This window comes from Tenacibaculum todarodis (genome assembly GCF_001889045.1).
GTDB lineage: Bacteria > Bacteroidota > Bacteroidia > Flavobacteriales > Flavobacteriaceae > Polaribacter > Polaribacter todarodis.
The window spans coordinates 961,028-1,018,698 of record NZ_CP018155.1 but is presented as its reverse complement, the minus strand read 5'-3'; the positions used below and the strand labels follow the sequence as shown (position 1 = coordinate 1,018,698).

Genomic DNA, 57,671 nt, shown 5'->3' with positions numbered 1-57,671 from the left:
TTTAAAAATGATTTACTTGAAAGATCATTTCAAGAATTTAACCAATCTCAACCAGATGGCATTGTGTTTTCATGCTTACAAAAAGGACAGAAACCAGATGTTTTAACAACAACTTTAGCAACAACGTTTGGTTCAGGAACAAGTCTTGTAAAATCTTCTTTTGTAAAAAAATGTAGTTTTAAAAAAGAACACGAGTTTGGTTACGGAGAAGACGCCGATTTTGGGATGCAATTACGTAATTTAGGAGCAGAAATTTTAGATATTCCATCCGTTAAAATGCTCCACTTAAAAGCACCAATAGGTGGTTTTAGACATAAGCCAATTTTAGCTTGGGAAAGCGATAAACCAAAACCATCACCAACTGTAATGGCTTATAATTTAAAACATTTAACAAAAGAACAACAACAAGGTTACAAAACAAATTTGTTTATTAAATTTTATAAATCACAATCAATAAAAAATCCTGTTAAATATTTTCACTCTATAATTAGAAAGTGGAATTTAAGTGTTAATTGGGCTCAAAAACTATTAAAGAATGAAGTTTAGTTTAATAGTTTGCACATATATGCGTCCAAAAGCAATTGTAACATTGCTAAACTCTGTAAAGGAACAAACTTTATATCCAGACGAGATAATTATTGTTGATGGTTCTGTTGATACAAATACACAAGAATTATTTTTAAGTAAATCATTTAAAAATCTTAACTATTTTCTAGTTGAAGAAGAACAAAGAGGATTAACCAAGCAACGTAATTTTGGAATATCTAAAGTTGCTGAGCATTCAGAAATTATTTGTTTTTTGGATGATGATATTGTTCTTGATTCCAATTATTTTGAAGAATTGATAAAAACATATACCAAGTTTCCAAATGCTATGGCTGTTGGCGGTTATGCAACTAATGAAATAGTATGGAATAAAAATGTTTCCAATTTATCTAATAAGTATTATGTTTTTGATGGTTTTGCAAGAAAAGAAAGTAGCAGGTTTAAGCTTAGAAATAAGTTAGGTTTGTTAGATAATACTTTGCCTGGTTTTATGCCAACGTTTTCTCATGGTCGTTCGGTAAGTTTTTTACCGCCTTCAGGAAAAACGTATGAAATAGAACAAATTATGGGAGGAATTTCATCCTACAGAAAAGAAATTTTTTCTAAAATGAGTTTCTCAACTTATTTTGAAGGTTATGGTTTGTATGAAGATGCCGATTTTTCTTTACGTTTAGCTAAAAAAGGTAAAATATATTTGAATACAAATGCAAAAGTTGAACATCATCATGCAACAGAAGGAAGACCAAATAAATTTAAGTATGGTAAAATGGTCATTAGAAACGGCTGGTATGTTTGGCATGTAAAATACCCAAAACCGACTTTAAATGCTCGTTTAAAATGGAATTTAACCTCTTTAGTTTTAACAGTAATAAGAGCTTCAAACATAGTTACAACTTCAGAAAAAAAAGAAGCTTTTACTGAAACTTTAGGTAGAGTAGTAGGTTGGTTCAGTTTAATTTTTAATAAGCCTAAAGTTAAATAATGAAATTTGCCATAATTACACATGTTTTACATAAAAAGCAAAATGAAAAATATTTTGCTTATGAACCTTATGTTAGAGAAATGAACTTATGGGGAAAATATGTAGATGAAATTATTTTAGTTGCTCCAAAATCTTCAAAAAAAGTAAACCCAATTGAATCAACTTATCATCATTCTAACATAAAGTTTGAAGAAATACCCATTTTTGATATAACTTCTGTCAAAAATATATTAAAATCTTTGATTGTAATTCCTGGTATTTTATTTAAAATTTTTTCAGTTATGAAAAAAGCAGATCACATTCATTTACGTTGTCCAGGGAATATAGGTTTGTTAGGTTGTTTTGTCCAGATATTTTTTTCAAATAAACCTAAAACAGCAAAATATGCAGGTAATTGGGATCCAAAGAGCAAACAGCCTTTAAGTTATCGTCTTCAAAAATGGATACTATCGAATACTTTTTTAACTAGAAACTGTAAAGTTTTAGTATATGGAGAATGGGAGCATCAATCAAAAAATATACTTCCTTTTTTTACTGCTTCTTATAGCGAAAATGAAATTGTAAAACTTCAAGAGAAAAATCTAAATAACAAAATTAACTTTATATATGTTGGTGCATTTAGTAAAGGGAAACAGCCATTATTAAGTGTAAAAGTAATTGAAATATTAAAAAATGAAGGGTTTAATGTAAAGTTAAATATGTATGGTTTTGGAGACGAATTTAAGACTGTAAAAAAATATATTGAAAACAAATTGCTTGCTAATACGGTTTTTTTACATGGAAACAAACCTAAAGAAGAAGTAAAAGGTGCTTATAAGCAAGCGCACTTTCTTCTTTTTATATCAAAGTCTGAAGGTTGGCCAAAAGTAGTTGCAGAAGCTATGTTTTGGAGTTGTTTACCAATTTCGTCTCCAGTTTCTTGTGTGCCTTTTATGTTAGATTATGGAAATAGAGGCGTTTTAGTTGAAAGTGATGTAAATTTAATAGTTTCAAAAATTAAAGAATTAATAAAGAATAAAACAGCGTACCAGTTTAAAGTTGAAGAAGCTAGAAAATGGTCTCAAAAATATACATTAGAGTTGTTTTCTACTAGTATTCATAAATTATTATTGGATGAATAAACTAACTAAAATATTAGTACTGTTAATTGTATTGCTCTTGTTGGTAATTAATTATAGAACTCCGTTTTATTCCTATAAAGGTGGCAGTTGGTCTGTTGGTTATGGTTCTTCATCAAAGAATTTTAATGATTTAAATGTTTTAGAAAATGCTAAAATATATTCGTACCAAAAATTAGAAAAAGAGAATCCTGATACTCGTTTTTTAGCAGATCCATTTTTCATCAAAGAAAAAGATATGTTTTACCTTTTTTTTGAACACCAAAAGAAAACAGACAATGCAGAAATTGCCTTGTTAACTTCATTAGACGGAATTAATTATACTTACAAAGGAACTGTTTTAGACGAGCCTTTTCATTTATCCTATCCGAATGTTTTTAAGCACAAAAATGAATTTTATATGTTGCCAGAAACAAAATCGGCAAATAACGTTCTGTTATACAAAGCACTAAATTTCCCTTATAATTGGCAAATTGTAGATACTTTGGTTAAAAATGTAAGATTAAAGGATCCGTCTATATATTTATCAGATTCATTAAATTTCTTAGTTGCATCAGATGATAATTTAAACTTGTTTATGTATCAATCTAATTCGTTATTTGGTAATTGGAAATTACATAAAGACCCAATTGTAACTTTAGGAACGGAAGCTAGACCTGGAGGAAGAATTATTAAAAATGATGAAGGTAAAATAATTGTTCCTTTACAAAATTCAACACATGGTTATGGTTATGGAGTTTCTTTGTATGAATTAGATTTTGATAAAAATAATAAGCATTCATTTAAAAGAGTAGAACCTTTTTTCTTAAAAAGAAACGATACTATAGAAGAATTTAATTTTGGAATGCATCATATAGATATGCAAAAAGTTGAAAATAATTGGTATTATGTTTTTGATGGAAATAAAAAGTTAAATGACAAAAAAAAGTTGAATATTAGAGGCCCTTTAAAATGGAACTTTTTAGATTTTAAAAACTGGTTATTAAATTGATAAAAGCAATTCAACTCATAGATTCTCTAGATATTGGCGGAGCAGAAGTTTTGGCGGTTAATATTGCTAATTTATTAGCAAAAGAAGACATAGAGTCACATTTATGTGTAACTAGAAAAGAAGGCTTATTAAAAGATAAAGTTTCTAAGAACGTAAATTACATTTTTTTAAACAGGAAATCTACTTTTGATTTTAAGGCTATTTTAAAATTGAAAAACTATATTAAGAAAAATCAAATTTCAATTATTCATGCACACGCTACATCTTCATTTATAGCTTTTTGTGTAAAAATCTTATACCCTAAAGTTAAGATTGTTTGGCACGATCATTATGGAAATAGTGAGTTTTTAGAAAATAGAAAAATAGTTCCATTAAGTGTATTTTCAAGATTTTTTCAAGTTATAATATCAGTAAATGTAAACTTAAAAGAATGGGCAGTAGAAAACCTATTTGCTAAAAAAAACCTTATGTTAAATAACTTTGCTTTTTTTAACACTGAAGAAAAGCTAACTAATTTAAAAGGAGAAGAAGGTAAAAGGATAGTTCATGTTGCTGGTTTTAGAGCTCAAAAAGACCATATAACTTTATTAAAAGCATTTAAAATTGTACAAGAGAAAAATCCGGTATGGACATTGCATCTTGTCGGTAAAATTTACAACGATTCATATTCTAAATCGATACAAAATTTCATAATAGATAATAAATTAGTCGATTCTATTTTTATGTACAATGCTAAATCAGATATAAAAAACATTTTAGCTCAAGCTACAATTGGAGTGTTATCATCTAAATCGGAAGGTTTACCAGTTGCTTTATTGGAATACGGTTTAGCTAAATTACCTGTTTTAGTTACTAACGTTGGAGAATCTAATAAGGTTGTTATTAATTCAGAATCTATAGTAACACCTGAAAACTATCTCCTTTTCTCAGAAAAATTAAATAAATTAATTACAGATAATTTATTAAGAGAAAAAGTATCTTATGGGCTACATGTAAAAGTTAAAGAGGAATTTTCTAAAGAAAGTTTTGTAACCCAACTAATCAATATTTATAAAAACTTGTGTTAAAAAGAATCACAAATACAGAAATTACACTACTAATAATACATATTGTTATTGGTTTTTTTGCTACGTTTTCAACTTTTTCTAAGCTATATAATATTGTAATTGTTGCAGCAGGTTTTTTTATATTATTAAGAACAAAAAATAGAAATGAAGAAGCTTTTATGCTTGCTTCTTACCTAGTTGGGGCTGAAGTTTTTTTGAGAATGACAGGCGGAAGTGTCGTTTATGAAATAGGTAAATACGGAGTTGCACTTTTTTTAATCTTAGGAATGTTTTTTGGAAACGAAAAAAAAACAGCTCCTGTTTCTTATATATTCTATGTAATGCTATTATTTCTAGGTATAATTTTAACTGAAGTTCCGTTTGGAGAATCCATAAGAAAAGCTATTGTTTTTAATTTAAGTGGACCTATCCTTCTAGGAATTTGTTCTGTTTACTTTTATCATAAAAAAATAGCTATAAGTACACTTTTAAATGCTTTAAAATACATGACTTTACCCATTATATCTATGGTTTCGTTTATGTATTTAAGAACTCCAGACTTAAGTGAATTGGTTTTTGGAACCGATGCAAACTTTTATACATCTGGTGGTTTTGGACCTAACCAGGTAGCAACTATATTAGGTTTAGGGATTTTTATCATTACAGTTTTTTTATTCTTAAAAGCCAAACTTACTGGGTATTTATATTTAGATGCTATAATTTTGATATACTTTACCTATAGAGGTTTGCTAACTTTTTCAAGGGGAGGTATTTTGACAGGTATTATAGCTATTATGCTCTTTTTGGGTTTTATGTTCTTGTATAATAATTTTACAAGAAAAGCAGTTCTAAAGTATTCGGGATTAATTTTCTTATTTACTGTTGGTATTTGGATTTATACTTCTGGTATAACTGGAGGCATGATAAATAATAGATATTTGGGTAAAAATGCTATTGGTGGACAAAAAGATATTACATCTGGTAGAGGAAAAATACTTTCACTACAATTGCAGAATTTTTATGATTCTCCAATCTTTGGTATTGGAGTAGGTAATGGTAAATATAGTAGAGAAGCATTAGATATTAAGATTGCATTAGCGTCGCATAATGAAATAAGTAGATTGTTAGAAGAGCATGGTCTAATAGGTGTAATTATTTTAATTATTCTATTTACACCTCCTTTATTTCATATTCGGAAAAGTAGTAATTTTCAAAGAGCATTTTTAACTTCCTTTTTATTATTTTGGTTTTTAACCATAAGTCATTCCGCAATGAGAGTTGCTTTTCCAAGCTTTATTTACGCATTAAGTTTAATTGTTATTACAGATGATGAGTAACACAATTCTTTATATAGGCAATGATTTAGCTAAAAATTCTAAATACAATTCAGCTATGGAAACCTTAAGTAGTTTATTAATTACTGAAGGATATGCTATTGTTAAATCCTCATCTAAAAAAAATCAACTTTTAAGGTTGATTAACATGTGTTTTTCAGTTTATAAATATAGCGGTAAAGTAGATTATGTTCTTATTGATACATTTAGTACTTCAGCATTTTATTATGCTTTTTTCACATCACAACTAGCAAGGTTATTCAACTTAAAGTACATACCAATTTTACATGGAGGAAATCTTCCTCATAGAATAAAAAGATCTCCAAGTTTATCAAAACTACTATTCAACAATTCATATAAAAATATAGCACCTTCAAATTATTTAAAAAGTGAATTTGAAAAAATGGATTATAAAGTTGCATTTATTCCTAATCCCATAGAAATAGAGCAGTATGATTTTAAGTCAAGAAAAAAATTAACACCAAAATTACTATACGTTAGAGCTTTTGCTAAAATTTATAACCCTAAATTAGCAATAGAAGTTTTAAAAATATTAAAACTAACTTTTCCAGAAGTTAAATTATCTATGGTTGGACCCGATAAAGACGGTTCAATTAAACAAGTAAAAGCATTAGTAACTAGCTATAATTTAGAAGAAAATATAGAATTTACAGGTGTTTTACCAAAAGAAGAATGGCATAAAAAATCTACTGAATTTGATGTTTTTATAAATACTACCAATGTAGACAATACTCCAGTAAGTGTAATGGAGGCAATGGCGTTAGGTTTGCCTGTTATTAGCACAAATGTTTGTGGTTTGCCATATTTAATTAATAATACTGTAGATGGTATTTTGGTTGAGAAAAATAACCCTGAACAGATGGCGAATGCTATTATAAGTTTAATAAAAGATAATAATTTAGAACTTGCTATAAATGCAAGGAAAAAGGCAGAGAGTTTTGCGTGGACAGAAGTTAGAAAAGAATGGATAAAAATACTATCATAAATGTTTAAATGGCTTTATAAAATAGGGCAACAGTATAGAAATCCATCAATTTCTGAATGGTATGTTTTTTTGAAGAACTCAGAAAAATGGACTAAAAAAGAACTTGAAGTATATCAATTTAAAAAACTTAAAGAATTAATTGAGGTTGCTTATTATCAATCTAAATATTATAAAAAACTATTTGATACTAATAATTTAAAGCCTCAAGATATTAAATCGTTAAAAGATATTTCTAAAATACCTGTTTTAGAAAAGGAAGATGTATTAAAATTTAATAAAGAAATTCATACTAATAAAAAGTTCAAAAGACGTTTTAAAGCAATAACTTCCGGAAGTACAGGCAATTCTTTGTCTTTCAACAGAGAAGAAAGTGCAGATTCTTTTAATAGAGCTTCAGTAATGCGAGGTTATTCTTGGTATAACGTTAATCCATGGGATAAAAACGGATATTTCTGGGGATTTAATTTTTCATTTAAAGATAAAATTAAAACAACATTTAAAGATTATTTACAAAATAGATTTCGCATTTTTAATTATGAAAAAGAAACCTTTAATAAGTTTGTTAAAAAGTTAGATAAAGCAACCTATATTCATGGATATTCATCGGCTATTTATCATGCTGCAAAATTAATTAACCAAAAAAATATACCTAAACCTAGCGGAATTAAAATGGTAAAAGGTACTTCAGAAAAGATTTTTGATTCTTATCAAACTGAAATTAGAAAAGCATTTGGAGTTAAAATGATTAGTGAATATGGAGCAACTGAGTCTGGTATAATCGCTTTTGAATGTAAGTTTGGAAACATGCATGTAAATATGGAAGGTGTGTTGCTTGAAGAGATTGGAAACGAGTTGATTGTTACAAATTTACAAATGCAGTCATTCCCTATAATTAGATATAAATTAGGAGATTATATTCGATTAGCATCAAATGAAAAAAAATGCGATTGTGGTATGCAGCATCAAATTTTGGAAGAAGTTACCGGTAGAATTGGTAGTGATGTGTATGGTAAAGAAAACGTGTATCCAAGTTTTACATTTTATTATATTTTTAAGAATTTAGATAAGAAAGAAAACATTCAACTTAATTATCAAGCTATTCAAAAAGAAAAAGGGAAATTAATCTTTAAAGTTGAACAAAAACTGCTTAAATTTGAAGTAGAATTACTTAGAAAAGAAATAGAGAAATATTTTACTAAAGATATAGAATTTGTAATTTTAGACAGCCAAAATCTCTTATCAGAAGGAAAAAAAATGAAAAGTTTTGTTTCAGAAATTCCCTAAAAATGAACAATTTAGTTTCAATAATTACACCGTGTTATAACTCTGAGAAATTTATTTCAGAAACTATTAAAAGCACTCAAAATCAAACATTTACTAATTGGGAAATGTTAATTACTGATGATGGTTCTACAGATAATTCGGTAGAAATTATTAAAGAATTAATTAAAACCGATAAAAGAATTAAACTTTTTTCAATAGAAAACTCTGGCCCTGCAATTGCAAGAAATAATTCTATAAAAAAAGCAAGTGGAAGGTATTTAGCTTTTTTAGACAGTGACGATTTATGGTTTCCGAAGTTTTTAGAGACATCTTTAAAGAAAATTAAAAGTTCAGAAGGGTTTGTTTTTTCTTCATATAGACGAGTTCATGAAAAAACATTAGAACCAATTTATAAAGATTTTATTGTTCCTGAAAGAGTAACTTATTATGATATTTTAAAAACAAACTCTATAAGTTGTTTAACAGCATTTATAGATGTAGAAAAGTTAGGTAAAGAAACAATGCCAAATATAACCTATAGGCAAGATATGGGTTTGTGGCTAAAGTATTTAAAAAAAATAGAATATGCTTATGGGAATAAAGAAACTCTTGCATCTTATAGGATTCGAAAAAAATCTCACTCAAGAAATAAAAAAAGACTATTAAAGCCCCAATGGAATTTTTACAGAAATGTTGAAAAATTATCAATACTTCAATCTAGTTATTACTTACTAAATTGGGCATATAAAGGTTTTAAAAAATATCAATAATTAGTAATATTTTTATTTCTATTTTTGATAAATACAATTTTATAATTTAATGAGGAAAAATAATAATTATCTCGATATTTCTGAACGCAAAATTCTACTAAGAATAGTAGATGTTTTTGTTCTAATTTCTGGCTTATTTTTAGGTTTTCATTTTTTTAAGACTGAGTATATATATTTTAATTCAGAAGAAGTTACAAAGTGGCTTTTAATCTTAGTTATATATTTTCTCCTGTTTGGAGAAATATTTCAATTATATAATTTAAACATTTCAAACAACAAGTTTCAAACTGTTAGAAGTGTAATTATTGCAACTTTATCAACAACACTATTTTATATTTTAACGCCATATATAACACCTTCTTTACCTGTTAATAGATTGCAAATTTTATATTTTTTCTTTTTAATAACAATTCCTTTAGTTATTTGGAGATTATTATATGCTACGTTATTTTTTTCTAAAACACTTTACAAATCAATTGTTTTAGTTGGTCATTCTTCAAAAATGGAATATCTTTTGAAAACAACTAAGAACAAAGGATTTCATAAAATTGCTGCTTATATTTCTGATAAAAAAATAGAAGGCTTTGATAATTATATTAATATAAACGATATAGTTTTAGAAAATATTTTAATTGAAAAATCTGTAAATGAAATGATAATTTCTACCAAAGGTTTTTCTGAAGAAATAACAAATCAATTAAAATTACAACTAATTCACCTTTTTGAAGAAGCCGTAAATATTAAGAGTTTTGAAAGTTTTTATGAAGAAATAACCTTTTCAGTTCCAAAAGAGTATTTAACAAATGATTTTTATAAATACATTAACTTTAGTACTAATAGCGATAATAGATTGTATCTTTTTTTTCATAGAGCATTAGATATTCTTTTTTCTTCAATTGGTATTGTTTTTTTTATAATATTAATTCCAATAATATTTATTGGGAATCTTATTGGAAATAGAGGCGCTTTTTTTTATACTCAAGAAAGAGTTGGAAAAGGTGGTAAACCTTTTGAGATTTTGAAATTAAGAACTATGGTTCCTACAATAAATGATGGACCCGTTTGGGCAACAAAAAATGATCATAGAATAACATCTTTTGGACGATTTTTAAGAAAAACCAGAATAGATGAAGTTCCACAATTTTACAATATTTTAAAGGGAGATATGAGCTTAATTGGCCCAAGACCAGAGCAATCTTTTTTTATTAGTAGTTTAGAAGAAAAAATTCCTTTTTATTCTATTAGAAATGTAATAAGACCAGGTTTAACAGGTTGGGCACAAGTTAATTTTCCGTATGCAGCAAGTATTGAAGAACAAGAAAAAAAGCTACGCTACGATATTTATTATATTAAAGAAAGAAGTCTTTTCTTAGACTTTAAAATTTTAATTAAAACCATTTCTACGGTTTTATTCATGAAAGGTCAATAAGTTTTTCTGAAGGAAAAAATATCTTACTAATAGCAAAATAAATATTGGTAATAGGCTAAATGCAAATAATTGAATTTTTACAATCCAAATTATTGGAATTATAAAAAGTAAAACTAATAATAAAAGGACATATTTTCTAACCCATTTTGGAGGGTTATTCTTTAAAAGATAAAAAGCTACAATTAAGTTTAAAGCAAACGCCCAAAGAAAATTAAAGTTATTTGGTGTAGTAGAATGATTTGTGAAAAACCATAAAAACACAACTAGTAAGCCAACTATTCCCGTTATAAAAAAAAGTAAAAAATCAAACCATTTAGTTCGAGTGTTATTTTTTACATCTTTAAAAGTAATAAAAAATCCGATTAACATAAAGACAACAAAAACTAAAAGCGGGCTTATAGCATCTGCTTCTGGAGTTATTTCTTTAAAGTTTAAAATTGTATTTTCTTTTAAAACTAACTGTTTTGGTTGATTTTTATCAAAATATTCTGCGTTTTTAAAAGATTTAAATACAAAATCAGGTAAATACATATATTCTTTTGCAGTTACAATTTTATCTAGTTTACTTCCTAATGCAACATTTATACCTAAACTTCCCCAAGTATTCCAGTGAATCTCATCATTCATTAGTTGCCTTAAAGATTGTTTTTTAGTCACAAAATCTTCAGTAAATGATACTTTATTGTTTAGTATTTGCTGAACAATATCGGGCATTTTTGTGGCACAATTTTCAAAAAAAGGATCGTACTCATAATTAGCATTTTCTGGTTTCGCATTGTTATTCAAAAATGTAAAAAAAGCTTGATTTTGTTCTGGTGGAAGGTTTAAAACTTGTTCTTTTATCCAACGTTTGTCTTCATTATTACTTTTAACAAAATAATGAAAAGGATATGCTGCTAGTTTATAAATTAATCTTCCTTTAGTGAAATTTGAATAAAAATTTGGAGCATTAAAATCAAACATTCCATAATTATAAATTCTATCGATGTTTAAAGATCTATCTTTAATTCTAATAGCAGAATGCCCAAATTTTTCATATAAAACTTTACCAGGACCAACAGTAATAATACTTACTTCAGCGTTTTCTGAAAGTTGAATTGATTGTGAAAAAGCAAATTGAATGTTTAATAGAAAAACAAGAAGTAGAATTATTTTTTTCATTAATATTAAGGTCTAAAAGCGCTAAAATCTATTTTTACTGAAAAGATATTAGAATATAAGGCGTTACCAACACTTCCTATATTTGTAAGTGCATAATCAATTTGAATTCCTTTGTATAAAAAGCCAACTCCAAGATTTGGTTGTACAGAAGTAGATTCCTCTCCAAACTCTTCAACTTTTTGAAAATTACCAATTCCAGCACGTAAAAATACTATATTATCATAATCTAATTGAAATCCAACAGCTGGATCTATACTTACAATTTCTGAAGAAATAATATCGTTTGTTTTAGCAAAACGCATATTTAAATCTACTTCTGTAAGTAAATTAAGATAACGTCCAACTCTAAATGTTTTTGCAACACCAAATTGTGCTTTTGGTTTTGTTATTTCTGTTGTTTCTGGTAATTCCTGATTTTCATCTGGAATGGCACTTTTAATTTTTTCAAACTCTTCTTCATCTATAGACCAAGAATTAAAGGTTGTAGTAATGTCTCTAAGCATTAACCCAAATTTCCAATCGTTTCGCTCAAACTGTAATCCTGCATCAAAACCAAATCCCCAAGAAGAAGCAAATTCCCCAATAATTCTACGTACAATTTTAGCGTTTACACCAATATGTAAATCTTTATGAATTAAATTCCGAGCATAAGAAACGTTAAATGCATAATCTGCAGCAGAGAACAAGCTAATTCTATTGTAATCAATATTTCCTTGACTGTCAATTAACTGTGTAGTGTTTAAAATATCATCTACACCAAAACGAATTATAGAAATACCAATAGCACTTCTGTCATCTATTGGCTTTGCATATGCAGCAAAATTATAATTTGCAATTCCTGCAAAATAAGAGGCGTGCATTAAAGAGCCTTGTGCGTCTTCTAAATTAACTAAACCAGCTGGATTCCAATAAGTAGAATTTACATCATTAGTAGAAGCAACAACTGCTTTGCTCATACCAAGTGCTTTTGCGTCAACACCAATATTTAAAAATTCATTGGAATAATTTCTAAACTGAGCGTTTGCAATAAGTGGTAAGAATAGTAAAAAAAGGAGTCGTGTTTTCAAATTAAAATGGGTTATTTACAAATATCTGAATTCCTATTAAAATAACTGTGTTTTTATAGATTTATTGCAAGTTAAAGAAGTAATTTATTTTTAATAAATGTTAGAATTTCATTCTCTAGCCAAGTATTTTCTTTTGCTGTAAATGAACTCATAAAACCAACATGACCGCCGTAATTAGTTTCCATAAAATGAAAAAGAGAAGAGTTTTCTGCTTCTTTAGTTGGATAACATTCTTTTGATAAAAAACTATCGTCTTTAGCGTTTATAAGAAGAGACGGAACCTTAATTTTAGGAATGTAAGGTTTACAACTTGCTTTTTCCCAATAATCTTCAGAGCTTTCAAATCCAAAAACAGGCACAGTAAATTGTTTTTCTATATGTCTAAACTTAGTGGCTTTGTACAGCAGTTTTTTATTTAATGTATAATCAGGAAACTTTTCTGCTTTTTCTAAAAGTTTAATTTTCATGGTTCTCATAAACTCTTGCATGTACAATTTGTTTTTGAGTTTATTCATTTCAACTTGTGCGGTTGTAATATCAATAGGAACAGAAACGGCAATTCCTCCTTTAACTTCTTTCGGAAGCGTTTTAGCAAATTCACCTAAATATTTAAGTGTCATATTTCCGCCAAGACTGTAGCCAACAACTACAATTTGTTTGTAATTGTAGTTTTCAACTAGGTAATCTACTACAAAATTAACATCATCAGTTTTACCTGAATGATAAGTTTGTAGCAGTAAATTATCTTCTCCGCTACAACCACGTAGATTTAAGCAAACAGTATCAAATTTGTTGTTATTGAGTAAATTAGCGGTAGAAACCATATAATGAGATTCAGAACTACCTTCTAAACCATGTATTAATAAAACGATAGACTCAGAATTTGTAAAAGAAAAATCTAAATCTAAAAAATCGTTGTCCCAAGTGGTAATTCTTTTTCGTTTATAGTTATTTGATTCTTTCATAAATAACGGACGATACATGGTGTTAAAATGACCGTTACGAAATGGAAGTGCAGGAGTGAAGTCAGTTTTTAGTATTGGCATTTTCTCAACAATTATTTTAACAAATATGATAAAATTTTGAAAAATGACAATCGTATTTTATATTTTCGTTGAAAACTAACAAAGATGAATATTAAAAGACACATTCCAAATTTACTAACCTTAGGAAACCTTTTCTGTGGAACAGTTGCTGCAATTTTTGCCGTTAAAGGAGATTTTGAAGGCGCAGCGTTATTGGTTGCTATTGGTATTGGGTTTGACTTTTTTGATGGTTTTGCAGCTCGTTTATTAAATGTTCAAGGAGAATTAGGTAAGCAATTAGATTCTTTGGCAGATATGGTTACAAGTGGTGTTGTGCCGGGAATTATAATGTTACAAATGCTTGTTAATGCATTTGATAAAGATGCTGTTGGTTATTTTGGAGTGGATTCAGAAGGTTTAACAGGAAGTTATATCCCGTACCTTGGTTTGCTATTAACTTTGGGAGCTTGTTATCGTTTAGCTAAATTTAATTTAGATGAAAATCAGACTGAAAGTTTTATTGGTTTACCAACACCAGCAATGAGTTTGTTTGTAATTTCTTTACCTTTAATTGCTGAATATTCGACACAAAGCTTCTTCGTAGAATTGGTGCAAAATAAATGGTTTTTAATAGTAATAACTTTACTTTTAAGTTATATAATGAATGCCAAATTACCTTTGTTCTCTTTAAAATTTAAAGATTTTTCATTCAAAAAGAATATAATTAAGTACTCTTTTTTAATTGCTTCTATAGTATTAATTGTATTGCTTCATTATGTAGCAATTCCTTTAATAATAGTATTGTATGTATTATTATCACTTATTAAAAAATAGAAAGCAGCTAATTTAATTGGCTTAAAATTTCTTTTTCTTTAACTCAAAGTCTTTACCAAGATATACTTTACGTACAGTTTCGTCAGCAGCTAATTCTTCTGGAGTTCCTTCTTTTAAAATACTACCTTGATACATTAAGTAAGAACGATCTGTAATTGCTAAAGTTGCTTGTACATCATGATCTGTAATTAAAATACCAATATTTTTATTTTTTAATTGCGCAACAATTCCTTGAATATCTTCAACAGCAATAGGATCTACACCGGCAAAAGGTTCGTCTAATAAAATAAAATTAGGGTCAGAAGCTAAACAACGTGCAATTTCTGTTCTTCTACGTTCTCCACCAGAAAGTAAATCACCTCTGTTTTTACGAACATGACCTAAACTAAACTCTTCAATAAGTTCTTCTAAGCGTTCTTTTTGTTGCTTTTTTGTTCTATCGGTAAATTCTAAAACCGACATAATATTGTCTTCAACAGATAGTTTTCTAAAAACAGAAGCTTCTTGTGCTAAATATCCAATTCCTTTCTGGGCGCGTTTGTACATGGCGTCTTCCGTAATAACTTCATCATTTAAATAAATAGTTCCACCGTTTGGCTTTACCATACCTACAATCATGTAAAATGAAGTTGTTTTTCCAGCTCCATTTGGTCCTAAAAGGCCAATAATTTCTCCTTGTTTAACTTCAAGAGAAATACCTTTTACAACCTTTCGGCTACCATATATTTTTTGAATATTGTCCGCTTTTAAAATCATTTTATTATTGAAAGATTAAATATTAAAAGATTGAATTCAAAAATAAGAATTAGATAATCTTAACTTCTTAATTTTATTGTAATTTTTTTAGTTTTGAATACTGAATACTGAATACTGAATACCGCTTACTGAATACCGCTTACTGTTTTTCTTCTTCTAAAAGCTCCCAATATTCTAGCGCTTTTCTTAAATGCGGAATTACAATTGTACCACCAACTAAATTAGCAATAGACATTGTTTCCATCATTTCTTCTTTAGAAACTCCACTTTCCATAGCCGATTCTAGGTGATATTGAATACAATCATCACATCTTAAAACTGCTGACGCTACTAAACCTAATAACTCCTTTGTCTTTACAGGAAGGTGTCCTTCTTTAAAAGCATTGGTATCTAAATTGAAAATTCTTTTTATTACTTTATTATCTGTAGCTAAAATTTTCTCGTTCATTTTTGAACGATATTCATTAAACTCTTGGATTTTTTTCGACATTTTTTTGTTGTTTTTTGATAACAAATTTTGAAACGTAAATACTAATTTCGTATAAAATCATAATTGGAACTGCCACAATTATTTGGCTTGCTACGTCTGGAGGTGTAATAATTGCTGATAAAACTAAAACTACAACTAAAGCGTGTTTTCTATAAGTTCTTAGGAATTCTGGAGTAACTAAACCAATTTTTGATAAAAAATAGATTACTACAGGTAACTCAAAAAATACTGCAACTCCTAAAAGAGTATTGGTGATTAAGCTTACATAACCATCTAGTTTAAAATTATTTACAACTAAGTCGGAAATTTGATAATTGTAAAAGAAATAAACTGACATTGGTAAAATTACATAGTAACTAAAAAGCACTCCAAGAAAGAATAAAAAAGAGGAAACAAAAATAAAACCTTTAGATTTTTTTCGTTCACTGCTATGTAAACCCGGTGCAATAAATTTCCAAAATTCCCATAAAATATAAGGAAATGAAAAGATAAAACCAAGAATTAAAGACGTCCAAACCGCAGTCATTAATTGCTGTGTAGGATTTAAACTTTGTAAGGTTTGACTAAATGATAAGTCACAAAAACTACTATCAATTCCAATAGCACTAAAAACTTTACATAAAAATTGATAGGTTGGAAAATCAGGTCTTAAATGCGCAAATAAAACCGTATCAAAAATAAAAGTTTGGAAAGTAAATACAAGTATACCTACAATAAATATAGCTACAAAACTTCTTACCAAATGCCATCTTAATTCTTCAAGATGGTCTAAAAAAGACATTTCTTTTTCTACAGCCATTTTAAAATATTCCTTCTTTTAGTAAATCGTGTAAATGAACAACACCAACATACTTTTTGTTATCGTCAGTAACTAAAATTTGTGTTATACTGTTGTTTTCTAGTGTTTCCAAAGCATCAACAGCCATTGCTGTTTGGTTAATTGTTTTTGGATTTTTACTCATTATATCATTAGCTGTTAAACTATCAATTTTGGTAGTTTTATTAAGCATTCGTCTTATATCTCCATCAGTTATAATTCCTTCAATTTTTCCTTCGGAAGAAGTAACAGCTGTTACACCCAATCGTTTTTCAGAAATCTCTACAATTACTTTTGCAACCACATCGTTTGAAACAACTTGGGGTTTTTCGTTTTTATCAATTAAATCAGAAACACGTAAATATAATCGTTTCCCTAATGCGCCTCCTGGATGATATTTGGCAAAATCTTTACTCGTAAAACCGCGTAAATCTAATAGGCAAACTGCAAGTGCATCTCCCATTACTAATTGAGCTGTTGTGCTTGTTGTTGGCGCTAAATTATTAGGGCAAGCTTCTTTTTCTACAAAAGAATTTAAAGTATAATCTGCATTCTTCCCTAGAAAAGAATCTTTATTACCAGTTATGGCAATTACTTTATTATTAGAATTCTTAATTAATGGAACTAAAACCTTAATTTCAGGTGTATTTCCACTTTTAGAAATACATATTACAGCATCTCCTTTTTGGATAATACCCAAATCTCCATGAATTGCATCGGCAGCGTGCATAAAAATTGCTGGAGTTCCGGTAGAGTTTAAAGTAGCTACAATTTTAGTAGCAATATTAGCACTTTTACCAATACCAGTAACAATAACACGTCCATTGGTATTGTAAATATATTTTACAGCTTCTTCAAAATCACTATCTAATAAAGTAGTTAAATTTGCTATCGAAGTGCTTTCTAAGAGAATTGTTTCTTTGGCAGTAGCCAATATTGAACTGAAATCTTTCAAAATTTTGAATGGTTTTGTGTCTAAAAATCAGACTGTAAAAATACGTATTATTTATTTTTAAATATAAGATTAAATTAGATGTTTTAATATCTATTTTTTTTTGTAAATTACTTCACATTTTTTACTCAAACTAATTCTTAAAAATGAATAGTGATTCTTTGGACTTATACGGTCCGTTAAAAAAGTTTTTTGGTTTTAGCCAATTTAAAGGTTTACAGGAACAAGTAATTACAAGTATTTTAAAAAACGAAAATACATTTGTAATTATGCCAACTGGTGGAGGGAAATCTCTGTGTTATCAATTACCAGCATTGATGAAAGAAGGTACAGCAATTGTAGTTTCTCCTTTAATTGCCTTAATGAAAAATCAAGTAGATGCCATTCGTGGTATTTCTGAACATCATGGTATTGCACATGTTTTAAATTCATCCTTAAATAAATCAGAAGTAAATCAAGTTAAAGAAGACATTGCGTCGGGCATTACAAAATTATTGTATGTAGCTCCTGAGTCTTTAATAAAAGAAGAATATGCTTCATTTTTAAGAACACAAAAAATATCTTTTGTTGCAATTGATGAAGCACATTGTATTTCTGAATGGGGGCACGACTTTAGACCAGAATATAGAAATTTACGTCATATAATTAAGCAGATAGACAATGTACCAATTATTGGTTTAACTGCAACTGCTACCGAAAAAGTACAAGAAGATATTCTTAAAACTTTAGGTATGAGTGATGCTAATACTTTTAAAGCATCCTTTAATAGACCTAATTTATTCTATGAAGTACGTCCAAAAACGAATGAAATAGAAAAAGATATAATCCGTTTTATTAAACAACATCCAGGAAAATCTGGAATTGTGTACTGTTTAAGTAGAAAGAAAGTTGAGGAAATTGCTCAAGTTTTACAAGTAAACGGAATTAATGCAGTGCCATATCATGCTGGTTTTGATGCAAAAACGCGTGCAAAACATCAAGATATGTTCTTAATGGAAGATTGCGACGTAGTTGTAGCTACCATTGCATTTGGTATGGGAATTGACAAACCAGATGTTCGTTATGTAATACATCATGATATACCAAAAAGTTTAGAAAGTTATTACCAAGAAACAGGTAGAGCAGGACGTGATGACGGAGAAGGGATTTGTTTAACTTTTTATGCATATAAAGACATAGAAAAGTTAGAGAAATTTATGGCTAACAAGCCTGTGGCTGAGCAAGAAATTGGTCATGCATTATTACAGGAGGTTGTAGGTTATGCAGAAACGTCTATGAATAGGCGTAAATATTTATTGCATTATTTCGGTGAAGAATTCGATGAAATTAACGGACTTGGTGCGGATATGGATGATAATACTAGAAATCCGAAGAAAAAAAGTGAAGCGAAAGATGATGTTGTAACAATTTTAGATGTTGTTGCTAAAACCAATCAACAATACAAAGCAAAAGAAATTGTAAATACCATTATTGGTAAAGAAAACGCACTGTTGAAATCTCATAAAACCACAGCCCAACCATTTTTTGGAGTAGGTAAGGAGAGAACTGCATTGTATTGGATGGCATTAATTCGTCAAATATTGGTTGTAAACCTAATTAGAAAAGAAATTGAACAATACGGAGTTATTAAATTAACAGATGAAGGAAAAGGTTTTGCTAAAAATCCAACTTCATTTATGATGACTGAAGATCATTCTTATAATGTAAAAGATGATGGAAGCATAATTACAAATCCAAAAGCAGCAGGAGGAACTGATGAAAAATTAGTTAAGTTTTTAAAAGACTTACGAAAGCAAGTTGCTAAAAAACATAATGTACCGCCATTTGCAGTTTTTCAAGACCCTTCTTTAGCAGATATGGCTTTAAAATACCCAATCAATTTAGAAGAACTTTCTAAGGTTCATGGAGTTGGTGAAGGTAAAGCTCGTAAGTTTGGTAAAGATTTTGTAAAATTAATTACAACTTATGTTGAAGATAATGATATTACAAGACCAGACGATTTAATTGTAAAAAGTACAGGTGTAAACTCTGGACTAAAATTGTATATCATTCAAAATACAGATAGAAAATTACCACTTGAAGATATTGCTAAAGCAAAAGGTTTAAAACTAGAAGAGCTTATTAAGGAAATGGAAGCTATTATTTTTTCTGGTACCAAGTTAAATATCTCGTATGCTGTTGATGATTTATTAGATGAAGATCAGCAAGAAGAAATTCACGATTATTTTATGGAAGCAGAAACAGATAAAATTCAAGATGCTTTAGATGAATTTGATGGAGAATATGATTTAGATGAATTACGTTTAATGCGAATTAAGTTTACGAATGAAGTTGCTAATTAGCAGCTACCAATTCTTAACTTAAAAGTAAAGTATAAAAAAAGAGCAATTCTAAATTTAGAATTGCTCTTTTTTTATGTGATAAATATTTTATCTTTCTCTACGTCTTCTTCCGAAACCGCCAGTATTTTTATCTTTTGTACTTCTATCTGGTCTATCAGAAGATCTAGAAGATCTTTTGTTACTAGAACCTTCAGAACTTCTACGTCTTCCAAAACTTCCGCCACCACTTTTTCTATCACCGCCGCCAAAAGATCTTCTTCCACCGCCGCCGCGTTTTCTTCCACCGCCTTCACGTTTTTTAGTGATTTCAATGTTTACACCTCTTCCTTCAAAATCTGGAGAGTTTGCTTGGAAAGCATCTAAAGTTGCAGCTTCAAAGTTTTTATCTAATTCAAAGAAAGAGAACGTATCTAAAATATCAATAGCTCCAATTTCTACTTTATTACCAATGTTTTGGTCGTTAATTAAACCAATTAATCTTGCAGGATTTAATTTATCTTTTCTACCAATATTAATAAAGAAACGTGTCATGTTTTCGTTAGAAGCTCCTCTTCTAGAGCTATCTCTGTTAGAAGACATGTCATTTAAATCTTTAGAGTTTTCGTAGTACGATAAGAATTTGTTAAACTCTAAAGAGACAAATTTCTGAACTAACTCTTCACGAGTTAATCCTTCTAATTTCTCATAAATACTTGGTAAGAACTCATTAAGTTCACCTTCGTTTACTTCAGTTTTTTGTACTTTATCAATTAAGTGTAATAATTGATTCTGACAAATTTGTTTACCAGTAGGAACTTGTGTGTGAGCAAATTTCTTTTTGATTATACGTTCAATAGAACGTAATCTACCTTGTTCTTTTTTACTAACTAAAGCAATAGAAATACCTTTACTTCCTGCACGTCCTGTACGTCCGCTTCGGTGATTGTAGTTTTCTATTTGGTCTGGTAATTTATGGTTGATAACGTGTGTTAAATCATTAACATCAATACCACGTGCTGCAACATCTGTTGCTACTAATATTTGTATAGTTTTAGCACGAAATTTCTCCATTACAGAGTCTCTTTGTCCTTGAGATAAATCTCCATGTAAAGAGTCAGCACTATAACCGTCTTGTATTAATTTATCTGCAACTTCTTGTGTTTCTCTACGAGTTCTACAGAAAATAATTGCATAAATATCAGGATTTAAATCAGAAATTCTTTTTAATGCTTGGTAGCGTGTTCTCTCCGAAACTAAATAGTATTCATGAGAAACATTATCTGAACCTGTGTTTTTTTCACCTGAAGTTATTTCAACAGGCTGTGTCATATAATTTCTTGCAATAGATTCTACTTCTCTTGGAAAAGTTGCAGAAAATAATAAGGTTTGTTTGCTGTCTGGAGTTGCATCTAAAACTTTATCAAGTTCATCTTTGAAACCCATGTTAAGCATTTCATCAGCTTCATCTAAAACTAACCATTTTACATTACCTAATTTTAAGGCTCTTCTGTTAATTAAATCAACTGTTCTACCAGGAGTTCCAACTACAATTTGAACACCTCTTTTAAGTTTTCTAATTTGTTCGTCTATATTAGAACCACCGTAAACTGTTGTTACTTTTAAGTTTGGTAAATATTTAGTAAAATCTTCAATGTTTTTACCAATTTGTACCGCTAACTCACGAGTTGGAGACAATATAATTGCCTGTACATTTGAGTTTGTTTGATCAGCTAACTCTATAATAGGTAAACTAAAAGCTGCGGTTTTTCCTGTACCAGTTTGAGCAAATGCTTTTAAATCTGTATCAGAAGAAATAATTTGTGGAATTGCTTTTTCTTGAATTACTGTAGGCTTTTCATATCCTAAATCAATTAAAGCTCTTGTAATAGGTTCTTGTAAACCTAAGTCTAAAAATGTGGTCATATCTGTATTTTTTGTAGAATCTACAGAATGCCAACTGTAAATTCACCGTTTATAATTCGACGTGATTTTATTTCACACAGTGAAATTTAAAATCGTGCAAAGGTAGGTTAAATTTAATGGTTAGCCTTAATTTATTAGTTTTTTTCTAAATCGGCTATTTGTTGATTGATTTTTTTAGAAGATAAAGCACCAAAACCATTAACAACAATTCCTTTGTTATTTACCAAAATAGTTCTTGGATAATTACTTGTTAAGAATTGTTTTGCGGCACTTTCTGTAGGTAAATAGTATTGTTTACTAATATCAATACCTTTTACAGTATAATTTTTATTATTAGTTACATTAATAATAATGAAAGAACTTTTTGGATTATTGTTCTCTAAAAATGTGATACGTTTTGCTACCCATTCATCAGAATAGTGTGTAGGATTTCTAAAATAAAGAACACATTTTTTATTTTTAATTAAATTTTTACTGCTTTTGGTAACTCCAGCATAACTAATTGCATTAAAATCAGGTAATTTGTCTCCTTTGTTAAGGTTTTTAGCGTCATTTAATAAACGCTGAATTTGTTTTTTATCTTCAATATTACTACTCAATTTAAAGAAGGTGTAAAACGCATCTTTATTTAAAGTACAACTAGACTTATTGTAAAAATGACGAATTGTTGCATGACGTAAATAGACATTCTTTAATTCCTCTGTTTTTATGTTAGCATCAATATTCTTTAATAAAGCAACAGTAAATTCATCTGTATTTTTCTTATAGCCTTGCTGATACGTATTACTATATATACGTGTCATAACATACTCACTATACGCATTAAAAAACATTATAGAATCTAAGCCCATATAAACATCATTTCTATGTTTAAAAAACTTAGAGCTAAGTTTTACGGTGTCTTGAGAGCTTTCCTTTTCTATTATATAATCTTCTACTTGTGTGTAAATAGGGTATTTATGGCTAATGTCTAAAATTTTCAAAAACTTTTCAGAAACATCAGGGTGTTGAATTTTATAGTTTGCTATTTTTTTATCTTTTGAAGCTATTAATTCATTTACCTTTTCAATATAACCTTCAGGCTTTTCTTTTACTAAATCATAAAACAATTTTTCTTCTTTTTCATTTTGTAAAAAAGATTCAATTAAAGTGTTGTTTTTAGCTGCACTTGTTCCACTGTAAACTAAAGATTCATCAAAATCCCAAGTATTTAAGCGTAATAATAAACTATCTTGTGGTTCTAAATAAATATATTGATGTTCTGGCCCATGCTTAAAGTAGAATAAGCCTTCTTTTAAACTATCAATTTTTCCAAGAAATGTATTATCATCTTTAAGGTAAATTGTGTCTAATGCTTTTTCAAAATCGAATAAAATAACATTGTTAGATTTTGGGTGTAAAATTTTACCACCAAAATAGGTTGCTTTGTGTTCTTTGGTTTTACAGCCAAAAGCAGTAATTAATAGTATAAAGGGTACTAAATATCTCATTAAAAATATTAAAATTCAAAAAAACTATCTCGTAACAAAAATACTATCAAAATTAAGATGGAGATGTTAATTCGTTGTTAAAACACTTTTAAAATATGACGAAAATTTAAGGTATATCTGAAAAATCAACCTAAAAAAAACATTGAAAATCAATGCGAAAAAACTATTTTTGCCAAAATTTTAAAAGCGTAATAAATGTTATCAGTTTCTAATTTATCTGTACAATTCGGAAAAAGAATTTTGTTTGATGAAGTAAATACCAAATTTGTACAAGGTAATTGCTATGGAATTATAGGTGCCAACGGAGCAGGGAAATCTACTTTCTTAAAGATTTTATCTGGAGTACAAGAGCCAACTTCTGGCCATGTTCATTTAGAGCCTGGAAAAAGGATGTCCGTTTTAACCCAAGATCACTATGCTTTTGATGAATTTACAGCACTAGAAGCTGTATTAATGGGAAATAAAGAATTGCATAAAATTAAATCTGAAATTGATGCTTTATATGCAGATTATACAGATGAAAATGCAGAGAAAATTGGTGAACTTCAAGTTAAGTTTGAAGAAATGGATGGTTGGAACGCAGATTCTGCTGCAGCTACATTACTTTCTAACTTAGGTATAAAAGAAGATAATCACTATACTTTATTGGCAGATTTAGATTCTAAGAAAAAAGTAAGAATTTTATTAGCACAAGCTTTATTTGGTAATCCTGATGTATTAATTATGGATGAGCCAACCAACGATTTAGATTTTGAAACGATTGCTTGGTTAGAAAACTTTTTAGCTAATTACGATAATACAGTAATTGTAGTATCGCATGACCGTCACTTTTTAGATGCGGTTTGTACACATATTTCTGATATAGATTTTGGTAAGATTAATAATTATTCTGGTAACTATACTTTTTGGTATGAGTCTAGTCAATTAGCAGCAAAACAACGTGCACAACAAAATAAAAAGGCAGAAGACAAAAAGAAAGAATTAGAAGAATTTATTCGTCGTTTTTCTGCAAATATGGCAAAATCTAAACAAGCTACTTCAAGAAAGAAGATGATAGATAAGTTAAATGTAGAAGATATTAAACCATCTTCAAGAAGATATCCTGCCATAATTTTTGATAGAGACAGAGAAGCTGGAGATCAAATATTAAATATTGAAGGATTAGAAAAGAATTTTGAAGGTGAAGCATTATTTTCTAAAGTAGATATTAATTTAAACAAAGGAGATAAAGTAGCAATTATTTCTAAGAGTTCTAAAGCTGTTTCAGAATTTTACCAAGTAATTTCAGGTAATATTGAGCCAGATGCAGGAAAGTTTTCTTGGGGTGTAACTACAACTCAATCTTATTTGCCAGCTGATAATACTTCATTCTTTCAAAATGGTGAATTAGATTTGGTAGATTGGTTACGCCAATATGCACAAACTGAAGAAGAACGCGAGGAAGTACACATACGTGGTTTTTTAGGGAAAATGATTTTTTCTGGAGAAGAAGCTCTTAAGAAAAGCAATGTATTATCTGGAGGAGAAAAAGTTCGCTGTATGTTATCTAGAATGATGATGACTAGAGCAAACGTTTTAATGTTAGACGAACCAACAAACCACTTAGATTTAGAATCTATACAAGCTTTGAATAATTCTTTAATTAACTTTAAAGGAACTATTTTGTTCTCTACACATGATCACGAGTTTGCGCAAACTGTTGCTAACAGAATTATAGAAATTACACCAAAAGGAGTTATAGATAAATACTCGACTTTTGATGATTACTTAGCAGATCCAAAAGTTAAAGAATTACGAAATAAAATGTACTCTTAATTGAGTTAGATTGTTTACTGTTATAAAATAAAAAGGTTGAAATGTTTAAAACATATTCAACCTTTTTCATTTTGCTAATTCTTCTGTAACGGACTAATAATTTGTACATCGCTAAAGGCAATTGCGCCTCTAATTACACCATCAATAGTGTCATTTAAAGCTTTTATCAATTGCATTTTTAATTGCGATTTATGATAAATTAAACTTACTTCTCTTGCTGGAGGCGGACTCGTAAACGCTCTTAAATGTTTTTTGTCTAGTTCACTTAAATCTAACGTATGTAAATAGGGTAGAAGTGTCATTCCTAATCCTTCTTTAGAAAGTTTGATTAACGTATCAAAACTTCCGCTTTCTAATTGAAATCCTTTTTTGTTATCCGCTTTATGAGTTCTACATAAATTTATAACGCTATCTTTAAAACAATGACCGTCTTCTAATAACAAGATATCATCCATTTCTAATTCATCAGAAGTTATTTCTTTTTTGCTATAAAGTCTATGATTTTCAGGAACTAAGCCAATAAAAGGTTCATAATATAATGGTTTCTCTTTTATCGCTTCATTTTCTAACGGAGTTGCAGCAATTGCAGCATCTATATGACCATCAGTTAATTTTCTAACAATTTCTTCTGTAGTTAATTCTTCAATAATTAATTTAACTTTTGGATATTTCTTAGTAAAATTATTTAAGAACATTGGTAATAAAGTTGGCATTACTGTTGGTATAATTCCAAGTTTAAACTCGCCACCAACATAGCCTTTTTGCTGATGTACAATATCTAAAATTCTATTACTTTCATCAACAATTACTTTTGCTTGTTCAACTATTCGTTTACCAACTTCGGTTAATTGAATAGGTTTTTTAGAACGATTAAATATTTTTGCATCCAATTCATCTTCTAATTTCTGAATTTGCATGCTTAATGTTGGTTGTGTAACAAAACTATGCTCTGCAGCTATTGTAAAATTGTGATATTCTGCAACAGACAAAACATATTTTAATTGAGTTATAGTCATTTTGTATAATAATTTTTGATAAAGATATTAAAACTATCAATTGTAATTATAGTTTATCTTCATAAATTTTTCAGAAATTTGTATAACAATAAAAATTAATAAATTATGAAATCAAATATAATAGGATTAGATCAAGAAAAATCAACAAAACTAGTTAACGAATTAAATGTATTACTAGCAAATTTTCAAGTGTATTATCAGAATGTAAGAGGTTTGCATTGGAATATTAAAGGGAAAAATTTTTTTGAATTGCACGTTAAATTTGAAGAATTTTACACGGACGCCCAAGAAAAAGTAGATTTAATTGCAGAGCGTATTTTAACATTACAAGGAACACCGTTACATACTTTTAGCGATTACTCTAAGGTTGCGTCTGTTTCTGTAGGAAAAAATATTTCTAATGATAATGAAGCTGTACAATTAGTTGTTACTTCAATTTCTGAATTATTAAAAATAGAGCGTTCTATTTTAAATTTAGCTGATGAAGCAGAAGATGAGGGTACAAATTCTATGATGAGTGATTTTATTGCAGAACAAGAAAAAACCTTATGGATGATGAACGCTTGGTTAGGTTAGATTTCAATTGGCAGTTGGCAGTTGCAGTTTTCAGTAAATAAAAAAGGCAGTTACATTTAAATGTAACTGCCTTTTTTATCAATATATTTTAGAACTAAAATTATTTTTTAGTTGTAGTATTTTCAGCTAATAACTTCTTTTGGTAACGTCCTTGTACAACATCTACAATTATTAAAATTGCCAATACAAAATAGAACGTAGTTTTACTCATTGGTACAATTTCGTTTCCAAAAAGTTTTATGTGCGCTAAATGTCCACCTTCAGTAACCAACATTATTCCTACAATAAAAAGGATAAATAATCCTAATACTTCATACATTCTGTTTTTTGCTAAAAAAGTTGATATTCTATCTGCTAAAACTAACATTAGTAAACCACTAATTACAATAGCAATTGCCATAACAATAAAAGCAGTTGTGCTGCTCTCAATTTCACTTGTAAGACCAATTGCAGCTAAAATTGAATCGAATGAAAAAACAAGATTCATTAAAACAATACTTGCAATTACTGCGTTAGAAGATTTTTTTCCTTTTGTTGGGTCTTCTCCAACACCGTGAGCTAAATTGTCACTTCCAATCATATGCCAAATCTCTTTTATTGCGGTGTAAATAATAAATCCACCTCCAAGTAAAACGATGATACTGTGTCCGTTAAAAGCAAATTTTACAATATCTTTAATTTCACCAGTTAAAAACGAAAAAGGTTCTTGAAAATAATCGATGATAGAAACTAATAAAAATAATAATACAATTCTTAATACAATAGCAATTAAAATTCCGATTTTACGAACTCTTTTTTGATCTGCTAAAGGGGCTTTTTTAGATTCTAATGAAATGTATAATAAATTGTCGAATCCTAATACAGCTTGTAATAAGATTAACATTAATAGTGTAAAAATAATTCCTGCCATTTGTTTTTATTTGAGGTTCAAAGATATCAAAAAAGATATTTCCACAAAATTCTGATACTTACAAATGCAATTAAAATTGCAGTCGCTTTTTTTAGTTGAATTGGAGTGAATAATTTGTTGCTCATTCTATTACCAATTTGTCCGCCAACAAGCACTGTAACTATTAATATTGAAGTTAAATTCCAATCAATTATAAAATCAGGGTTTGTGTATTGCCCTGCTAAACCAGCAATAGAATTAACTAGAATAAAAAAACTAGCAGTTGCAGCAATTTTTTTTGGAGAATCCCAATTAGTTAAATGGAGTAATGGAGCAAGAAAAATTCCGCCACCAATACCAACCATACCAGAAATAAAACCAATTATTCCGCCAAAACTTGCGTTTTTAGTTGTTGATATTTTGGTTTGTTTTTCTTCCGAAGAAATAATTCGTTTAGAAATCCACATAGTAATAGCAGCAAACAACAATGTAAAGCCTAAAAGGATAAAAAAGAAAGTCTGTTTAATTTGTAAAAAACCACCTACAAAAGCCAATGGAACACTCCATAAAACTAGCGGAATTACTTTTTTCCAATTAAATAATTTTTCCTTTTGAAAGAGAAAAACATTTCCTAAAACCACAACAATATTACAAAGTAAAGCAGTTGATCTAATTTGAGTAAAAGCGATTCCGGTTAAAGCTAAAATTGCCAAATAACTAGATCCACCACCAAAACCAACAGCAGCATATAAGACAGCTACTGTAAAAAAAAGTAAAATGATATACCAATTTTCTATGAACGTTTCTAATATCATAAAACGAATATATATTTTTATTTAGAGAACTTATTACTTGTTGGTATATTTGTATATATAATCTATATAAAAAAAATGAAGCTTCAAGGAAATGTTCTAGAAGAAAAGTTAAAAGAACGGATAAAAGAATTAACTTGCTTATATAATGTAAGCTTTTTAATAAGAAGTTATAAGCTAGATAACATTGAAATGTTGTTGAAAGAAATTTCCTTGAATTTAAAAGAAGCAATAAGGTTTCCAAAAGAAGCTTTTGTTGAGATTAAAATAGATAATTTTACTATAGTTGAAGGAGAAAAAATAGAGGATGCAATATTTATTATTTCAGCAATAAAACCTTTTGGTAAAATTAAAGGAGTTGTAACTGTTGGGTATTCTAAATTAAAATTTTCAGAAAATGCTTTTTTAGAAGAAGAAAAGCTATTGTTAAATAAAATAGCTTCTGAAATTGGAGATTTTTTAGAGCGTAAAGAGGTAAAAGAAAAAGAAGAAATAACCAAAAGACAAATAGAAAGAGCTGGCAGGTTAACAATTTTGGGTGAAATTACAGCGGGTATTGCGCATGAATTAAATACACCTTTGGCTAATATTTTAGGATTTACAGAGTTGTTGAAAGAGCGTTATAAAGATGATAAAATAGGAAGTGAAGATCTAGAAAAAGTAATAAATAGTGCAATTTACTCTAGAGAAGTAGTAAAGAAATTAATGTTTTTTTCTTGTGAAATGCCACAACAAATGGCTTCAATAAATATAAAAAAAGTTATAGACGAAGCAATAAGTCTGTTAAAGCCTAATTTTAGTAAAAAAAATATAGCTTTCAATGTTGTATATTCTGATGAAGAAATTTATTTAAAAGTAGATAAAATTCAATTAACACAAGTAATTTTTAATTTAGTGATAAATGCTATTTATTTTTCTCCTGAAAATGGTGAAATTAATATTGTTGTTAAAGAGAAAATTAAAACAGTACAAATTAAAATTTCTGATCAAGGGCAAGGAGTTGAAGCTAAAAATTCAGAGAATATTTTTAATCCCTTTTTTACAACTAAGCCAGTCGGAGATGGTTCTGGTTTAGGTTTAAGTGTTGTTCATGGAATAATAAAGAGCCATAAAGGAACTATAACTCATCAACCAAATTTACCAAAAGGAACAATATTTATTGTCAGTTTTCCTAAAAACTAAACTATGTTAAACAAAGAAAATATATTAATTGTAGATGATGATATTCATATTTTAGAACTTATTCAGAGGCATTTACAATCCTTAAATTATCATACTTATAAAGCTATTTCAGTAAAAGAAGCATTAGAAATATTAAAAGATACTTCAATAGACTTATTAATTACGGATTTACAAATGCCAGGTGTAGATGGCTTGGAATTAATAAAATATGCATCTGCACATTATCCCAAAATCCCTAAATTGGTGGTAACTGGTTTCCCTTCTATACATGGAGCTTTAGATGTTATGAAATCTGGCGCAACAGACTATATTACGAAACCTTTTACAAAGGAAGAATTAAAATCTGCTATTTTTAAATCTTTAGAATCAAAACCGAAAATAGATAAAAGTAAAGTTGTAAAACAAGAAATAGAAACCAAACCCTACGGAGAATTAATAGGTTCGTCAATAGCTATGAAAAAAGTTACGGACGTTATAGAACGTTTAAAGAACAACAAAGCAACGGTTTTTATTCATGGAGAAAGTGGTACTGGAAAAGAATTAGTTGCACGTTCTATACATTATATGGGTAAATATTCCTCATCGCCTTTTGTTGTAGTAAATTGTGGTGCAATACCAGAAAATTTATTAGAATCTGAATTGTTTGGTTATGTAAAAGGAGCTTTTACCGGAGCAGAAAAAGATCGGAAAGGTTTTTTTCAGGCAGCTAATAACGGAACTATTTTTTTAGATGAAATAGGTAATGCATCCTTATCTACTCAATTAAGGTTATTACGTGTTTTACAAGAAAAAGAAGTGGTTAGAGTAGGTTCTCAAAAGTCAGAAAAAGTAGATGTAAGAGTAGTTGCAGCAACTAATGTAGATTTAAAAGACCTCATAAAAAAAGAATTATTTAGGGAAGATTTGTATTATAGACTTACTGTTGTGCAAATAGATGTTCCTTCATTATTAGAGCGGGTTTCAGACATTCCATTATTAGTAGATAAGTTCTTATTTAAATATGGTATAGAATATAAAGACCGATTTTTAAAAATTACTCCACAAGCAATGGATATTCTTAAAAGTTATAATTGGCCAGGAAACATAAGAGAGTTAGAAAATGTTATACAAAGGGCAATTATTATGTGTGATAGGTTTGTAGATGTTGAACATTTACCAGACAACATAAAATACCAAATAGATTTTTCTAATACTCAGAAACTAGTATCTTTAAAAGAGTTTGAAAAAAACTATATTTTAAAAGTGCTTAAAGCAACAAATAATAACAAAACTAAAGCTGCAAAAATTCTTCAAATTGATAGAAAAACACTTCGAGAAAAATTAAAATAACGCTTATTTAAAAACGAGTAATTATGTAGCAGTTGAGGAGTATTTCCTCAACTGTTTTTTTTTGATATATAAATTTTGTTTATTTAATCCGCTAACAATGAATGCTTTGACTTGTATTTTTTTTTTGTTTTAAAAAGTGGCACTTAGCTTGCCAGTGTGTAATTATAATTAAAAAGATAATTATGAAAATTAATAATAAAAGTTTATGTAATTCATGCATTTATGCAGCTTCATGTACTTTAACATCAAATAAAAAATTTATTTGGTCTTGTAGTGAATTTGAACCGAGGAAAACTAAAAATAATTCTCATAATAACAATTTACTACCAAATTTAAAATTCACCCAAAGTGAAAAAGAAATTGAAATTATTTAACTATGACAACCTTAGTAAAAGAATTAAAACAAAAAAAGCAGGCTAAACAAGGCATGTTAGAAAACGTTATGGAGCAGTTTAACCAGGTTTCTAATCTAGTTAATTTAAATCCTAATATTAAAAAGATTTTAAGTGTTACCAATAACGAATTAATTATACATTTTCCAGTAAGAATGGATAATGGAGAAGTAGAAATTTTTAAAGGTTATAGAGTGCAACATAATAACGCACTTGGGCCATATAAAGGAGGTTTAAGGTATCATCCAACAATTGATATAGATGCAGTTAAAGCATTGGCAATGTGGATGACTTGGAAAACATCTTTAGCTGGTTTACCTTATGGAGGAGCAAAAGGAGGTATCCAAATGGACCCAACAAAGTATTCTAATTCAGAATTAGAACGTATAACTAGAAGGTTTACATATGCATTAGGAGACAATATTGGTCCAGAACATGATATTCCTGCTCCAGATGTTAATACAGATGCACAAACAATGGCATGGATTGCAGATACTTATATGTCTACAAAAGCGCCATCAGAAAGATCTAGAAATCAGCATGTTGTTACAGGTAAACCAATTGGTTCTGGAGGTTTGGAAGGTAGAGATAGAGCAACGGGTTATGGTGTTTATTTAACTATTAAATTTTGGGCAGAACTAAAAAGTATTAAATTAAAGGATAAAACTTTTATTGTTCAAGGTTTTGGAAATGTAGGATATTGGGCAGCACACTTTTTAGAAAAAGACGGAGCAAAATTGGTTGGAGTACAAGATGCCTTTGGAACAATAGTTAATAACCAAGGTTTAAGTGTAGAGAACTTATTAGCTTATTCTAAAAAAAATAAAGGAAGTATTGTAGGTTTTCCAAGTTCAAAAAATATAGAAAAAGAAGATTTCTTTGGATTAAATTGTGATATCTGTATTCCAGCAGCATTAGGAAATCAAATTACAGAAGAAAATGCTTTAAAAATTAAAGCTTTCTTAGTAGCTGAAGGTGCAAATGGACCAACAACAGTAGGAGCAGAAAAAATATTATTAGAGAGAGGAGTTACAATTATTCCAGATATTTTATGCAATTCAGGTGGCGTTACAGGAAGTTATTTTGAGTGGCTACAAAATAGAAATGGAGAGCTTTGGGAGCTAAATGAAATAATGGGAAGAATAAATAAAAAAATGAGAGAAGTATTTATTAAAGTACTTAATGTTAAGGAAAGCAGAAAAATAGATATGCGCTCTGCAGCATATGTTTTAGCAATAGAAAGATTAGAAAGAACATATACTCAAAGAGGAGTTTTTCCTTAAATAAAATGGTTATACAATGAAATATAAAAAAATAATTATTGAGAAAAATGAATATTTAAAGATAGAAAAACTTTTAAATTTAAATAATGAAGGTAATAGAAGTACGGTAAAAAGCTATATTTCAAAATTACAAGAAGAACTAAAAAACGCTATAATACTACCGCAATCAGAAATGCCAGAAGATGTTATTAAGCTAAACTCTATAGTAACCGTTAAAGCAAAAGACACCTTTTGGGAAAAAACATTTGAACTTGTTTTACCATCAGATAATAATAATAAAGAAAATAAAGTATCTTTATTATTGCCTATGGGAGCTGCAATTTTAGGCTATGCAAAAGGAGATGTTATTCTTTGGGATTTTCCTAAAGGATTACAAGAATTAAAGGTTTTGAATGTAGTGCAACAAAGTAACAAAGTAAAAAATAATTAGTATGCAATCAAATAATATATACAATAACGACTCAGAAAACCAAGTTACACAAAAAAGAAGTTTGGAAGAACTAAACATGTGGATTTCTCATATAAATTATATTTCAGAAGAGTGTGATTATATCGTTAAAATAGCATCAAATAAACTAAAAAGAAAAGACTTAAGAGATAACTTGTTATTGGTAATAAAGAATAAAAATAGTTTAAAAAATACATTTTTAGAGTATGAAAAAACATCTGAAAATATTATTGAATGTATAGATTTAGACTGCGATTTATTTTATTATAACGAACATGTAAAAACCAGAGGTTTATATAAAGATTATGTAGATAATTACAGAAAACTAAAAAAAGAAGTTTTTCTAGGCCTTTTAGCCTAATAATAAATTGTATGGTAATACTAAGCTTATTTTTAGGATTGCCATACTTTGTTTGCTTTATATTTGTAAGAATTTATTTTAAACTCGACTTTTACATAAACAAACAAATTAAAAATGAAAAAAATAGTTGCAATATTAGTATTTACAACACTCTTAATTTCCTGTAAACCCTCAGAAAAGAAAGTAGATATTTATAAGAATTATCCAGAAAACATAGCAAATGTTTTAAAGAATCACGGAGGTTTAGCTAACTGGAAAAAGTTACAAGTATTGTCTTTTAACAAAGGAGAAGAAGCACATACAGTAGATTTACGTTCAAGAAAAACGGTAGTTAACACACCAAATTACTCTTTAGGTTTCGATGGAAAAGAAGTTTGGTTATCTCAACAAGATTCAACTGCATTTAAAGGAAACAAAGATTTTTACTATAACTTATATTTCTACTTTTATACAATGCCATTTGTGTTAGCAGATGACGGAATAACCTATGAAGAAACAACACCATTAACTTTTAATGGAGTAAATTATCCGGGTTATAAAATTTCTTACGCTTCAAATAAAGGAACTTCTCCAGATGATAATTATTTTATGTATTATAACCCAGAAACTTTTCAAATGGAATGGTTAGGCTATACAGTTACCTATTTTTCTAAGCAACCGTCAAATAAATTTAATATTATTAGATATAATGATTGGAATGATGTGAACGGGTTTTTATTACCAAAGTCTATAACTTGGTATAAAAAAGGAGAAGATGGGCAACCAACAGAACCTGCAAAACCTGCAACAGAATTTACTTTACCTTTAGTAAGTCAAGCAAAATTAGCAGATAGTTTTTATAAGAAGCCAGTAACAGAATAAATTACCTTAGATAAAAATATTTTTTAGGGCATTCCACTTTTCCGCTAACGCTACAAAGTGTCGTGCTTTCCGCTATATCTTTTTATGCGGAATTTATTTCAACATCTGTTTCTTAAACGAAGTTATTTTATTATTTGTAAGAGATACAGAATCGAGTTCAGCATAAAAAGGATGCCGCTTCAATCACTAATGCAAAACAAAAAATGCAACTAAAAAGGTTGCATTTTTTGTTTTTTACTATTCATAAAAACCATTCTACAGAATAGGAAAATGTTAAATAAAAAAAAATAATATCTTTTTTAAGTCTTATACAGAAATACGGTTTAAATTTGTTTACAATTATTAATTAGTTTAAATTTAATGACAAAGTTTGCTATCTTAAAAATTACACTTAACTGTTACCTGTTTCTTTTTGTCTTTGTTTCTTTTGGGCAAAAAAAAGGAGCAATAAACTACTATAAATTTATTGATTCTGCGGAAGTTTATATTGAAGAACAACCCAAAATTTCAGAAAAATTTTTAAAATTAATACCAGAGCCAATTACAACAAGTATAGAAGGGCGTTTAGCGCAATATTACCAGTTAAAAGGTTTAATTAGTGATAAAAAAAATGAAGATGTAAAAGAGTTTCAATATTTTTTATTAGCTCAAAAATATGCCAAACTTGAAAAAGAAAATGACATTGCCGGAATGGTTTCCTTGGAGTTGTTTTATAATACTTATATCATAAAAAAAGACTCTTCAGCATTTAAGTATTTAACAGAAGCTAAAAAATATTATACATTAAATAATAATATAAATGGGCTTGCAGAAGTTAATCAAATGTATGCTTATGTAGCGCTTTTTAATAAAAATTATACAAAAAGTAACCAGTTAATATTAGAAAAATTAGAAAGCCATAAGAGTATAAAAGAAGATCAGTATTATTATATGTATGCTTTATTTATGCTTACATCAAACTATACACATTTAGAAGATTTTAACCAAGCTAATAAATATTTTGATAAATTAAAAGCTTTAAAAAACAACAGTACTATTTCTCCTTCTCTTCATGCAGCTCATATTGTAACCAGCAATATTTGTATGGCAGAAGTTTATTTAAAACAACAAAAGATAGATACTGCATTAACTTATTTAAAAGAAGCAGCTCTGCTTCGTAAATATATGAATGTTTCTGATACAGAACATTACTTTAAGCTATATACAGATTATTATAGCAAAATAGGAGATGTTGATAAAAAAGTTAATTACGTTGATTCTTTGCGTATTTTTAATCAAGGTGAAATAAATAAAAATGTAGATGCAGGTTTAGACTTAAATAAAATTTTAATAACTTCAGAAAAACAATTAGTACATGAAACCAAAACTAAGCATCAGTATAGAGTCTTATTTTGGGTATTGATAATCAGTTTAATTGGTGTACTTATTTTTATTGGTTTACGATATAAAAAAATAAAAATTAAAATTAAAGAGTTTACACAAGGCAAAAAAGACTTTTCTTATTTAAAAACAAACCATGACAAGCTAAAAGTTAAGGTTAAAGGTCTTGAAGATTATATTATTGATGTAAAAAAAGAAATTAAGAATATTTCTATAATAAGTGACACATCACAACAAAGAGATCGAATTAAAGAATTATATAAAGACCTACATTTAAATTCATCTACTGTTTTAGATAAAAGCAAAAATCATTTAGAACTTGTAAATGATTTAAACATTGATTTTTTTAATACCTTAAATGAAAAACATCCTGAGTTAGATGATTCTGAAGTTATAATCTGTTATTACTTACATATTGGTTTCAAAAATAAAGAGATCGCAGTTTTTTTAAACAAATCTTTAAGGTCTATTGAAAGCAAACGTTTCAGAATTGGTAAAAAATTGCAGCTTAAAGAAAAAGAGATAAACTTATTAGAATACCTTAAACCTATCGGGTTAAATACTAAAAAGACTATTTAAATCACTTGTTTTTTACTTTGAGTAGTTAGTGAGTAGTGCTATTTTATTAGATATTAAAGCGTGTTGCAGATATTTGTAATTCATTTAATATTTAAATTAATTATGAAAAAAGCAGTACTATTAATGCTAGTATTTATCTCTGTACAAGTATTTGGTCAGGATAAAAAAAGAGTTGATTGGAGAGAAAAAAGTAGTAATAAAAAAACAACTTTTTATAAAGTTCAAGACAATTTTCAACAATTTTGGAAAGGTAAAACTCCCAAAAAAGGACAAGGATATAAAATCTTTAAACGTTGGGAAAAACAAGTTGAACCAAGAGTATTTCCTTCAGGAAACATGGCTTTATTATCAAATAATTATGCTAATTTTTTAGATTGGTCTAAAACCCATGGAGAAAATCAAATACTAAATAGAAACTCTTCTAGTATTTCAAATTGGATAAGTTTAAACGGAACGTCATTACCATCTGGTTATGATGCCGGTTCTGGAAGATTAAATTACATTGCTTTTGATCCTATAGATGCACAAACAATATATGTAAATGCTCCAGATGGTGGTTTATGGAAAACCACAAATGGAGGTACTTCTTGGACTACAAACACAGATATGTTATCGGTTATTGGTTCTGCAGGTTTAGTTATACACCCAACAACAACTTCAACAATGTATTTGGCAACAGGAGACAGAGCGTCAGACAGAAGAAGTATTGGTGTTTTAAAAACAACAGATGGAGGTACAACTTGGAGTCCAACGGGTTTAACTTGGACTGCAAGTGATAATTATAGAATTTCAAAAATAATAATGGATCCATCAGCTTCTGGAACTATGATGGTTACAACAGATGGAGGTGTTTTTAGAACTACAGATAGTTGGGCAACTTCAACAGTAACATCTAATTTGGAGTTATTTAGCGATATTGAATTTAAACCAGGAAGTTCAAATACTGTTTATGCAGCAAGTACAGATGGCTCTGCGGGTTATATTTATACTTCAACTGATAATGGAGTGAACTGGACAGCGGCTTCAGGAATTCCAACTTCAGATGTTAGTAGAATTGAAATGGCGGTTACAGCAGCTAATCCGAGTGTAGTTTATGCTATTATTGGAAACTCGGATAGAGGACTTAAAGGTGTATATAAGTCTACTAATAGTGGTTCTAGTTTTTCATTAATTTATCAAACTTCTGCAACAAACCCTAATATTTTGCATGCTGATGCAGATCCATTAGTAGCAGCAGCAGCAGGCAAAAATGGTGGTCAAGCAGATCATGATTTGGCAATTGCTGTTTCACCAACAGACGAAGATTTTATTACTATTGGTGGTATTAACCAATGGCAATCTGATGATGGAGGTGTAAGTTGGTACCGCATTACATATTGGTTAGGTGAAAATACAGATTATCCTGGCTCTAATACAGAACCAGAACCTTATATACATGCAGATATACAGTATATAGCGTATTCTCCTCATGATGATACAACTTTATATACTACTTGTGATGGCGGAATTTCTAAAGGAATTAATGATGGTTTATCAACTTGGGAAGACATTACAAACAATATTTCAGTAGGTCAACAAACAAATATAGCGGTTTCTCCTACAGATGTTAATACCTATTTTGCAGGCTTACAAGACATAGGATCACTAATCTCAACAAGTCCTGGAAATTGGTCAGTTTTAGGTGGTGGAGATGGAGAAGACGGATTTATAGCGCGTACACATCCAATGATTCTTTCTTCAACTACAAATGGCGAATTTACACGTAGAAATACTAATACAGGAGTAGATTCATACTATCCTTCTACCAATGGAGAATGGTTTAGCCCAATTCATCAAGATCCTATTTTAGATGATTTGGTATATTTAGGAGGAAGACCAGCGCTATATAAAAGTACAGATATTTTAACCAATGCAGATAATGTAAACCCAACATGGACAGCACTTGGAACACCAAACCCTGGTAATAATATTTTACGTTTTGAAGTAGCACCAAGTAATAACCAAATTATGTATGCTATTACAGACAATAAAATTTCTAAGTCAACAAATGCAGGAACAAGTTGGGCAGATGTTACAGGATCATTACCTGTTGGAGCTGCAAAGTTAAAAAATCTTACTATTTCTAGTGTAGATGCCAATAAAGTTTGGGTAGTGTTTTCTGGGTATGATGCAACGAGTAAAGTATATAAATCTACAGATGGAGGTGCAACTTGGTCGGATTTGGCTTCTAATACTTTACCAAATTTACCAATAAATACAATTGTTTATATTAATAGTGGAACGCAAGATGATGGTCTCTTTATAGGTGCAGATATAGGTGTTTACTATATAGATAACGCTCAAGGATCTTGGACTAGTTATGCAACAAATTTACCAAGAAATGCAGTTCAAGATTTAGAGATATTTTATACTTCAGCTACCACAGGTAAATTAAGAGCGGCAACTTATGGAAGAGGATCTTGGGAAACCGATTTTGATTTTAATGTATTAGGAGTTAATGACGTAACAATGTTAGATTCGGAAGTTCCAGTATTTTACCCAAATCCAGTAAAAGAAGGGTATTTAAATGTAAAATTGAAAAACACTAATTCTCAATTCGATTTTGTTATTTATAATGAACTTGGTCAAAAGATAACTTCTGGAAAAGTTGATAGTGATAATACTATTATTGACTTAAAAAACAAAGCGAGTGGAATTTATGTAATTAGAATTCAGGAAGATAATAAAGTTTATAGTCAAAAAATATTAATAGAATAGAAAACAATAGTAAAAGTAGGTTTTATTATTAGTTAGTTAATTTTTTGGGGGAAAATGCCACTCATTCCTAATTTTAGGAAAGGGTGGTTTTTTATTTTTGAATTCTATTTATTATGTGATTAAAAACAGCACAATAATAATCATGAAACCTAGGAAGCAAAACGTTTTCTAGGTTTTTTGTGTTTTTTAAAGCTGATAAATCAAATAATTTAATAGCATCAACTTCTTCTTTTTGAATTTTTAAATCCTCAATAGATACCTTTAATTCAGCAATAAAAACATGATGATGTTCATTGTCTTGAATTCCGTTTGGATGAGAAATTTGATGAATTCTTGTACCAATTTTAATTAGATCTTTGTCTTCTAATTGCAAACCTATTTCTTCAAAAACTTCTCTTTTTGCTGAAGTTAAAATTTCTTCCCCTGCAGCAACATGTCCTGCAACAGAAATATCCCATAAACCCGGAAATACTTTCTTAGTCATTGCTCTTTTTTGAAGCAGTATTTTTTCATCCGAAGTAAAAATCCAAATATGAACAGTGGCATGAAACCAACCGTTTTTATGCGCTTCATATTTTAAAGCAGTTTTTCCTGTTGGTTTTCCTTCAGGAGTTAAAATGTCAAGTAATTCATCCATATAAAACAATCGTCATTACGAGGAAGAATGACGAAGTAATCTCTTTGTCAATTAAAAAAGATTGCTTCGTTCCTCGCAATGACGTTTTGTTATCTATTCAAAATAAGAAAATGTTTCTCCGTCTTTTATATTCAACAATGTTTCGTAAATCATTTTAATAACGTTTTCAACATCATCTCTATGAACCATTTCTACAGTTGTATGCATATATCTTAAAGGTAAAGAAATTAATGCAGAAGCAACGCCACCATTGCTGTAAGCAAAAGCGTCAGTATCTGTTCCTGTTGCTCTAGAAAGTGCAGAGCGTTGAAAAGGTATCTTTTTAGCTTCAGCAGTTTCCGTAATTAAATCACGCAATTTTTGTTGAACAGCTGGTGCATACGCAACAACGGGTCCTTTACCAATTTCTAATTTACCTGCTTTTTTAACTTCAATCATTGGTGTTGTAGTATCGTGCGTTACATCGGTAACAATTGCCACATCTGGCTGAATTGTATGTGTAATCATTTCTGCACCACGCAAACCAATTTCTTCTTGTACAGAGTTTGTTATGTATAATCCAAAAGGTAATTCTTTTTTGTTTTCTTTCAGTAAACGAGCAACTTCAGCAATCATAAATCCGCCCATTCTATTATCAAGTGCTCTACAAACAAATTTATCTCCGTTTAAAATATGAAACTCATCTGGATAGGTAATTACACAACCAACATGCACACCTAATTTTTCAACTTCTTCTTTAGTTGCACAACCTGTATCAATAAAAATATTATCTGGTTTTGGCGCTTCTTCTTTTGCTCTGTTTCTTGTATGAATTGCTGGCCAACCAAAAACCCCTTTTACAATTCCGTTTTTAGTATGAATATTTACAATCTTACTAGGTGCAATTTGATGATCTGAACCACCATTTCTAATCACATAAATTAATCCGTTATCAGAAATATAGTTAACATACCAAGAAATTTCATCTGCATGTCCTTCAATTACAACTTTGTATTTTGCATCAGGATTTATAACTCCTACAGCAGAACCATAAGTGTCAGTAATAAAAGTATCTACGTAAGGTTTTAAATACTCCATCCAAATTTTCTGACCTTCCCATTCATAACCAGTTGGAGCAGCATTATTTAAGTATTTTTCTAAAAATGTAAGTGATTTCTTATTTAATATTGATTTATTTTTTGCCATAATTTGTATTTGTTATGATGTAAAAATAAAGGAAATTATTAAAAAGTTTGAAAAGTCTGTAACAAAAGTTGTTATTTGCACACTTATCTATCAACAAATTGAACTTAAAAACACATTTATCATGAAACTAACTATAGAGAATTTAACCAAAACGTATAAAAATGGTGTAAAAGCTATTGATAACTTAAATCTTGAAATAGGGACAGGAATGTTTGGTTTATTAGGACCAAACGGTGCAGGAAAGTCTTCTTTAATGAGAACGATTGCAACATTACAAGCTCCAGATTCTGGTTCAATTACTTTTGGTGATATAAATGTGATTGAAGATAAAATGGCGTTACGTAAGGTTTTAGGGTATTTGCCACAATCTTTTGGTGTGTATCCAAAAATGTCTGCGGAAGATTTGTTAGATTATTTTGCCACTTTAAAAGGAATTGCATCTAAATCTGACAGACAAAAATTAGTGAAAGAAGTATTAGAAATCACTAATTTATATGAAGTGAGAAAGAAATATGTTGCCGGTTATTCTGGCGGAATGAAACAACGTTTTGGAATTGCACAATTACTTTTAAACAATCCAAAATTAATAATTGTTGATGAACCAACAGCAGGTTTAGATCCAGCGGAAAGACATCGTTTTTTAAATGTTTTAAGAGAAGTTGGTACAAATTGTACCGTAATTTTCTCTACACATATTGTTGAAGATGTTAAGGAATTATGTAACCAAATGGCAATTTTAAATGGTGGAAAAATTTTAAAGAAAACAACGCCAATTGAAGCTACCAAAGAAATTGAAGGTAAAATTTGGACTAAAATAATTGATAGAGATGATTTAGATGAGGTAGAAGCAACCTATAATTTATTATCATCAAATTATAATGAAGACAATACATTAAATGTTCGTGTATTTGGAGAAGAAAAACCGGCAGCAGATTTTGTTGCAGCTAAGCCACAACTAGACGATGTGTATTTTATTGCATTAAAACAAGATGAACCAGTTTTAAATTAGTTTCTAGTTTTAATTATGAGTTTTAAGTTAAACTCAAAAAAACTAAACATTTAAAACTAAACACTAAAAACTCTTTTATTATGTTTTCAACTATATTTAAACACGAAATTTCTACTTGGTTTAAAAAACCAGCCTTTTATATTTATTTAGCCTTATTATTTATTATCTCCACTTTTTTTGCAGCAGCTAGTGCTGGTGTTTTTGACGGTATTACTGTAAGTGTTGGAGGTAATAAAATTGTAAATTCTCCTATTGGAGTTTATAATATGTTCAATGGAATGTCGCAGTTAATTTTCTTTTTGCTACCATCAATAATTGGTGTTACCATTTATAGAGATTATAAAAGTGAAATGCATTCCATTTTATATTCATATCCATTTACCAAAGCAAATTATTTACTTGCAAAATTTTTAAGCGGTTTATTTATTGTAACATTAATTGTCCTTACAATTGGTTTAGCTGTTTTTATAGGATTTAGATTTCCTGGGACAAATTCTGAGATTGTAAATACTTTTAATTTTGGTGCCTATTTGCATTCTTATTTTGTATATATCTTACCTAATTTAATATTTTTTGGAGCCATTGTTTTTGCAGTAGTAACCTTTACAAGAAGTATAGCTGCTGGTTTTATAGCTGTAATAATTTTAATGTTTTTCCAAGGTTTGTTACAAGGAATGTTATCTGAAGAAGAAAACAGATTTATAGCTGGTATTTTAGACCCTTATGGTGATGCTTCTTTGCGTTATTACACTAAGTATTGGACACTAGCTGAACAAAATGAAGCTGCTTTACCTTTTGAAAGCGTAATTATTTACAATAGATTATTATGGTTGGGTATTTCTACTTTAATATTTGGTTGGGTTTATAAGAAATTCTCTTTTAGTCAGAACGCAATTAGTTTTTCATTCTTTAAAAAAGAAAAAGGAGAACGTGTAATAAAAAAGAATTTTGGTGGAATTACACGTATTAATTTACCAGAAGTAAATTATAACTTTTCTTTCCTTCAGAATTTAAAAACAACTTGGAAATTATCTAATTTAGATTTTAAATATATAGTTAAAGCATTGCCTTTTTTAGCAATAGTTTTGGTAGGATTAATTATAGCGGTGATAGCACTTTCTGAAGTTGGAAATATTCTTGGAACAAAAACATTACCAGTTACTTGGAAAATGCTAGAAAATGGAACAGGTTCTTTTGTTTTATCAATAAACATTATTACTTTTTTATATGCTGGTATGTTAGTGCATAGAGGTAAAATGGCAAAAGTTAATCATTTGGTAGATGTTACACCAGCACCAAATTGGGTATTATGGTTATCTAAACTAATTGCTTTATTAAAAGTGCAATTGGTATTATTAGCAGTTGTAATGATTGCTGGAATCATTTATCAAACTTCTCAAGGTTTTTATAATTATGAAATAGGTCATTATATCTTTGAGTTATTTGTGTTACAATTTATCCATTTTGCAATTTGGGCATTTATAGCATTATTTATTCAAACATTAGTAGGTAATCCTTATGTGGGTTTATTTATTCTAATAGTGTTAAATTTTGGATTGCCGTTGCTTTCTTTTCTTGGTATAGAACAAGCAATATTTAAATACAATCAAGGCCCAGGATTTAGCTATTCAGATATGAATGGTTACGATTTTTCTCTTCAAAGATATTTGACTTATAAAGGGTATTGGTTCTTAGCAGGATTACTATTTTTAGGGCTTACAAGTCTGTTTTGGGTTCGTGGTATTCCAAGTTCTTTTAGTGAAAGGTTATCGATTTTTAAAAATCGTTTTAACTTAAAGACAGGTTTAGTTTTAGGCGTTTTATTGATAGGGTTTTTAGGTTTAGGAACACGTATTTTTTATGAAAACAATATTGTAAACCAAAGAACTTCCTCTAAAGAAAGAGAAAAAGGACGTGTAGAATGGGAAAAAAAATACAAAAAGTATGAAGGTAAAGCACAACCAAGAATTGTAGCGGTTAATGTGAATATGGATTTATTTCCAAAAACATACGATTTCAATTCTTCTGGTACTTATAAAATGATAAACAAAACCAATGAAGCTATTGACAGTTTGTTTTTAAATCATAACGGATATCCAAGCACTTTTGAGTTTAGCAAACCAAATACGTTAGTTTTAGAAGATACAATTCATAATTTTGATATCTATAAACTAAATACACCTTTAAATCCCGGAGATAGTTTAGAATTAAAGTTTACGGTTAAAAACAAACCAAATACTTTTTTCAGAAAAAATTCTCCAGTAAGATCTAATGGTACGTTTATGAATAGTGGAATTTATCCTTCTTTTGGTTATACAGGCGCAGGAGAATTAACAGACAATTCTACTCGTAAGAAATACGATTTAGAGAAAAACGATTTAAGACCACATCCGTCAGATTCAACTGCTTTAGGTAATACATATATTTCTAGAGATTCTGATTGGATAGATTTTGAAGCTACAGTTTCTACTTCAGAAGATCAAATTGCAATTGCGCCAGGTTATCTTCAAAAAGAGTGGAAAGAAGGTGATAGAAGATATTTTCATTATAAAATGGATAGTAAAATCTTAAATTTTTATGCGTTTAATTCTGCTAAATATGAAATCAAAAAGGATAAATGGAAAGATGTAAACTTAGAAATATATTATCAAAAAGGACACGAATATAATTTGGATAGAATGATGGATGGAATTAAAGCTTCCTTAGCCTATAATTCAGAAAACTTTAGTCCTTATCAGCATAAACAAGTAAGAATTGTAGAGTTTCCTAGAACTGGCGGAAGTTTTGCACAATCTTTTCCAAATACAATTCCGTATTCAGAAGGTGTAGGATTTATTGCTGCGGTAGATAAAGAAGATAGTGGTGTAGATTATCCGTATGCAATTACAGTACACGAATTAGCACATCAATGGTGGGCGCATCAAGTAATTGGTGCCGATGTTTTAGGAGCAACAATGTTATCAGAAAGTTTGTCTGAATATGTAGCCCTAAAAGTATTAGAACACGATTTAGGAAAACAAGAAATGCGTAAATTCTTAAAGAAAGCTTTAGATGGTTATTTAATGCAAAGAACTTTAGAGCGTAAAAGAGAAAAATCGTTAATGTATAACGATGGTCAAGGTTATATACGTTATCAAAAAGGATCTTTAGTTTTCTACGCTTTAAGCGATTATATTGGCGAAAAGAAGTTGAACAATGCTTTAAAAGAATATGTAGAAAAAGTAAAGTTTCAAGATGCACCTTATACAACGTCTATAGAAATGGTAGATAAAATAAGAGAAGTAACTCCAGATTCTTTACAATATGTTATTAAAGATATGTTTGAAACTGTAACGCTATATAGAAATAGAATTACAGATGCAGAAGTTACCAAATTAGACAATGGAAAATATCAAGTAGATATTGAGTTTAACGTTTCTAAATATAGAAATGATGAAAAAGGAAAACGTTATTATGGTGAGCAAGTTGGTGATACACTTTCTTTTAAAACAGATAAAATGAAAAAACCAATTTTATCAGTAAAATTAGCAGATTATATAGATGTTGGTATTTTTGGTGAAGAAGAGGTTGATGGTAAAAAGAAAGAAATAGAACTGTATTTACAGAAACATAAAATTACACAGATAGATAACAAGGTTACAATTATAGTTGATAAAAAGCCTGTTGAAGTTGGTGTAGATCCATACAATAAGTTAATAGACACACAATCTGAAGATAACCGTAGGAAGTTGTAAATAATTTATAGCATAATAAAAAAAACCGAAACTATTGTTTTGGTTTTTTTATGTAATTGATTTAAAAAAGAGGTAAATTAAAAGTAAATTAATTAATTGTAGACAATCTCATAAACAATGTAAGCTTCAAAATATCTTGTTAAAAGATTATTTGAGAGCTATTCCATTTTATAAAGCACTTTTATAAACCCAATGATTATTTTCTTTTTCAAAAAAAGAATGTTCATGGATTACATTTAAAGAACCATTTTCGTAAAAGTAAGCTTTAAATTCCACTGAGTTTTCAGTAGAATTAAGAACATCTAATTTTACCCATTCTACAGATTTTGTCCAAGCCAATATTTCTTTATTTTCAAGTTTTGAAGGTCTTGTTTTACTATGGTGGCTTTTTTGTAAATAGTCAATATTAGCCAACACAAAAGCACTGTAACGTGAGCGCATTAAAGCTTCTGGAGTGGTTACACTTTTAATATTTAGATGTGCTTTTTGGCAACAGTTTTTGTAGGTTTTATGCGGATTACAAGGACAGTTCATCATTAATTTATAAGTTCTTTTTCTTTTATTCTAAAACAGCGTTCATCACCAAGAAATAATGGATTTCCCAATTCTTCAGACCAAAATCCGTCTAAAATATCTTTAGAAATACACCTATAAACAACCACACCTTTGTAAATAGTATTTTCATAACCTTGATAATTAAAGTTGATAACTAAAATATTATCTTTAAAAAAACCGGTTCCAAGTTGTTGCTGACTTTTGTTAATCAACCATTTTGCGATAATTCTATTATTTGCATCCAACGTTAAAGAAAGTGTTCCTTTGTAAGTGTTATCACTTTCATCTTGATTACTTCCTATTATTTGAAATTCGCCAATGATATCTTGAATTGTCATTTATTTTTTTCTTTAAGCTGATAATATAAACGAAACCTTTATTTGTGTTTAATTTTAGAATATATTTCAATTGATTTTTTCAATTTACCAATCATTCGATTACGTAAACGTTCTGGTTTCTGGATTTCTATACTATCTCCAAAACCAAGAATTTTTCTTTCTAATTCGTAGTTAATTTGAACTAAGATATTAAAAATAACACCATCATCTGTTCTTTTAATTAAACGTTGAGTATGATGAAATGGTTTTGTAATTACGTAAGGAGCATTGTGTTTATCAATCCAAAATTGTATTCTTTGAGGGCGAGTATTTGCAACCGTTGCTCCAATTACATCTTTATAATAGATATCTCCATCAATTTGTAAATCATTGTATTCAGTATTTTGATCTTTTATGATATTAGAAATCCTATCTAAAGCCAATGTTATAAATTGTTTTTTATGTGAAGCTAATAAAAACCATCTATTGTTATATTCTTTTAATAACTGCGGATGAACAGTCATATCACTGGGATTTCGAGCTTTAAATGATTGATACGTAATTCTAATCACTTTTTTATGTTGAATAGCCTCATAAATAGGATCAATAAATTTTAAACCTTTTAATTGTTCATTTTTATCCAAATGAATAATGGCTCTGTTGTTTTTTTGTGATGAATAAACCGAATCTTCTAAACGTTGTAAAACTCCGTCCATTTCTTGAAACAACGAGAAATCTTTAAACTGACGTAACATTTGAATGGCTTCATTCATAATTTTAATATCATTATCAGTAACCGGAATGTTTTTAATGCTGTAATCTTCTTCCGCATAACGATAATATTTACGCTCATACACTTCAATTGGTGCATTGTAGCCTAATTTATCACTACGCATTAACTGAATATCTAATTGTATTGTTCGTTTACTTACATATACATCTTTTCCTTCGTATTCATACAAAGCATCTGAGCAAGCATCAATTAAATCGTTTAAAGTCCAGCGTTTCATGTTGTTTCGTAAACATTGATCGATGGTTTTATAACGGATTAAAGCATTTTTATTAGAAGCCATTTTAATAATTTTCAATAAAAATAGAAAATAATTTTTACTACGCAAAAAGATTGCGCATTTGTGTTAAATATTTGCAACGGAATCATAAGAAAGAAACTAAAATCTTTCAAAAGTAATCGCTCCATAAAACGAGGAGTTTGTGGAGCATACTGAAACAAGTTCAGCACAAGAAAAATAGAAATTATGGAAAACAAAATGAAAATAACAGGAAAGGAAATCATCGCATTAGGTTTTAAACCAGGGAAATGGTTTCCAGAAGCAATGGAACATATTAATACAAATGAATTGTCTGACAAAGAAACCTTAGTGTATTTAGAGCAATTTAGACCCAAACCAGAAATTTCGTTATTAGAAAATCCAGCTGAATTTAAAATCAATATAAAAGCGGAGAATGAGTTAGAAGAAATCAATGTGAATTCTGTTACAAAAACAATGGAAGTTTTAATGAAAACACCAACAGTTGTAAATGGCGCAATTATGCCAGATGCTTGCCCAACAGGCGGAATAGGAACAATTCCTGTTGGCGGAATTGTAGTTGCTAAAAACGCCATTCATCCAGGAATGCACAGTGCAGATATTTGTTGCTCTGTAATGTTGACTGACTTCGGAAAAGCAAATCCAAAAGATGTTTTAGATGCAGCACATTCTATTACACATTTTGGTCCAGGCGGAAGAGGTAGAAATACACAATTTCGTTTTCCTTCTGATTTGTTAGCAGAAATTGAAGCAAATCCGTTTTTAAACAATCAAAAATGTATTTCTGCTGCAAGATCTCATTTAGGAACACAAGGCGATGGAAATCATTTTTTGTTCGTCGGAAAATCAAAGAAAACAGGAAATACTATGTTAGTTACACATCACGGAAGTAGAGGTTTTGGTGCCAATTTATATAGTAGAGGAATGAAAATTGCAGAGCAATTTAGACAAGAATTATCGCCACAAACTTTAAAACAAAATGCATGGATTCCGTTTGAAACAGAAGAAGGAAAAAACTATTGGGAAGCTTTGCAAATTATAAGAAAATGGACAAAATTAAACCATGAAGTTTTACACGATACAACGTTAGAAAAATTAGAAATTGAAAAAGAAAATAGGTTTTGGAACGAGCATAATTTTGTATTTAAAGGTGGAGATTTATTTTACCATGCAAAAGGAGCAACTCCGTTAGATCCTAAATTTATGCCAGATATTACGGGTCCAAGATTGATTCCGTTAAATATGAGTGAACCTGTGTTGATTGTTGAAGGAAACACAACCGAAAGCAATTTAGGTTTTGCGCCACATGGAGCAGGAAGAAATATAAGTAGAACACAACATAGAAAGGGTAAAACAGGAACAGTACAAGAAATTTTTGAAGAAGAAACCAAAGGATTAGACATCCGTTTTTTCTCTGAAGAAATTGATATTACAGAATTACCATCAGCATATAAAAATGCAGAAACGGTGCGTAACCAAATGGAAGAATTTGGTTTAGGTAAAGTTATTGATGAAGTTGTACCTTACGGTTGTATTATGGCTGGAGACTGGAAAAAGAACGCGCCTTGGAAGAAGCGTAAAAGAAATAGAAATAATGGAAAAAATTAAAGAGAAAGCAATAGAACTTTTATTAGATATCATCTCAAAAGAAGATTTTGAGGTGATACTCTATGAAAAAGTGAAAACAGAAAATTTAATTACAAATAGGTTTCTTTTTGATTTAGTTAATATAAATTATAGAGAAAATAAATATAAAATTCAATTAGGTAAAATTTTAGAAGACACCCTTGAAGAGGAAATATTTATAATGTATAAAGTTAATTTTTATTCAAAAAAAATAAAGGATGAAAATAATATTAAAGAAATATATAAGCACTTTAATAATGTTTTTGAATTGTTTGAATATGATAAAGAATATTCATTAATGTGGGACTATTATCAAATAAATGAACGAATAGGATTAATTGAAATTAAATATGAAATTGAAAAAAACGTAATAATTGATTTAAAAAAATTATGTGATAGGGTTTGTTTTGAATTTAATAAGATATCAAGAATTGAAGATAAAGTAAAATTGTTAGTTGAAGGATTATCTGAAAGTAAGGATGTTAGCTTTTTAAATAATCAAATACAAACGAATGAAATCAAGCTTAAAAAGTGGTATCAATTTTGGAAATATTAATCAAAATTTGGAAGATTAACCAATTTTCTCGCATATTTGCACCATAATAAACAAGTAAAAAATAAAAGTAAAACGCTTATGAACATATATAAATCACATAAAACGGACGCTAAGCTGCGACTTATTAGGTCAATGTTTTAGGTAAAATACTTTTAAAAGATAATAAAAACGTCCAAAATTCATTTTTTGGACGCTTTTTATTGAAAAAAATCCTCTCAATTTATAATTGAGAGAACAATTAAAGTTGTCATTCCCATGAAAATGGGAATCCAGTGAAAATTTATTTTCACTTTTATCAAAAACCATTAGATGCCAATATATCGTGTAAGTATTCCCTACATATCAAACATTCAAAGAGTTGTCTAAACTCACAATATCTGCACAAAAGCGGACAGGAATCCTATTATCTAAAAACAATATAACTAGTTGATTGTCAGTAAAATACTTTAAAATTTTATTTGTGTAATTCAAAAATACGTTTTAGGTTTGCATCGCAATAAAGCAACAAAATAGCTGGAACAGTCAAGATACTGAATCAAGTTCAGCATAATAAACGAAGTACAATGTTCAATTATCAATTAAACAAAAACATACAAAGAGAACCAGGTTCTTTTTATTGTTTACTTCGCGACTTTCACAATTACAAATAGCAATTAACTATTATATATGAAAAGTCCGAAGTTGTAAAATTTCGGACTTTTTTTATGGTCATTTTTAAAAAAGTATTCCTTTAAAATTGTCATTCCGAACTTGATTCGGAACCAAAAATTTTCCGAAGTAAAAATTAAGAGTTATAGAATCAACCAAAAGTTGAATTCTATAGAATTATACATCTCAATTTAAAATCATGGGAAATAAATTAAAAGGAAAAGACCTAATAAAATTAGGCTTTCCAAAGAACAATAGTATCAATATTGCTTTAGGGCAAATAAACCGATACAGAAAAAGAGAAAAGAAAGAACGCATTTTAGAAGAAGCAAAAGAGGTGCTACAGCATCCAGAAAAGTTTCAAGGAAATGCTATTTGGGGAAAAGTTGCAGAAGGTTTGGTAAAGCCAGTCGAAGTAAAAATGCATCAATTAAGAAATACGCGCGTTCCGTTTTCAATTTATGGAGAAAACGAAATAGACGAACAAGCAAAGTTTCAGTTGTACGACGCTTTAAAGTTACCGATAGCAGTGCAAGGCTCATTAATGCCAGACGCACATTATGGTTACGGTTTACCAATTGGCGGCGTTTTAGCCACAGAAAATGCAGTAATTCCGTATGGAGTAGGTGTAGATATTGGTTGCAGAATGTGTTTAACTATATATCCAATTCCGGTTTCTTTTCTAAAAGGAAAACAACATCAATATGAAAATATTTTAAAGAATCACACAAAATTCGGAATGCGAGAAACGCATGACAAAAAACAAGATCACGAAATATTTTATAGAGATGAATTTACAGATATTCCGTTAATAAAACGCTTAAAAGACAAAGCGTACAAGCAATTAGGAACATCTGGAGGAGGAAATCATTTTGTAGAATTTGGTACCGTTTCTATTACAGAAGATAACAACGAATTCGGATTAAAAATAGGTGAATACATTGGCGTTTTATCGCACAGTGGCTCAAGAGGATTAGGTGCAAACATTGCAAAACATTATACCTATTTGGCAACAAAACAATGTCATTTACCAAAAAATGTACAGCATTTAGCATGGTTAGATATGAATTCTCATGACGGACAAGAATATTGGTTGGCTATGAATTTAGCTGGCGATTATGCAAAAGCATGTCACGATAATATTCACGATCGAATTGCAAAATTAATAGGAGCAAAACCCATTGCAAAAATTGAGAATCATCACAATTTTGCTTGGAAAGAAACTGTAAATGGCAACGAATGTATTGTGCATAGAAAAGGAGCAACGCCAGCTAAAAAAGACGAGTTGGGCATCATTCCAGGTTCTATGACGGCACCAGGATTTATAGTTCGCGGTTTGGGTAACACGGCGAGTTTACAGTCGGCTTCTCACGGAGCAGGTAGAAAACATTCGCGTAAAAAGTGTAAAGAAAAATTCACGAAAAGTGATATCAAGCATCAGTTAAAAATGAACGATGTAACGCTTATTGGTGGCGGAATTGACGAAGCACCAATGGCTTACAAAGACATTAAAAAAGTGATGGCAAATCAACAAGAATTGGTCGAAGTATTAGGAACATTTACACCAAAGATTGTTAGAATGGATAAATAATTATGGAAACAAAAATAATACAAATATCAGCAGGAACAGGACCCACAGAATGTGCTTTTGTAGTTGCTAAAGTGCTAAAAATATTCTTAAAAGAATTGATAAACAACAAGGTTGCGTATTTAATTCTTCATAAAGAAAACGGACTCCAAAATGGCACAGTGCAATCTGTAAGTATACAATTAAAAGGAAACCAACTTGCTGATTTTTTAAAAGATTGGTTAGGTACTATTCAATGGATTGGAACATCAACTTTTAGAAAATACAACAAACGTAAAAACTGGTTTATAGGTTGTTTTGAGGTAGAAAGTAATGAATCATTATCAATTAAAGAAAATGAGATTCAGTTTCAGGCAATTAGAAGTTCTGGTGCTGGCGGTCAGCACGTAAATAAAGTAAGTTCTGCTGTAAGAGCAAAACATACAAAAACAGGACTGCAAGTTTTGGTAATGGATAGTAGATCTCAACATCAAAATAAAAAGATTGCTATAAAACGATTACAAGAAAAAGTAAGTAATTTTAATATGGAGCAATCAAAAATACAATTAGAAAACCAATGGATGAATCATAAAACCGTAGAAAGAGGAAATCCGATTAGAGTTTTTACAGGAACAGATTTTAAACAAAAAAAGAAAGTTAAATCATTTAAAAACAAGAGAAACCACTTAAAGAATGATTTACGTAAACAATTATAATAATATGGGAACATTAGTAAACAATTATGTTTTTAAAGCATTAGAAAATTATCCTTACGATTTAGAAGAAGTAATGGAAGCTTTAAATTATGCGTTGTCTTATGACGATAAAAATACAATGGCTTTAACGTTAATGGGAAGAGTTCATGCAGAAAAGCTTTTTAAATATGATGATGCAATTATGTATTACAAAGAAGCTTTAGCAGAAAATGTTCACGCATTTGAAGTCTATTCACACTATATAAATGTGTTATTGTGGAACGAAGATTATAAAGAAGCAGAAGATTTTATAGATTTTGCTATTACAGTAAAAGGGTCAGACAAAGCAGTTTTATATTTTAAAAAAGCAATTTTATTTGAGCAATTAAAACAATATAAAAAAGCATTGTCTTTTGTAAAGTTAGCAAAAGAGTTCACTTTTAATTCTGAGTTTATGCATACAGTAAATGAAGAGAGAAGTAGAATTAAAGGCAAACTTCCGAAGAAAAAGAAACCTAAATCGAAGAAAAAAGATAAAAAAAGTAAAAAATAATTTATCTACGTAAATAGATTGCGTAATAGCATATAATATTTGCAGAGTAATTATGAAAAAGATCACGTAGAAATGTGGGAAAATTGCAAAAAAAAGTAGAGAAGTACCTCACTTTAACAAGGAGTAAAGTGAGGTTAATTAAAAGTTTATTAAAATAAAAGGAAGTGTTGAGCAATTGGTTGGCTCGTCAGACTGTAACTCTGATTTCGTTAAGAACGTGTAGGTTCGAGTCCTACTACTTCCACATCAAGCAAGTCTTGTTGTGTGTTTCTGTATAGCACCATTGTATAATTTCGTACAGTATTTGTATTCGATTTTTATATACAACTCGTCTTGAAGGTTTTTAGGATTTCCGCCAGAAGAAATTCCACAATTCTATGTACGAAGGTTCGAATCCTTCTCACATTTTTTATGTGATAGCACAGTCCGGTTAATGCAATAGAAGTTCAAGTGTGGGTTCGAGTCCCACTATTCAGAAATTCTGGATATAGACTAATTGGTAGGTCACTAGATTTCGGCTCTAGAGAACGATGAACTGTTAATTCATCCAAACCAAGTTTCATCACCTTGTAAAACTGATGACCAAAAAAAGAAAACGATACGTTCTAAATGAGTTCTTAATTGAACACTTAAAAAAGAACTTGAAGTTTTCAATTCTAAAATTAGAAAGTAATAAATTTTTACAAATCAGTTGATTCCTTTTATAGATTTCAACCCATTTTTCAAAACAAATTATAGCCTTTTTTTAGATTGTTAATTTTCGTGATTTGTTGAGATTTTAACGTGTCGTTTTTAAATAAAAAATAGTCACTTTAGTGTTTTACTAAAGTATCATAAAAATTGTCTTTCCCATGAAAATGGGAATCAAGAACATATTTCTCCGTTACAGAGATTGTTAAAAAAGGAAAAGCTCTTTAGATTTTTATCTAAAGCTTCCTATAAATTGTCTTTCCTGTGAAAACAGGAATCTATGTTGAACCATTCTGAAATTAAAAAAAGAAAGTTTTCAGAATAAAAAATTAAAAAAAATGAAAAGAATAAGAATTAATACCGGAAAAGTAGGATTGGTTTTTAAAAATGGTGATTACCAAAAAGTAATTACTCAAGGAACTCATTGGTTATTTTTAAATCAAAATGTAATAGTTTATGATTTAACAAAAGAGTTTTATGCATCTGTAGCGAATGAAATTCTATTAAAAGATAAAGTTTTAGCTGATATGCTTGAAATTGTAGAGGTAAAAGATAATGAGTTGGTTTTGGTGTATGAAAATAGCAACTTTAAAAATGTATTACAATCAGGAAGGTATTTTTACTGGAAAGGTTTTGTAGACAGAGTTTTTCAAAAAGTAGATAGAAGCAAAATCTATATTACAGAGAATATAGAAAAAGCTTTATTCAGTAATTACGAATTATCTAAATACATTAGAGTCTTTGAAGTTGCTGCTTATGAAAAAGCTGTTTTATTGGTAGATGATGTCTATACAAAAACCTTAACTGGAGGAACCTATAGATTTTGGAGAAACGATACAACTATCAAAATTGCAAAAGCAGATATGAGACAATTGCAATTAGAAATTGCTGGTCAAGAATTGTTAACTAAAGACAAAGCTACTTTAAGAATCAATTTTTATACACAGTATAAAGTAGTAGATATTGAAAAAGCATTGTTAGGTAACAAAGATTATGAAAAGCAATTATACATTTTAATGCAATTAGCTTTAAGAACTTATGTTGGCGGTTATACATTGGATGAATTGTTGGAGAAAAAAGAAAATATTGCAACAGCAGTATTTGATCAAGTATCTAAAAATACAGCTCAATTAGGTGTACAGGTTTTAAACTGCGGAATTAGAGATGTAATTTTAACTGGAGAAATGAAAGAAATTATGAATCAAGTTTTAGTTGCACAAAAAAGAGCGCAAGCGAACATAATTACCAGAAGAGAAGAAACAGCTTCTACAAGAAGTTTGTTAAATACTGCCAAATTAATGGAAGACAATGAAATGTTGTTCAAATTAAAAGAAATGGAGTATGTAGAGAAAATTGCCGATAAAATCGGTGAGATTACTGTTTCTGGTAACGGAAATATGGTAAAGCAGTTAAAAGAAATTTTTGCTGTGAATAAATAAGAAAAAGGTTGTCAATTTTTGGCAGCCTTTTTTGTTATTATACTTACTTCCCAATACAGAAAGTAATAACCTTAGTAAAATCAGTATTTGTAGAGCAGTTATATGGAGTAAAGATGTAAGATTATTCTTTCTTTTGTTTAACTTTATTAATAATAAAAATTAATTTTTATCAGTTTACAATCTTTGATTGTAATCATATTCTATAAGCATCCGAATGATACAAAAAAAAGAACATTCAGGCCTTATATTTTACGTTCCTGTACTTTTTCTTTCACTATTTAAAAGTATTTCGTTGCTTTGCTTAGGTATGGATCTAAATAAAAATAATACTAGGATATCTCTTTATTGGAAATGTCAATTAATAGGGTGGGGCATCGTTTCTATTTATTGGGCATATACAGTATATACAAGAGATAATTACGGTGTTTTATATACTTTGTTAAATTATATATTAGACATTTCAATAGGGATATTTTTAACACATATATACAGAAGATTTGCTTTGAAAGCAAAATGGAGTAGTTTATCCATAAAAAAATTACTAATCCGGTTAGTGCCAACGATACTTTTATTAGCTGTCTTATATGTATTAATAAATAACTTAAAGTGGTATGCTTTCAGAACACTTTTTGTAATTAAGAATGTTGATTTCTTAGAATCAATTATTTACTGGGATCCCATATTACTTACTGGACTTCGATTAATGTCAATTTGGTTATTGGCATATCACTTGTATCATTATTATCAAAAAGAAGTGGTAACAGCAAAAGAGAACGCTGAATTGTCGTTAATAGTGAAAAAAGCACAATTAGATAATTTATCGGCTCAATTAAATCCTCATTTCTTATTCAATTCCCTAAACTCTATCAAGTCATTAGTAATTGAAAATCCAAATGTTGCAAGAAGAGCTATTGATTTATTATCGGATTTGTTGCGTTCTTCATTATATGAAAAAGACAAAGATTTAATACCTATTAAAAATGAATTGTCTTTGGTTTATGATTACATTGAATTAGAAAAGATGCGTTTTGAAGAACGACTTCAGTTAAAAATTAATATTAAAGAAGAAGTAATGAATTATAAGGTTCCTACTTTAAGTATTCAGTTATTGATAGAAAACGCTATAAAACATGGCATTGACTTAAAAGTTGGAGGAGGTGTTGTTTTCTTGACAATTAAAAAGAGCGATAGCAATATTCATATTAAAGTTGAGAATCCTGGAGTAATTAATCAACATAAAAATGTTGGATTAGGTTTAAAAAATTTAAAAAAACGCCTAGAAATTCAATATAAAAATAACGCTAGTTTTAGTTTAACAGCTAAAGAAAATGACTGTGTAGTTGCAGAAATAATAATTCCAATGCATATAGAAGATGAAAAGATATAAAACCATAATCATTGATGATGAACGTTTAGCGAGAGAAGAAGTAAAACGCGGATTAGAAAAACATCAAGAGTTTGAAATTATTGGAGAAGCTAGTCATGTAGATGAAGCCATAACTTTAATTGAAGAATTAAAACCCGATATTTTATTTTTAGATATTCACATGCCTGGAAAATCTGGTTTTGATTTATTGGAAGAATTAACAAATGTCCCAGACGTTATTTTTACAACTGCTTATGATCAATACGCTGTAAAAGCTTTTGAGATGAATGCTTTAGATTATTTGGTAAAGCCTTTAAGAGACGAACGTTTTTCTAAAACTATTGAAAAAGTAAAGCTAGAACTATCTAAAAGAGTAAAATTAGAGCCTACTGCCTTACCAATGCATCAAAAGATATTTATAAAAGATGGTGAAAAATGTCATTTTATTCCACTTACAGATATTCATTTTATTGAATCGTTAGAAAATTATGCACGTCTTTATTTCGGTTCAGATAAAGCGATGATAAAACGTTCTTTAAATTTATTAGCAGAGAAATTAGACCCTAAAGTGTTTTTTCGGGTTAATCGCAGTCAAATTATTAATATTAATTACATCAAAGAGATTCATCCATACTTTAATAATAAATTACAAATTATATTAACTACTGGAGAAAAAGTAGAAGTATCTAACAGGCAATCCGTCAAGTTTAAAAACTGGAATAGTTTATAAAGAAGTAATCGTTCCGTTATCTAACGTTCATTTGCATTTATTTGCGCTCATGTACTTTTCCTTTTTTGATGGAAAAAGACACCTTTACTTTGTGCTATAATTAATTTAAAAGCCATATTATGAATTATTTAAAAGAAGTATTTCAAATAGTGAAAATCATTTTTTTAGTTATCATTTCTCTGTTATTTTATTGCTGTGAAGATAACACTTTAGGAGCAAAACAGCCAACATTAACCGATTATGCAATTGGAGAAACATGGACTTGGAAATATAAAGGTGTAACAACTGAAGGTGTTGTTCGTTCAGATGGAGAA

Annotated in this window: 50 protein-coding genes and 1 tRNA gene (2 of these 51 running past the window's edge); 34 read left to right on the top strand and 17 right to left on the bottom strand. The window is 29.1% G+C overall.

The annotated features are described in order from the left end of the window. The 10 genes in view from LPB136_RS04675 to LPB136_RS04630 are tightly spaced (at most 49 nt apart) and all read left to right on the top strand, a layout consistent with a single transcriptional unit that may run on beyond the window. Nucleotides 1-546, top strand: partial view of a glycosyltransferase family 2 protein gene (locus LPB136_RS04675; protein WP_072555016.1) — the final stretch only. Its footprint begins 1,002 nt before the window's first position; 546 of the gene's 1,548 nt are visible here — the last part of the coding sequence; its start codon lies off the left edge, out of view; it ends in the stop codon at nt 544-546. Beyond that, the gene (locus LPB136_RS04670) at nt 536-1,528 is read left to right on the top strand and encodes a glycosyltransferase family 2 protein (protein ID WP_072555015.1); all 993 of its coding nucleotides are present in this window, start codon (nt 536-538) and stop codon (nt 1,526-1,528) included. The genes LPB136_RS04675 and LPB136_RS04670 overlap by 11 nt, the downstream gene beginning before the upstream one ends. Continuing rightward, nucleotides 1,528-2,649, top strand: a complete 1,122-nt coding sequence (locus tag LPB136_RS04665) for a glycosyltransferase (protein ID WP_072555014.1) — start codon at nt 1,528-1,530, stop codon at nt 2,647-2,649. The genes LPB136_RS04670 and LPB136_RS04665 overlap by 1 nt, the downstream gene beginning before the upstream one ends. After that, the gene (locus LPB136_RS04660) at nt 2,642-3,637 is read left to right on the top strand and encodes a glucosamine inositolphosphorylceramide transferase family protein (protein WP_072555013.1); all 996 of its coding nucleotides are present in this window, start codon (nt 2,642-2,644) and stop codon (nt 3,635-3,637) included. Before LPB136_RS04665 ends, LPB136_RS04660 begins: the two co-directional genes overlap by 8 nt. Next, the gene (locus LPB136_RS04655) at nt 3,634-4,704 is read left to right on the top strand and encodes a glycosyltransferase (RefSeq protein ID WP_083426179.1); all 1,071 of its coding nucleotides are present in this window, start codon (nt 3,634-3,636) and stop codon (nt 4,702-4,704) included. Before LPB136_RS04660 ends, LPB136_RS04655 begins: the two co-directional genes overlap by 4 nt. Beyond that, complete coding sequence (locus LPB136_RS04650) at nt 4,698-6,020, top strand: O-antigen ligase family protein (RefSeq protein WP_083426178.1); 1,323 nt, start codon at nt 4,698-4,700, stop codon at nt 6,018-6,020. The genes LPB136_RS04655 and LPB136_RS04650 overlap by 7 nt, the downstream gene beginning before the upstream one ends. Next, entirely contained in the window at nt 6,010-7,023 is a 1,014-nt protein-coding gene (locus LPB136_RS04645; protein ID WP_072555012.1) for a glycosyltransferase family 4 protein, read from the top strand. The genes LPB136_RS04650 and LPB136_RS04645 overlap by 11 nt, the downstream gene beginning before the upstream one ends. Then, the gene (locus LPB136_RS04640) at nt 7,024-8,307 is read left to right on the top strand and encodes a phenylacetate--CoA ligase family protein (protein ID WP_072555011.1); all 1,284 of its coding nucleotides are present in this window, start codon (nt 7,024-7,026) and stop codon (nt 8,305-8,307) included. Nucleotides 8,308-8,309: 2 nt separating this feature from the next. Beyond that, nucleotides 8,310-9,056, top strand: a complete 747-nt coding sequence (locus LPB136_RS04635) for a glycosyltransferase family 2 protein (protein ID WP_072555010.1) — start codon at nt 8,310-8,312, stop codon at nt 9,054-9,056. A gap of 49 nt (nt 9,057-9,105) precedes the next feature. Further along, a complete protein-coding gene (locus LPB136_RS04630) occupies nt 9,106-10,485 on the top strand; it encodes an exopolysaccharide biosynthesis polyprenyl glycosylphosphotransferase (RefSeq protein WP_072555009.1) in 1,380 nt (459 codons plus the stop codon). Here the strand turns inward: LPB136_RS04630 and LPB136_RS04625 are convergent. The 3 genes from LPB136_RS04625 to LPB136_RS04615 form a co-directional block, all read right to left on the bottom strand. Further along, nucleotides 10,465-11,646, bottom strand: coding sequence for a lipoprotein N-acyltransferase Lnb domain-containing protein (locus LPB136_RS04625; RefSeq protein ID WP_072555008.1), 1,182 nt, complete (start codon nt 11,644-11,646; stop codon nt 10,465-10,467). The two genes, LPB136_RS04630 and LPB136_RS04625, sit on opposite strands and share 21 nt — an antisense overlap. A 5-nt stretch (nt 11,647-11,651) precedes the next feature. Continuing rightward, nucleotides 11,652-12,713: a putative type IX sorting system protein PorV2 gene (locus LPB136_RS04620; RefSeq protein ID WP_083426177.1), complete on the bottom strand. Its 1,062-nt coding sequence runs from the start codon at nt 12,711-12,713 to the stop codon at nt 11,652-11,654. A 71-nt stretch (nt 12,714-12,784) separates the two neighbouring features. Then, nucleotides 12,785-13,759, bottom strand: coding sequence for a YheT family hydrolase (locus LPB136_RS04615; protein ID WP_072555007.1), 975 nt, complete (start codon nt 13,757-13,759; stop codon nt 12,785-12,787). A gap of 84 nt (nt 13,760-13,843) precedes the next feature. On the opposite strand from LPB136_RS04615, the gene LPB136_RS04610 reads away from it, so the two are divergent. Then, the gene (locus LPB136_RS04610; protein WP_204218372.1) at nt 13,844-14,572 is read left to right on the top strand and encodes a CDP-alcohol phosphatidyltransferase family protein; all 729 of its coding nucleotides are present in this window, start codon (nt 13,844-13,846) and stop codon (nt 14,570-14,572) included. Between the two features lie 21 nt (nt 14,573-14,593). Here the strand turns inward: LPB136_RS04610 and lptB are convergent, their stop codons facing one another. The 4 genes from lptB to LPB136_RS04590 form a co-directional block, all read right to left on the bottom strand. Further along, nucleotides 14,594-15,328 (bottom strand): LPS export ABC transporter ATP-binding protein, encoded by a 735-nt coding sequence (lptB, locus tag LPB136_RS04605; protein ID WP_072555006.1) that lies wholly within the window; start codon nt 15,326-15,328, stop codon nt 14,594-14,596. A gap of 139 nt (nt 15,329-15,467) precedes the next feature. Further along, on the bottom strand, nt 15,468-15,818 hold the full coding sequence (locus LPB136_RS04600; RefSeq protein ID WP_072555005.1) for a carboxymuconolactone decarboxylase family protein: 351 nt from the start codon (nt 15,816-15,818) through the stop codon (nt 15,468-15,470). Beyond that, on the bottom strand, nt 15,793-16,617 hold the full coding sequence (gene tatC, locus LPB136_RS04595) for a twin-arginine translocase subunit TatC (RefSeq protein ID WP_072555004.1): 825 nt from the start codon (nt 16,615-16,617) through the stop codon (nt 15,793-15,795). The genes LPB136_RS04600 and tatC overlap by 26 nt, the downstream gene beginning before the upstream one ends. 1 nt (nt 16,618) lies before the next feature. Beyond that, a complete protein-coding gene (locus LPB136_RS04590) occupies nt 16,619-17,590 on the bottom strand; it encodes a KpsF/GutQ family sugar-phosphate isomerase (RefSeq protein ID WP_072555003.1) in 972 nt (323 codons plus the stop codon). Nucleotides 17,591-17,733: 143 nt separating this feature from the next. Between LPB136_RS04590 and LPB136_RS04585 the strand changes: the two genes are divergently transcribed. Beyond that, on the top strand, nt 17,734-19,929 hold the full coding sequence (locus tag LPB136_RS04585) for a RecQ family ATP-dependent DNA helicase (RefSeq protein ID WP_072555002.1): 2,196 nt from the start codon (nt 17,734-17,736) through the stop codon (nt 19,927-19,929). Between the two features lie 87 nt (nt 19,930-20,016). Here LPB136_RS04585 and LPB136_RS04580 read toward each other — a convergent pair whose 3' ends face one another. Together LPB136_RS04580 and LPB136_RS04575 are read right to left on the bottom strand one after the other, a co-directional pair. Further along, on the bottom strand, nt 20,017-21,831 hold the full coding sequence (locus LPB136_RS04580) for a DEAD/DEAH box helicase (protein ID WP_072555001.1): 1,815 nt from the start codon (nt 21,829-21,831) through the stop codon (nt 20,017-20,019). A gap of 134 nt (nt 21,832-21,965) precedes the next feature. Beyond that, complete coding sequence (locus tag LPB136_RS04575; RefSeq protein ID WP_072555000.1) at nt 21,966-23,321, bottom strand: hypothetical protein; 1,356 nt, start codon at nt 23,319-23,321, stop codon at nt 21,966-21,968. Nucleotides 23,322-23,516: 195 nt separating this feature from the next. On the opposite strand from LPB136_RS04575, the gene LPB136_RS04570 reads away from it, so the two are divergent. Continuing rightward, nucleotides 23,517-25,136, top strand: coding sequence for an ABC-F family ATP-binding cassette domain-containing protein (locus tag LPB136_RS04570; RefSeq protein WP_072554999.1), 1,620 nt, complete (start codon nt 23,517-23,519; stop codon nt 25,134-25,136). A gap of 74 nt (nt 25,137-25,210) precedes the next feature. Here the strand turns inward: LPB136_RS04570 and LPB136_RS04565 are convergent, their stop codons facing one another. Next, nucleotides 25,211-26,152, bottom strand: a complete 942-nt coding sequence (locus LPB136_RS04565; protein WP_072554998.1) for a hydrogen peroxide-inducible genes activator — start codon at nt 26,150-26,152, stop codon at nt 25,211-25,213. 105 nt (nt 26,153-26,257) lie between these two features. Here LPB136_RS04565 and LPB136_RS04560 point away from each other — a divergent pair, with 105 nt between their 5' ends. Continuing rightward, on the top strand, nt 26,258-26,728 hold the full coding sequence (locus LPB136_RS04560) for a Dps family protein (protein WP_072554997.1): 471 nt from the start codon (nt 26,258-26,260) through the stop codon (nt 26,726-26,728). A gap of 100 nt (nt 26,729-26,828) precedes the next feature. Here the strand turns inward: LPB136_RS04560 and LPB136_RS04555 are convergent, their stop codons facing one another. Both LPB136_RS04555 and LPB136_RS04550 read right to left on the bottom strand, forming a co-directional pair. Continuing rightward, entirely contained in the window at nt 26,829-27,638 is an 810-nt protein-coding gene (locus LPB136_RS04555; protein ID WP_072554996.1) for a TerC family protein, read from the bottom strand. A gap of 26 nt (nt 27,639-27,664) precedes the next feature. After that, the gene (locus tag LPB136_RS04550; RefSeq protein ID WP_072554995.1) at nt 27,665-28,432 is read right to left on the bottom strand and encodes a sulfite exporter TauE/SafE family protein; all 768 of its coding nucleotides are present in this window, start codon (nt 28,430-28,432) and stop codon (nt 27,665-27,667) included. A gap of 75 nt (nt 28,433-28,507) precedes the next feature. Between LPB136_RS04550 and LPB136_RS04545 the strand changes: the two genes are divergently transcribed. The 8 genes from LPB136_RS04545 (at nt 28,508) to LPB136_RS04505 (ending at nt 39,001) form a co-directional block, all read left to right on the top strand. Further along, the gene (locus LPB136_RS04545) at nt 28,508-29,611 is read left to right on the top strand and encodes a sensor histidine kinase (RefSeq protein ID WP_072554994.1); all 1,104 of its coding nucleotides are present in this window, start codon (nt 28,508-28,510) and stop codon (nt 29,609-29,611) included. A gap of 3 nt (nt 29,612-29,614) precedes the next feature. Continuing rightward, nucleotides 29,615-30,940, top strand: a complete 1,326-nt coding sequence (locus LPB136_RS04540) for a sigma-54-dependent transcriptional regulator (RefSeq protein ID WP_072554993.1) — start codon at nt 29,615-29,617, stop codon at nt 30,938-30,940. Between the two features lie 376 nt (nt 30,941-31,316). Continuing rightward, nucleotides 31,317-32,615, top strand: a complete 1,299-nt coding sequence (locus LPB136_RS04530) for a Glu/Leu/Phe/Val family dehydrogenase (RefSeq protein WP_072554991.1) — start codon at nt 31,317-31,319, stop codon at nt 32,613-32,615. A 16-nt stretch (nt 32,616-32,631) separates the two neighbouring features. Beyond that, entirely contained in the window at nt 32,632-33,045 is a 414-nt protein-coding gene (locus LPB136_RS04525; protein ID WP_072554990.1) for a GreA/GreB family elongation factor, read from the top strand. Between the two features lies 1 nt (nt 33,046). Next, a complete protein-coding gene (locus tag LPB136_RS04520; protein ID WP_072554989.1) occupies nt 33,047-33,424 on the top strand; it encodes a hypothetical protein in 378 nt (125 codons plus the stop codon). A 114-nt stretch (nt 33,425-33,538) separates the two neighbouring features. Further along, nucleotides 33,539-34,285: a DUF6503 family protein gene (locus tag LPB136_RS04515; RefSeq protein WP_072554988.1), complete on the top strand. Its 747-nt coding sequence runs from the start codon at nt 33,539-33,541 to the stop codon at nt 34,283-34,285. 360 nt (nt 34,286-34,645) lie between these two features. Continuing rightward, the gene (locus LPB136_RS04510) at nt 34,646-36,244 is read left to right on the top strand and encodes a helix-turn-helix transcriptional regulator (protein WP_072554987.1); all 1,599 of its coding nucleotides are present in this window, start codon (nt 34,646-34,648) and stop codon (nt 36,242-36,244) included. A gap of 102 nt (nt 36,245-36,346) precedes the next feature. Further along, nucleotides 36,347-39,001 (top strand): T9SS type A sorting domain-containing protein, encoded by a 2,655-nt coding sequence (locus LPB136_RS04505; protein WP_072554986.1) that lies wholly within the window; start codon nt 36,347-36,349, stop codon nt 38,999-39,001. Nucleotides 39,002-39,092: 91 nt separating this feature from the next. Here the strand turns inward: LPB136_RS04505 and LPB136_RS04500 are convergent, their stop codons facing one another. Together LPB136_RS04500 and LPB136_RS04495 are read right to left on the bottom strand one after the other, a co-directional pair. Beyond that, entirely contained in the window at nt 39,093-39,638 is a 546-nt protein-coding gene (locus LPB136_RS04500; protein WP_072554985.1) for an NUDIX hydrolase, read from the bottom strand. A gap of 93 nt (nt 39,639-39,731) precedes the next feature. Further along, the gene (locus LPB136_RS04495) at nt 39,732-40,823 is read right to left on the bottom strand and encodes a M42 family metallopeptidase (protein ID WP_072554984.1); all 1,092 of its coding nucleotides are present in this window, start codon (nt 40,821-40,823) and stop codon (nt 39,732-39,734) included. Between the two features lie 121 nt (nt 40,824-40,944). On the opposite strand from LPB136_RS04495, the gene LPB136_RS04490 reads away from it, so the two are divergent. Next, nucleotides 40,945-41,832 (top strand): ABC transporter ATP-binding protein, encoded by an 888-nt coding sequence (locus tag LPB136_RS04490; RefSeq protein WP_072554983.1) that lies wholly within the window; start codon nt 40,945-40,947, stop codon nt 41,830-41,832. Between the two features lie 80 nt (nt 41,833-41,912). Beyond that, on the top strand, nt 41,913-45,566 hold the full coding sequence (locus LPB136_RS04485; protein WP_072554982.1) for an ABC transporter permease/M1 family aminopeptidase: 3,654 nt from the start codon (nt 41,913-41,915) through the stop codon (nt 45,564-45,566). Between the two features lie 168 nt (nt 45,567-45,734). Here LPB136_RS04485 and LPB136_RS04480 read toward each other — a convergent pair whose 3' ends face one another. The 3 genes from LPB136_RS04480 to LPB136_RS04470 are packed head-to-tail and all read right to left on the bottom strand — an operon-like array spanning nt 45,735 to nt 47,511. Next, nucleotides 45,735-46,103, bottom strand: coding sequence for a YchJ family protein (locus LPB136_RS04480; protein ID WP_335743868.1), 369 nt, complete (start codon nt 46,101-46,103; stop codon nt 45,735-45,737). Then, nucleotides 46,103-46,459: a hypothetical protein gene (locus LPB136_RS04475; protein ID WP_072554981.1), complete on the bottom strand. Its 357-nt coding sequence runs from the start codon at nt 46,457-46,459 to the stop codon at nt 46,103-46,105. The genes LPB136_RS04480 and LPB136_RS04475 overlap by 1 nt, the downstream gene beginning before the upstream one ends. Before the next feature lie 38 nt (nt 46,460-46,497). After that, nucleotides 46,498-47,511 carry a helix-turn-helix transcriptional regulator gene (locus LPB136_RS04470; RefSeq protein ID WP_072556906.1) on the bottom strand — a complete coding sequence of 338 codons (1,014 nt, stop codon included), beginning with the start codon at nt 47,509-47,511 and terminating at the stop codon, nt 46,498-46,500. Nucleotides 47,512-47,706: 195 nt separating this feature from the next. On the opposite strand from LPB136_RS04470, the gene LPB136_RS04465 reads away from it, so the two are divergent. The 10 genes from LPB136_RS04465 to LPB136_RS04420 form a co-directional block, all read left to right on the top strand. Beyond that, nucleotides 47,707-49,095 (top strand): RtcB family protein, encoded by a 1,389-nt coding sequence (locus LPB136_RS04465; protein ID WP_072556905.1) that lies wholly within the window; start codon nt 47,707-47,709, stop codon nt 49,093-49,095. Next, nucleotides 49,082-49,669 (top strand): hypothetical protein, encoded by a 588-nt coding sequence (locus LPB136_RS04460; protein WP_072554980.1) that lies wholly within the window; start codon nt 49,082-49,084, stop codon nt 49,667-49,669. The genes LPB136_RS04465 and LPB136_RS04460 overlap by 14 nt, the downstream gene beginning before the upstream one ends. A gap of 847 nt (nt 49,670-50,516) precedes the next feature. Then, the gene (locus tag LPB136_RS04455) at nt 50,517-51,908 is read left to right on the top strand and encodes an RtcB family protein (protein ID WP_072554979.1); all 1,392 of its coding nucleotides are present in this window, start codon (nt 50,517-50,519) and stop codon (nt 51,906-51,908) included. A gap of 2 nt (nt 51,909-51,910) precedes the next feature. Beyond that, nucleotides 51,911-52,600, top strand: coding sequence for a peptide chain release factor H (prfH, locus tag LPB136_RS04450; protein ID WP_072554978.1), 690 nt, complete (start codon nt 51,911-51,913; stop codon nt 52,598-52,600). Continuing rightward, a complete protein-coding gene (locus tag LPB136_RS04445) occupies nt 52,578-53,132 on the top strand; it encodes a tetratricopeptide repeat protein (RefSeq protein ID WP_237267418.1) in 555 nt (184 codons plus the stop codon). Before prfH ends, LPB136_RS04445 begins: the two co-directional genes overlap by 23 nt. 160 nt (nt 53,133-53,292) lie before the next feature. Next, a tRNA-Tyr gene (locus tag LPB136_RS04440) sits at nt 53,293-53,376 on the top strand. Nucleotides 53,377-54,160: 784 nt separating this feature from the next. Further along, nucleotides 54,161-55,261 carry a slipin family protein gene (locus tag LPB136_RS04435; RefSeq protein WP_072554977.1) on the top strand — a complete coding sequence of 367 codons (1,101 nt, stop codon included), beginning with the start codon at nt 54,161-54,163 and terminating at the stop codon, nt 55,259-55,261. Between the two features lie 214 nt (nt 55,262-55,475). Next, nucleotides 55,476-56,648: a sensor histidine kinase gene (locus tag LPB136_RS04430; protein WP_237267417.1), complete on the top strand. Its 1,173-nt coding sequence runs from the start codon at nt 55,476-55,478 to the stop codon at nt 56,646-56,648. After that, the gene (locus LPB136_RS04425; RefSeq protein ID WP_072554976.1) at nt 56,635-57,357 is read left to right on the top strand and encodes a LytR/AlgR family response regulator transcription factor; all 723 of its coding nucleotides are present in this window, start codon (nt 56,635-56,637) and stop codon (nt 57,355-57,357) included. Before LPB136_RS04430 ends, LPB136_RS04425 begins: the two co-directional genes overlap by 14 nt. A gap of 119 nt (nt 57,358-57,476) precedes the next feature. Then, nucleotides 57,477-57,671, top strand: the 5' end (the start) of a protein-coding gene (locus tag LPB136_RS04420; RefSeq protein WP_072554975.1) for a hypothetical protein. Its footprint extends 426 nt past the window's final position; only the first 195 of its 621 coding nucleotides appear in the window; it begins with the start codon at nt 57,477-57,479; its stop codon lies beyond the right edge, outside the window.

Bases quoted from the DNA above. Each gene is read 5' to 3' on its own strand.
- LPB136_RS04640 (WP_072555011.1), top strand. From the start codon at position 7,024: ATGTTTAAATGGCTTTATAAAATAGGGCAACAGTATAGAAATCCATCA.
- LPB136_RS04455 (WP_072554979.1), top strand. From the start codon at position 50,517: ATGGGAAATAAATTAAAAGGAAAAGACCTAATAAAATTAGGCTTTCCA.
- tatC (WP_072555004.1), bottom strand. From the start codon at position 16,617: ATGGCTGTAGAAAAAGAAATGTCTTTTTTAGACCATCTTGAAGAATTA.
- LPB136_RS04465 (WP_072556905.1), top strand. From the start codon at position 47,707: ATGAAAATAACAGGAAAGGAAATCATCGCATTAGGTTTTAAACCAGGG.
- LPB136_RS04565 (WP_072554998.1), bottom strand. From the start codon at position 26,152: ATGACTATAACTCAATTAAAATATGTTTTGTCTGTTGCAGAATATCAC.
- LPB136_RS04515 (WP_072554988.1), top strand. From the start codon at position 33,539: ATGAAAAAAATAGTTGCAATATTAGTATTTACAACACTCTTAATTTCC.
- LPB136_RS04575 (WP_072555000.1), bottom strand. From the start codon at position 23,321: ATGAGATATTTAGTACCCTTTATACTATTAATTACTGCTTTTGGCTGT.
- LPB136_RS04630 (WP_072555009.1), top strand. From the start codon at position 9,106: ATGAGGAAAAATAATAATTATCTCGATATTTCTGAACGCAAAATTCTA.
- LPB136_RS04495 (WP_072554984.1), bottom strand. From the start codon at position 40,823: ATGGCAAAAAATAAATCAATATTAAATAAGAAATCACTTACATTTTTA.
- LPB136_RS04635 (WP_072555010.1), top strand. From the start codon at position 8,310: ATGAACAATTTAGTTTCAATAATTACACCGTGTTATAACTCTGAGAAA.
- LPB136_RS04550 (WP_072554995.1), bottom strand. From the start codon at position 28,432: ATGATATTAGAAACGTTCATAGAAAATTGGTATATCATTTTACTTTTT.
- LPB136_RS04460 (WP_072554980.1), top strand. From the start codon at position 49,082: ATGGAAAAAATTAAAGAGAAAGCAATAGAACTTTTATTAGATATCATC.
- LPB136_RS04545 (WP_072554994.1), top strand. From the start codon at position 28,508: ATGAAGCTTCAAGGAAATGTTCTAGAAGAAAAGTTAAAAGAACGGATA.
- LPB136_RS04570 (WP_072554999.1), top strand. From the start codon at position 23,517: ATGTTATCAGTTTCTAATTTATCTGTACAATTCGGAAAAAGAATTTTG.
- LPB136_RS04670 (WP_072555015.1), top strand. From the start codon at position 536: ATGAAGTTTAGTTTAATAGTTTGCACATATATGCGTCCAAAAGCAATT.
- LPB136_RS04510 (WP_072554987.1), top strand. From the start codon at position 34,646: ATGACAAAGTTTGCTATCTTAAAAATTACACTTAACTGTTACCTGTTT.
- LPB136_RS04500 (WP_072554985.1), bottom strand. From the start codon at position 39,638: ATGGATGAATTACTTGACATTTTAACTCCTGAAGGAAAACCAACAGGA.
- LPB136_RS04610 (WP_204218372.1), top strand. From the start codon at position 13,844: ATGAATATTAAAAGACACATTCCAAATTTACTAACCTTAGGAAACCTT.
- LPB136_RS04490 (WP_072554983.1), top strand. From the start codon at position 40,945: ATGAAACTAACTATAGAGAATTTAACCAAAACGTATAAAAATGGTGTA.
- LPB136_RS04585 (WP_072555002.1), top strand. From the start codon at position 17,734: ATGAATAGTGATTCTTTGGACTTATACGGTCCGTTAAAAAAGTTTTTT.
- LPB136_RS04600 (WP_072555005.1), bottom strand. From the start codon at position 15,818: ATGTCGAAAAAAATCCAAGAGTTTAATGAATATCGTTCAAAAATGAAC.
- LPB136_RS04485 (WP_072554982.1), top strand. From the start codon at position 41,913: ATGTTTTCAACTATATTTAAACACGAAATTTCTACTTGGTTTAAAAAA.
- LPB136_RS04555 (WP_072554996.1), bottom strand. From the start codon at position 27,638: ATGGCAGGAATTATTTTTACACTATTAATGTTAATCTTATTACAAGCT.
- LPB136_RS04615 (WP_072555007.1), bottom strand. From the start codon at position 13,759: ATGCCAATACTAAAAACTGACTTCACTCCTGCACTTCCATTTCGTAAC.
- LPB136_RS04475 (WP_072554981.1), bottom strand. From the start codon at position 46,459: ATGACAATTCAAGATATCATTGGCGAATTTCAAATAATAGGAAGTAAT.
- LPB136_RS04665 (WP_072555014.1), top strand. From the start codon at position 1,528: ATGAAATTTGCCATAATTACACATGTTTTACATAAAAAGCAAAATGAA.
- LPB136_RS04445 (WP_237267418.1), top strand. From the start codon at position 52,578: ATGATTTACGTAAACAATTATAATAATATGGGAACATTAGTAAACAAT.
- LPB136_RS04435 (WP_072554977.1), top strand. From the start codon at position 54,161: ATGAAAAGAATAAGAATTAATACCGGAAAAGTAGGATTGGTTTTTAAA.
- LPB136_RS04430 (WP_237267417.1), top strand. From the start codon at position 55,476: ATGATACAAAAAAAAGAACATTCAGGCCTTATATTTTACGTTCCTGTA.
- LPB136_RS04505 (WP_072554986.1), top strand. From the start codon at position 36,347: ATGAAAAAAGCAGTACTATTAATGCTAGTATTTATCTCTGTACAAGTA.
- prfH (WP_072554978.1), top strand. From the start codon at position 51,911: ATGGAAACAAAAATAATACAAATATCAGCAGGAACAGGACCCACAGAA.
- LPB136_RS04530 (WP_072554991.1), top strand. From the start codon at position 31,317: ATGACAACCTTAGTAAAAGAATTAAAACAAAAAAAGCAGGCTAAACAA.
- LPB136_RS04580 (WP_072555001.1), bottom strand. From the start codon at position 21,831: ATGACCACATTTTTAGACTTAGGTTTACAAGAACCTATTACAAGAGCT.
- LPB136_RS04540 (WP_072554993.1), top strand. From the start codon at position 29,615: ATGTTAAACAAAGAAAATATATTAATTGTAGATGATGATATTCATATT.
- LPB136_RS04525 (WP_072554990.1), top strand. From the start codon at position 32,632: ATGAAATATAAAAAAATAATTATTGAGAAAAATGAATATTTAAAGATA.
- LPB136_RS04480 (WP_335743868.1), bottom strand. From the start codon at position 46,103: ATGATGAACTGTCCTTGTAATCCGCATAAAACCTACAAAAACTGTTGC.
- LPB136_RS04660 (WP_072555013.1), top strand. From the start codon at position 2,642: ATGAATAAACTAACTAAAATATTAGTACTGTTAATTGTATTGCTCTTG.
- LPB136_RS04520 (WP_072554989.1), top strand. From the start codon at position 33,047: ATGCAATCAAATAATATATACAATAACGACTCAGAAAACCAAGTTACA.
- LPB136_RS04560 (WP_072554997.1), top strand. From the start codon at position 26,258: ATGAAATCAAATATAATAGGATTAGATCAAGAAAAATCAACAAAACTA.
- LPB136_RS04425 (WP_072554976.1), top strand. From the start codon at position 56,635: ATGAAAAGATATAAAACCATAATCATTGATGATGAACGTTTAGCGAGA.
- LPB136_RS04645 (WP_072555012.1), top strand. From the start codon at position 6,010: ATGATGAGTAACACAATTCTTTATATAGGCAATGATTTAGCTAAAAAT.
- lptB (WP_072555006.1), bottom strand. From the start codon at position 15,328: ATGATTTTAAAAGCGGACAATATTCAAAAAATATATGGTAGCCGAAAG.
- LPB136_RS04625 (WP_072555008.1), bottom strand. From the start codon at position 11,646: ATGAAAAAAATAATTCTACTTCTTGTTTTTCTATTAAACATTCAATTT.
- LPB136_RS04470 (WP_072556906.1), bottom strand. From the start codon at position 47,511: ATGGCTTCTAATAAAAATGCTTTAATCCGTTATAAAACCATCGATCAA.